Annotated in this window: 56 protein-coding genes, 1 tRNA gene and 1 pseudogene (1 of these 58 running past the window's edge); 23 read left to right on the forward strand and 35 right to left on the reverse strand. The window is 69.2% G+C overall.

Annotation, left to right across the window (positions count from 1 at the left end; translation table 11 throughout):
• Nucleotides 1-20: 20 nt before the first annotated feature.
• Both MRBLWH10_RS13115 and MRBLWH10_RS13120 read left to right on the forward strand, forming a co-directional pair.
• The gene (locus MRBLWH10_RS13115; protein ID WP_341940207.1) at nt 21-1463 is read left to right on the forward strand and encodes a PucR family transcriptional regulator; all 1443 of its coding nucleotides are present in this window, start codon (nt 21-23) and stop codon (nt 1461-1463) included.
• 129 nt (nt 1464-1592) lie between these two features.
• Nucleotides 1593-2921: a permease gene (locus MRBLWH10_RS13120; protein ID WP_341940208.1), complete on the forward strand. Its 1329-nt coding sequence runs from the start codon at nt 1593-1595 to the stop codon at nt 2919-2921.
• A gap of 35 nt (nt 2922-2956) precedes the next feature.
• Here the strand turns inward: MRBLWH10_RS13120 and MRBLWH10_RS13125 are convergent, their stop codons facing one another.
• The 5 genes from MRBLWH10_RS13125 to MRBLWH10_RS13145 form a co-directional block, all read right to left on the reverse strand.
• Nucleotides 2957-3784 (reverse strand): alpha/beta hydrolase, encoded by an 828-nt coding sequence (locus tag MRBLWH10_RS13125; RefSeq protein WP_341940209.1) that lies wholly within the window; start codon nt 3782-3784, stop codon nt 2957-2959.
• A gap of 66 nt (nt 3785-3850) precedes the next feature.
• A complete protein-coding gene (locus MRBLWH10_RS13130; protein WP_341940210.1) occupies nt 3851-4927 on the reverse strand; it encodes a BtrH N-terminal domain-containing protein in 1077 nt (358 codons plus the stop codon).
• Nucleotides 4920-5444, reverse strand: coding sequence for a PadR family transcriptional regulator (locus MRBLWH10_RS13135; RefSeq protein WP_341940211.1), 525 nt, complete (start codon nt 5442-5444; stop codon nt 4920-4922). The genes MRBLWH10_RS13130 and MRBLWH10_RS13135 overlap by 8 nt, the downstream gene beginning before the upstream one ends.
• 78 nt (nt 5445-5522) lie before the next feature.
• Entirely contained in the window at nt 5523-5759 is a 237-nt protein-coding gene (locus MRBLWH10_RS13140) for a hypothetical protein (protein WP_341940212.1), read from the reverse strand.
• 87 nt (nt 5760-5846) lie between these two features.
• Nucleotides 5847-6494: a hypothetical protein gene (locus MRBLWH10_RS13145; RefSeq protein WP_341940213.1), complete on the reverse strand. Its 648-nt coding sequence runs from the start codon at nt 6492-6494 to the stop codon at nt 5847-5849.
• An 82-nt stretch (nt 6495-6576) separates the two neighbouring features.
• Here MRBLWH10_RS13145 and MRBLWH10_RS13150 point away from each other — a divergent pair, with 82 nt between their 5' ends.
• Complete coding sequence (locus MRBLWH10_RS13150) at nt 6577-7866, forward strand: MFS transporter (protein ID WP_341940214.1); 1290 nt, start codon at nt 6577-6579, stop codon at nt 7864-7866.
• Between the two features lie 6 nt (nt 7867-7872).
• Here the strand turns inward: MRBLWH10_RS13150 and MRBLWH10_RS13155 are convergent.
• The 4 genes and pseudogenes from MRBLWH10_RS13155 to MRBLWH10_RS13170 form a co-directional block, all read right to left on the reverse strand.
• A pseudogene (locus MRBLWH10_RS13155) lies at nt 7873-8067 on the reverse strand (DUF1992 domain-containing protein); the annotation flags it as partial.
• A 95-nt stretch (nt 8068-8162) separates the two neighbouring features.
• On the reverse strand, nt 8163-10634 hold the full coding sequence (locus MRBLWH10_RS13160) for a S8 family peptidase (RefSeq protein ID WP_341940215.1): 2472 nt from the start codon (nt 10632-10634) through the stop codon (nt 8163-8165).
• A gap of 4 nt (nt 10635-10638) precedes the next feature.
• Complete coding sequence (locus MRBLWH10_RS13165; protein WP_341940216.1) at nt 10639-11817, reverse strand: ATP-binding protein; 1179 nt, start codon at nt 11815-11817, stop codon at nt 10639-10641.
• Between the two features lie 537 nt (nt 11818-12354).
• Nucleotides 12355-13116: a TetR/AcrR family transcriptional regulator gene (locus MRBLWH10_RS13170; RefSeq protein WP_341940217.1), complete on the reverse strand. Its 762-nt coding sequence runs from the start codon at nt 13114-13116 to the stop codon at nt 12355-12357.
• A 74-nt stretch (nt 13117-13190) separates the two neighbouring features.
• On the opposite strand from MRBLWH10_RS13170, the gene MRBLWH10_RS13175 reads away from it, so the two are divergent.
• The 4 genes from MRBLWH10_RS13175 (at nt 13191) to hrpB (ending at nt 18494) form a co-directional block, all read left to right on the forward strand.
• A complete protein-coding gene (locus MRBLWH10_RS13175) occupies nt 13191-13586 on the forward strand; it encodes a VOC family protein (protein WP_341940218.1) in 396 nt (131 codons plus the stop codon).
• Nucleotides 13587-13656: 70 nt separating this feature from the next.
• Nucleotides 13657-14085, forward strand: coding sequence for a MarR family transcriptional regulator (locus MRBLWH10_RS13180; RefSeq protein WP_105674730.1), 429 nt, complete (start codon nt 13657-13659; stop codon nt 14083-14085).
• 187 nt (nt 14086-14272) lie between these two features.
• Complete coding sequence (locus MRBLWH10_RS13185; protein WP_341940219.1) at nt 14273-15853, forward strand: SPFH domain-containing protein; 1581 nt, start codon at nt 14273-14275, stop codon at nt 15851-15853.
• A gap of 85 nt (nt 15854-15938) precedes the next feature.
• Entirely contained in the window at nt 15939-18494 is a 2556-nt protein-coding gene (hrpB, locus tag MRBLWH10_RS13190; protein ID WP_341940220.1) for an ATP-dependent helicase HrpB, read from the forward strand.
• Between the two features lie 166 nt (nt 18495-18660).
• Here the strand turns inward: hrpB and MRBLWH10_RS13195 are convergent, their stop codons facing one another.
• From MRBLWH10_RS13195 to MRBLWH10_RS13215, 5 genes are all read right to left on the reverse strand, one after another.
• Nucleotides 18661-19395, reverse strand: coding sequence for an ABC transporter permease (locus MRBLWH10_RS13195; RefSeq protein WP_341940221.1), 735 nt, complete (start codon nt 19393-19395; stop codon nt 18661-18663).
• Nucleotides 19392-20153, reverse strand: a complete 762-nt coding sequence (locus MRBLWH10_RS13200) for an ABC transporter ATP-binding protein (protein WP_341940222.1) — start codon at nt 20151-20153, stop codon at nt 19392-19394. The genes MRBLWH10_RS13195 and MRBLWH10_RS13200 overlap by 4 nt, the downstream gene beginning before the upstream one ends.
• A gap of 300 nt (nt 20154-20453) precedes the next feature.
• Nucleotides 20454-21050 carry a TetR family transcriptional regulator gene (locus tag MRBLWH10_RS13205; protein ID WP_341940223.1) on the reverse strand — a complete coding sequence of 199 codons (597 nt, stop codon included), beginning with the start codon at nt 21048-21050 and terminating at the stop codon, nt 20454-20456.
• 205 nt (nt 21051-21255) lie between these two features.
• A complete protein-coding gene (locus tag MRBLWH10_RS13210; protein WP_341940224.1) occupies nt 21256-22011 on the reverse strand; it encodes an AAA family ATPase in 756 nt (251 codons plus the stop codon).
• A 54-nt stretch (nt 22012-22065) separates the two neighbouring features.
• On the reverse strand, nt 22066-23562 hold the full coding sequence (locus tag MRBLWH10_RS13215) for an L-serine ammonia-lyase, iron-sulfur-dependent, subunit alpha (RefSeq protein ID WP_341940225.1): 1497 nt from the start codon (nt 23560-23562) through the stop codon (nt 22066-22068).
• A gap of 175 nt (nt 23563-23737) precedes the next feature.
• On the opposite strand from MRBLWH10_RS13215, the gene MRBLWH10_RS13220 reads away from it, so the two are divergent.
• Together MRBLWH10_RS13220 and MRBLWH10_RS13225 are read left to right on the forward strand one after the other, a co-directional pair.
• On the forward strand, nt 23738-24295 hold the full coding sequence (locus MRBLWH10_RS13220) for a DNA starvation/stationary phase protection protein (protein WP_341940226.1): 558 nt from the start codon (nt 23738-23740) through the stop codon (nt 24293-24295).
• Nucleotides 24296-24353: 58 nt separating this feature from the next.
• Complete coding sequence (locus MRBLWH10_RS13225; RefSeq protein WP_341940227.1) at nt 24354-24656, forward strand: hypothetical protein; 303 nt, start codon at nt 24354-24356, stop codon at nt 24654-24656.
• An 18-nt stretch (nt 24657-24674) separates the two neighbouring features.
• On the opposite strand, the gene MRBLWH10_RS13230 is transcribed toward MRBLWH10_RS13225, so the two are convergent.
• Entirely contained in the window at nt 24675-25022 is a 348-nt protein-coding gene (locus MRBLWH10_RS13230; protein ID WP_105674748.1) for an ATP-dependent DNA ligase, read from the reverse strand.
• A gap of 78 nt (nt 25023-25100) precedes the next feature.
• Here MRBLWH10_RS13230 and MRBLWH10_RS13235 point away from each other — a divergent pair, with 78 nt between their 5' ends.
• The 3 genes from MRBLWH10_RS13235 to MRBLWH10_RS13245 all read left to right on the forward strand — a co-directional run bounded on the left by MRBLWH10_RS13235 (nt 25101) and on the right by MRBLWH10_RS13245 (nt 26500).
• Nucleotides 25101-25433 carry a hypothetical protein gene (locus MRBLWH10_RS13235; protein WP_105674750.1) on the forward strand — a complete coding sequence of 111 codons (333 nt, stop codon included), beginning with the start codon at nt 25101-25103 and terminating at the stop codon, nt 25431-25433.
• A gap of 69 nt (nt 25434-25502) precedes the next feature.
• On the forward strand, nt 25503-26018 hold the full coding sequence (locus MRBLWH10_RS13240; RefSeq protein WP_341940228.1) for a hypothetical protein: 516 nt from the start codon (nt 25503-25505) through the stop codon (nt 26016-26018).
• Nucleotides 26019-26086: 68 nt separating this feature from the next.
• Nucleotides 26087-26500, forward strand: coding sequence for a CBS domain-containing protein (locus MRBLWH10_RS13245; RefSeq protein ID WP_341940229.1), 414 nt, complete (start codon nt 26087-26089; stop codon nt 26498-26500).
• Between the two features lie 106 nt (nt 26501-26606).
• On the opposite strand, the gene MRBLWH10_RS13250 is transcribed toward MRBLWH10_RS13245, so the two are convergent.
• Nucleotides 26607-28337 (reverse strand): FAD-binding protein, encoded by a 1731-nt coding sequence (locus tag MRBLWH10_RS13250; protein WP_341940230.1) that lies wholly within the window; start codon nt 28335-28337, stop codon nt 26607-26609.
• 71 nt (nt 28338-28408) lie between these two features.
• Here MRBLWH10_RS13250 and MRBLWH10_RS13255 point away from each other — a divergent pair, with 71 nt between their 5' ends.
• Both MRBLWH10_RS13255 and MRBLWH10_RS13260 read left to right on the forward strand, forming a co-directional pair.
• Nucleotides 28409-29344 carry a LysR family transcriptional regulator gene (locus MRBLWH10_RS13255; protein WP_181155898.1) on the forward strand — a complete coding sequence of 312 codons (936 nt, stop codon included), beginning with the start codon at nt 28409-28411 and terminating at the stop codon, nt 29342-29344.
• A gap of 194 nt (nt 29345-29538) precedes the next feature.
• Nucleotides 29539-30114, forward strand: a complete 576-nt coding sequence (locus tag MRBLWH10_RS13260) for a dihydrofolate reductase family protein (RefSeq protein WP_341940231.1) — start codon at nt 29539-29541, stop codon at nt 30112-30114.
• An 86-nt stretch (nt 30115-30200) separates the two neighbouring features.
• Here MRBLWH10_RS13260 and MRBLWH10_RS13265 read toward each other — a convergent pair whose 3' ends face one another.
• The 6 genes from MRBLWH10_RS13265 to MRBLWH10_RS13290 form a co-directional block, all read right to left on the reverse strand.
• On the reverse strand, nt 30201-33554 hold the full coding sequence (locus MRBLWH10_RS13265) for an SbcC/MukB-like Walker B domain-containing protein (protein WP_341942593.1): 3354 nt from the start codon (nt 33552-33554) through the stop codon (nt 30201-30203).
• A complete protein-coding gene (locus tag MRBLWH10_RS13270) occupies nt 33551-34213 on the reverse strand; it encodes a DUF4194 domain-containing protein (RefSeq protein WP_223587109.1) in 663 nt (220 codons plus the stop codon). Before MRBLWH10_RS13270 ends, MRBLWH10_RS13265 begins: the two co-directional genes overlap by 4 nt.
• Nucleotides 34206-35669 (reverse strand): DUF3375 domain-containing protein, encoded by a 1464-nt coding sequence (locus tag MRBLWH10_RS13275; protein ID WP_341940232.1) that lies wholly within the window; start codon nt 35667-35669, stop codon nt 34206-34208. Before MRBLWH10_RS13275 ends, MRBLWH10_RS13270 begins: the two co-directional genes overlap by 8 nt.
• Nucleotides 35670-35725: 56 nt before the next feature.
• On the reverse strand, nt 35726-36022 hold the full coding sequence (locus MRBLWH10_RS13280) for a hypothetical protein (protein ID WP_341940233.1): 297 nt from the start codon (nt 36020-36022) through the stop codon (nt 35726-35728).
• Nucleotides 36023-36168: 146 nt separating this feature from the next.
• Nucleotides 36169-36241: transfer RNA gene (locus MRBLWH10_RS13285), tRNA-Arg, on the reverse strand.
• A gap of 64 nt (nt 36242-36305) precedes the next feature.
• Entirely contained in the window at nt 36306-36923 is a 618-nt protein-coding gene (locus tag MRBLWH10_RS13290) for an asparagine synthase (protein WP_341940234.1), read from the reverse strand.
• A 134-nt stretch (nt 36924-37057) separates the two neighbouring features.
• Between MRBLWH10_RS13290 and MRBLWH10_RS13295 the strand changes: the two genes are divergently transcribed.
• Nucleotides 37058-37897: an SDR family oxidoreductase gene (locus MRBLWH10_RS13295; RefSeq protein WP_341940235.1), complete on the forward strand. Its 840-nt coding sequence runs from the start codon at nt 37058-37060 to the stop codon at nt 37895-37897.
• A gap of 1 nt (nt 37898) precedes the next feature.
• Here MRBLWH10_RS13295 and MRBLWH10_RS13300 read toward each other — a convergent pair whose 3' ends face one another.
• From MRBLWH10_RS13300 to MRBLWH10_RS13340, 9 genes are all read right to left on the reverse strand, one after another.
• A complete protein-coding gene (locus MRBLWH10_RS13300) occupies nt 37899-38756 on the reverse strand; it encodes a hypothetical protein (protein WP_223587114.1) in 858 nt (285 codons plus the stop codon).
• Between the two features lie 5 nt (nt 38757-38761).
• Nucleotides 38762-39007 (reverse strand): hypothetical protein, encoded by a 246-nt coding sequence (locus tag MRBLWH10_RS13305; protein WP_341940236.1) that lies wholly within the window; start codon nt 39005-39007, stop codon nt 38762-38764.
• A 74-nt stretch (nt 39008-39081) separates the two neighbouring features.
• The gene (locus MRBLWH10_RS13310) at nt 39082-41319 is read right to left on the reverse strand and encodes a heavy metal translocating P-type ATPase (RefSeq protein WP_341940237.1); all 2238 of its coding nucleotides are present in this window, start codon (nt 41317-41319) and stop codon (nt 39082-39084) included.
• A 9-nt stretch (nt 41320-41328) separates the two neighbouring features.
• Nucleotides 41329-41538, reverse strand: coding sequence for a cation transporter (locus MRBLWH10_RS13315; protein ID WP_181155899.1), 210 nt, complete (start codon nt 41536-41538; stop codon nt 41329-41331).
• Nucleotides 41539-41641: 103 nt separating this feature from the next.
• On the reverse strand, nt 41642-42298 hold the full coding sequence (locus MRBLWH10_RS13320; RefSeq protein WP_341940238.1) for a GntR family transcriptional regulator: 657 nt from the start codon (nt 42296-42298) through the stop codon (nt 41642-41644).
• A gap of 131 nt (nt 42299-42429) precedes the next feature.
• Nucleotides 42430-43071: an NADPH-dependent F420 reductase gene (locus MRBLWH10_RS13325; RefSeq protein ID WP_341940239.1), complete on the reverse strand. Its 642-nt coding sequence runs from the start codon at nt 43069-43071 to the stop codon at nt 42430-42432.
• Nucleotides 43072-43109: 38 nt separating this feature from the next.
• The gene (locus MRBLWH10_RS13330) at nt 43110-44039 is read right to left on the reverse strand and encodes a GNAT family N-acetyltransferase (RefSeq protein ID WP_341940240.1); all 930 of its coding nucleotides are present in this window, start codon (nt 44037-44039) and stop codon (nt 43110-43112) included.
• A 56-nt stretch (nt 44040-44095) separates the two neighbouring features.
• Nucleotides 44096-44620 carry a hypothetical protein gene (locus MRBLWH10_RS13335; RefSeq protein WP_105674782.1) on the reverse strand — a complete coding sequence of 175 codons (525 nt, stop codon included), beginning with the start codon at nt 44618-44620 and terminating at the stop codon, nt 44096-44098.
• A gap of 152 nt (nt 44621-44772) precedes the next feature.
• Complete coding sequence (locus MRBLWH10_RS13340; RefSeq protein ID WP_341940241.1) at nt 44773-46011, reverse strand: low temperature requirement protein A; 1239 nt, start codon at nt 46009-46011, stop codon at nt 44773-44775.
• Nucleotides 46012-46265: 254 nt separating this feature from the next.
• On the opposite strand from MRBLWH10_RS13340, the gene MRBLWH10_RS13345 reads away from it, so the two are divergent.
• Complete coding sequence (locus tag MRBLWH10_RS13345; RefSeq protein WP_341940242.1) at nt 46266-46616, forward strand: hypothetical protein; 351 nt, start codon at nt 46266-46268, stop codon at nt 46614-46616.
• A gap of 131 nt (nt 46617-46747) precedes the next feature.
• Here the strand turns inward: MRBLWH10_RS13345 and MRBLWH10_RS13350 are convergent, their stop codons facing one another.
• Genes MRBLWH10_RS13350 through MRBLWH10_RS13360 form a run of 3 tightly spaced genes read right to left on the reverse strand, consistent with a single transcriptional unit; the run spans nt 46748 to nt 49066 of the window.
• Entirely contained in the window at nt 46748-47332 is a 585-nt protein-coding gene (locus MRBLWH10_RS13350; RefSeq protein WP_341940243.1) for a putative glycolipid-binding domain-containing protein, read from the reverse strand.
• Nucleotides 47333-47342: 10 nt separating this feature from the next.
• The gene (gene sufU / locus MRBLWH10_RS13355; protein ID WP_341940244.1) at nt 47343-47777 is read right to left on the reverse strand and encodes a Fe-S cluster assembly sulfur transfer protein SufU; all 435 of its coding nucleotides are present in this window, start codon (nt 47775-47777) and stop codon (nt 47343-47345) included.
• On the reverse strand, nt 47774-49066 hold the full coding sequence (locus MRBLWH10_RS13360; protein ID WP_341940245.1) for a SufS family cysteine desulfurase: 1293 nt from the start codon (nt 49064-49066) through the stop codon (nt 47774-47776). Before MRBLWH10_RS13360 ends, sufU begins: the two co-directional genes overlap by 4 nt.
• Nucleotides 49067-49193: 127 nt before the next feature.
• Between MRBLWH10_RS13360 and MRBLWH10_RS13365 the strand changes: the two genes are divergently transcribed.
• The 3 genes from MRBLWH10_RS13365 to MRBLWH10_RS13375 all read left to right on the forward strand — a co-directional run bounded on the left by MRBLWH10_RS13365 (nt 49194) and on the right by MRBLWH10_RS13375 (nt 51288).
• A complete protein-coding gene (locus MRBLWH10_RS13365) occupies nt 49194-50075 on the forward strand; it encodes an RNA polymerase sigma-70 factor (RefSeq protein WP_341940246.1) in 882 nt (293 codons plus the stop codon).
• A complete protein-coding gene (locus tag MRBLWH10_RS13370) occupies nt 50072-50455 on the forward strand; it encodes a hypothetical protein (RefSeq protein WP_341940247.1) in 384 nt (127 codons plus the stop codon). The genes MRBLWH10_RS13365 and MRBLWH10_RS13370 overlap by 4 nt, the downstream gene beginning before the upstream one ends.
• Before the next feature lie 77 nt (nt 50456-50532).
• A complete protein-coding gene (locus MRBLWH10_RS13375; protein ID WP_341940248.1) occupies nt 50533-51288 on the forward strand; it encodes an SDR family oxidoreductase in 756 nt (251 codons plus the stop codon).
• Nucleotides 51289-51295: 7 nt separating this feature from the next.
• Here MRBLWH10_RS13375 and MRBLWH10_RS13380 read toward each other — a convergent pair whose 3' ends face one another.
• Entirely contained in the window at nt 51296-51676 is a 381-nt protein-coding gene (locus tag MRBLWH10_RS13380; RefSeq protein WP_105674795.1) for a helix-turn-helix domain-containing protein, read from the reverse strand.
• 87 nt (nt 51677-51763) lie between these two features.
• On the opposite strand from MRBLWH10_RS13380, the gene MRBLWH10_RS13385 reads away from it, so the two are divergent.
• The 4 genes from MRBLWH10_RS13385 to MRBLWH10_RS13400 all read left to right on the forward strand — a co-directional run.
• Nucleotides 51764-52156 (forward strand): nuclear transport factor 2 family protein, encoded by a 393-nt coding sequence (locus tag MRBLWH10_RS13385; RefSeq protein ID WP_223587126.1) that lies wholly within the window; start codon nt 51764-51766, stop codon nt 52154-52156.
• Between the two features lie 77 nt (nt 52157-52233).
• On the forward strand, nt 52234-52881 hold the full coding sequence (locus MRBLWH10_RS13390) for a LysE family translocator (RefSeq protein WP_341940249.1): 648 nt from the start codon (nt 52234-52236) through the stop codon (nt 52879-52881).
• Nucleotides 52882-52982: 101 nt separating this feature from the next.
• Nucleotides 52983-54455, forward strand: a complete 1473-nt coding sequence (locus MRBLWH10_RS13395) for a pyridoxal-dependent decarboxylase (protein ID WP_341940250.1) — start codon at nt 52983-52985, stop codon at nt 54453-54455.
• Nucleotides 54452-54750 carry the 5' end (the start) of a lysine N(6)-hydroxylase/L-ornithine N(5)-oxygenase family protein gene (locus MRBLWH10_RS13400; RefSeq protein WP_341940251.1) on the forward strand. The gene runs 1030 nt beyond the window's last position, so only the first 299 of its 1329 coding nucleotides appear in the window; it begins with the start codon at nt 54452-54454; its stop codon lies beyond the right edge, outside the window. Before MRBLWH10_RS13395 ends, MRBLWH10_RS13400 begins: the two co-directional genes overlap by 4 nt.

Consider the following 54750-nt stretch of genomic DNA (forward strand, 5'->3'; position numbering starts at 1 on the left):
CAACGGCAGGAAGGCCACGGATGCGCGTACGCGATCTTCTGGACGACGACGTCCTCGGTGTCGAGCTGCGTTCAGAGCCCGACCAGCCGCAGCTGGACCAGCCCATCAGCGGCTGTGCGCAATCAGAGCTGATGGACCCGACGCCGTTCCTCCAGCGCGGCGAGCTCATGGTGACGACCGGCATGGCGCTGCACTTCGAGGACCACCGCACCTGGGAGGCCTACGTCGAACGCCTCGCCACCGTGCCGATCAGCGGCCTCGCCTTCAGCCTCGGACGCATCCACGGCGCCCTGCCGAACGGGCTCGTGTCGGCGTGCAACCAGCACGGCATCCCCCTTCTCGAGCTGCCCGCGGACCTGCCTCTGCTGCAGTTCTCTCGACACATCTGGCAGGAACTGGCCGCGCAGCGCTACGAGATCGTGCGTGCGGGCTGGGAGCTGGCCGACGAGTGCACGCGCCTCGCAACGCACGGCGTCCCGATCGTCACGGTGCTGCAACGCATCGCCGACGCAATCGACGCCCACGTCGCGCTGATGGATCCGGCTGACTTCCCGCTTGCCTCCGCGGGCGTGCCGGTCACGAGGTCGAGCACTGCCGCGACCACGCTCGCGCTCCCCGGCGGAAGCGGCGCCCGATTCACTCTTCGCATCCGCGGCGGCGCTGAGGGACAACTGCTCCAACCTCTGCTGGGTCCCGTCGCCGCCGTGCTCGCGATGCAGCTGTCCTACACGCTGGCGTCCTCATCCCCGCTCCACTCACCGGCCGCCGCGCGGCTCATTGAGGCGATGCTCGACGACTCCGTCGGCACGGAGGCTCTCGCTACGCTCGCCAGATCGGCGGGTCTCGACCCGGATGCTCCGTGCCAGTTGCTGTCCGTGTCCGCCGATCCGAATGCGTCGACCGCCAACGCTCGGCTCGTCGCGTGGCGAGCGCAGGTGCATCTGGAATCCCGATTCGGCGTCGTGCGGTTCTTTGAGCATCCCCAGCGGACCGTGTTCCTCCTCCAACACCCCGGGACGGCGGAGGGCGCGGCCCAGGGGCTGGCGGCAGCGATCGATCTCGCCCAGGTCGGCGTCATCCACTCAGGAGACCTGTCCTGGGAAGAGGTCCCTCTCGCGCTGAGGATGGCGATGCGTCAGTCGCACACGGCAGGGGTGCGCGCGCTCCCGCCTCTCGACCTCGCCTCGATCGCCCAGGCGCTCCCGTCCGCAGGGCTCGCTTCGCTCGCCGGTCGCTTCATCGCACCACTCGACGCCGCCGACCCGACCGGCGTGCTCACAGAGACTCTCGGCGCCTACCTGCGCCACAGTGGCGCCGCGCGGGCCATCGGCGACGAGCTGTTCATCCATCGGAACACACTCGCGTACCGCATCCGCCGGATCGAGACGCTGCTGGGAGTCGACCTTCAGGACGGGGAGACGAGGGCGACACTGCTGCTCGCCCTGCACATCATCTCGGCGTAGTGCAATCCGCACAGGGCATGGGGCAAGACAGGGCAAAAGGCCGATTCCACGGCGTCAGCGGCGTCACTAGATTCACTGCTCATCGGCATTCCGCCGTCTCTGCGTGACACCCGACCCGAAGGAGTAGCCATGGCTTACGCCGACTACGTCATGCCCGCATCCGAACGAGCCCCTCGATGGTCCCTGTCCATGGCGTGGTGGGCACTCTTCTCCGCCATGTTCTGGATCTACGTGGCGGTCGCCTCGGCGGGCGCCGTCGGGCTCATCGACACCATCATCGGAATGGCGCTGACCGTCGCCACCTACGGCGTGATCAACCTGATCCTCTCCCGTCACGCCGCCCGTACGGGTCTCACGGTGGAGCTGACGTCTCGATCGATGTTCGGCGTGGTGGGTTCGGCGCTGGCCACCCTCATCTTCGCCGCCACCGCGATCTATTACTGCGTGTTCGAGGGGTCGATCATCGCGATCGCATTCCAGAAGACCTTCGGCGGAGAGCTCAACCTCTGGTACGCAGCCGTGGTCGCCTACGCGATCCCGCTCGCTTCCGGTCCGGTGCAGCGCTGGCTCGACCGGCTGAACGGCATCCTGCTGCCGATCTACGCGCTCGGACTCATCCTCGTGGTCGTGTTCGCCACCGTGCAGAACGGCGCGCCCACGAGCGTCTTCGACGTCGCAGCAGCCGGGCCACTCCCGGGCTGGGTCACCTCCTACCTCATCTACATGGGGGTGTGGATCATGATGATGTACACGTTCGACTACGCCAGGATGGGCCGGAAGCAGGATGAGAGGTTCCACGGCCAGTTCACGTTCGGCTGGGTCTTCTACTTCTTCACCTTCATCGTGAACGGGCTCGTCGGCATCTACATCATCGCCGCGACGGGACACGAGGGCAGCGAGACGGGCGTGGTCGACGCCTTCCTCGGCAGCATGGGCTTCTTCGGACTTCTCGTGATCTTCATCTCGCAGACGCGCATCAACACGGCGAACTACTTCCTCGCCTCCAGCAACCTCGACGCGTTCGCGACCAGGGTCTTCCGCCTTGCACTCCCCCGTTGGGTCTGGGTGATCGTCGCGGGAATCATCACGTACGTGCTCATGCTCACGAACGTGGTCACGTGGCTGCTCAAGGCCCTGGCCTGGCAGGGTGTGTTCGTCGTGGCGTGGGTCGCGATCGCGCTGGTGTTCATCTGGATGCTGCGCGGCAAGGATGTCGTCCCCGAGGTCCGTCGCGCGTACCTCCCGGCCGTCACCCTCGGCGCCCTGGCCTGGATCGTCGCCTCTGCCGTCGGCATCCTGCTCACCGAGCTCGCGGGGGCCACCGTATTCGGGGCTCTCGCACCGGTGATCACGTTCGCGATCGCAGCGGTCGGAGCCTGGGCGGCCTTCCGCCTGCAGCCGCCGCGCACGATCGCGACGGACGATGCTCCGCGGATCGACGAGCAGCACCTCGCCTGAGACCCGCGAAGAACGTCGCGAAGCCGCGTCTCGCCCTAGCCGCCGACTCGGCACATCCATCTGCTGAGCTCGGCGGCCAGGGCGGCGGGCGCATCGAGCTGGATGAGGTGCCCCGCCCCCTCGATCAGCGCGACCGAGGCGTGAGGGATCGCTTCTCCGAGACGATGCGCGCGGTCGCTCGGGATCCAGGTGTCCTCCGCGCCCCACACGATGTGCACGGGTTCGGTGAGTTCCGCGTAGCGCTGCTCGATCTCGTCGGTGAACCGCTCGTCGGCCTGCGCGATCTGCCGGTAGAAGGCCGCTTGTCCGGCGGTGTCGGTCCACGGCTCGGTGAGCATGTCGAGGTCGTCGGGGCGCAGCCCCCGATGGCTGGCGCCGCTGATGTACGCCTCGAACGCACCCCGGTGCACCGCCGGAGGCAACTGCTCGAACACCGCGGCATGCTCTTTGACCAGCAGGAAGAACGGAGATCCCCACGGCGAGAGCGCGACGACGTCGACGAGGCAGAGCGACCGATACTCCGCCCCGTGCAGCAGGCGCGCGCGGAGTGCGACGGCGCCTCCGAAGTCGTGCGCGATGACATGAGGATGCTCGAGCTGCCAGTGCGTGAGGAGATCGGCGAACAACTCGCCCTGCACGCCGAGATCCACCGCATGCGTCGGATCCTTCGAGGATGCCCCGTACCCCGGCATGTCCCAGAGGTAGACCGTGAACCGGCCGGCGAGTGTCTGGGCGATCGGCCACCACAGGCGAGAAGACCAGGGTGTGCCATGGAGGAAGACGACGGCAGGGCCGGAGCCGTGGCGATCCCACCGAACGGTCCGCCCTCGCCAGACGAACTCCTGCGTCAGGGGCGTGCTCACCGTTCCATTGTTCACCGCCATCGGCCAGTCGGGCTCCTGCCGTCGCTCACACGGATGCCGGCGACGTCACGCTCCACGGGTCTCCCCCGTGTCGCTCAGCGACGCGAGCCGAGTCATCGCAGCCGTCTCGATCTCCGCGATGCGCCGGAGCATCTCTGCCGCGTCGACCAGTGACTCCGCATCCTGCCCCTCCCCTGCCCGCGCGATCGACTCCGAGACCCGAGTCCACAGGAGCGCGGATTCCGCGAACAGGACAGCGCTCTCACGGATGACGTCGGCATGAGCCTCGTGCACGACGAGTTCTGCGCTCTCGGTCAGGAAGTCCCGGTACATGTTGCGGAACAGGGCCCCGCCGGTGCCGGCCCGCTCCATGAGCATGGCGATGACGGGGAGGTCGCGGGCGGGGTCGTCGACCCGGTCGAGCCAGGTCGGAAGGCGCGCAGCCGTGGTGAGGATGCCGCGATTGCCGAGGTTGGCGATCGGAGGCGCGAGGAACTCCTCGGCGCAGGCGGTGATCGCCGGGACGATCGACTCGCGGATCCGCTCGGGTCGCGCGGCAGCGGTCGGAACATCCACGACGAAGGCGCGGTGCCGTGCGGACATCGGGCCCCGCGCTGCACGAGCGCGCGCGAGGCTCTCCAGACTCGTCGAGACCTCACCTCCCTGCTGGGCCGTGTCGACCAGGTACGCCCTGTCGTGGTCGTAGCCGTACATGGCCACGACGTGGCCGGCGAAATGCACCCGAGACCCGAAGTACTCCAGATCGTGGCTGTCGAGCTGTAGACCCACGGGCTTTCCCTGATCGATCTGCGCGCGCAGCCGATCCCACGCCTTCCGAGGCGAGGTGGTCTCCTCGACCCGCAGCTCGATTCCCAGGCGCGAGGTCAGGTTCTGGGTGAGCTCGAAGGGCTTCACCCGTCCGCCGAGGAACGGGAGCGCCTGCCGCGCGGAATCCCAGTAGATGAACGACAGACCCGACCCCAGCCCGAACAGCATCGCTTCGGACAGCGAGAGCCCTGCGCGCTCCAGCAGCACGCCGAGGGCCGTCGTCTCGCAGTGCAGTCCCCCCGACGCGTCGATCCCGTCGATGATCGTCGCATCGCCCCGGTCGCCACCGCGCTCCTGCCGCATCTGATCACTCATCGGACACCTGGACTCGCGCCGCGAGCCACGCCCTTTCCGCCTCGAGAAGGCACAGCGAGTAGGAGAAGACCTCGCGCGCAGCCAGAGGCAGAGCACCCTGAGAGCGCTCGGCCGCGATGACCTCGGAGATCCGCTCGTCGATCCAGACCAGACGTCGCTGCAGCGCGTCCGCGTACTCCTGCTCCGGGAGCAGGGCGAGGTTGGCGAGACCGACGAGGGCGGGATGCGCGACGGTTCGCCTCTCGGCGATGAACGCGACAGCGGCTTCTTCCGCCGCGCGCCTGCCTGCGTCTGTCGCGTGGAACACCTTCCTCGATCTGGCACCGGCCTTGGCGCCCTCGGACTGTATGAGTCCACGACCCTCCAGCTTCGTGAGCACGTAGTAGATCGACGAGAACCCGATGTCGGCCCACCGGCGGATGCCGCGCTGCTCGATCACCTGCTCGAGGTCATAGCCGTGCCGAGGCTGCTCGGCGATGAGCCCCAGGATGGTCAGCTCGGTCGGGGTCAGGTTCATGGCGGTTACTCTAGCACTAGAATAGCGTCGGTGAGGACGGCCCAGGCGACAACTGATTCGATGCTGACCGCTCGAGATTCAGACGATTCCGGAACCCAGTAGATGGTTGCTGAAGTCGCGGATATTCGGCATGTCTCCGAACGTTCGGGCGAGTTGCATCGCCGCAGAAAAGTCGGCGTCGGTCACCTCAGCGACGCTCTCCAGAGCGACACCGGCCGGACCTTCGAGCCCGATGTGTCCGGAGACATTGATTCTGTAGTTCGTGCCAGTGATCTTGTTGCCCACTCCAGCGGAAATCACGAGCGCAGAGAGCATCCGACCGACGGCGGTGTGGCTCGCGTGACAGCGAACCGGTAGTTCGCCGGATCACTTCCGTGCACCGCATTGCTCTTCTTCGAGTTGTCACATTCGACGAATGCTGGAGAGCGCCGCATCGAGGGTGTGGAGCGCGCGGAGGACCTGGAGCGACCGGCTGAAGATCAGACTGTTGAACATGGCGTCGTCTGTCTTCGGTATCACGGAGCGGGAGACGACCCAGGCTGCGGCTGATTCGATGCCGACCTCGTCGCTAAACATGTGCGCGGCGACCTCGTTGCGGATCTTCACGAGCGTCTCCGTGAAGGAGCGGTCCTCGGCTATTTCGCGGACGCTTGCCTTATATGCGTTCTGGGCTGCGGTGAGGCCCTCGATGTCTATGAAATCGTCGAACCGTCCGGCCTGGGTGCGCGCGGTTCGTTGCAGGTCACCCAGAACCCGGTAGACACCCTCGACGCTTTCGCGGAGGACGAGGGCGAGGAGCTTCTCGGTTGTAACCCGCGCGGCTGAGTCTGCGGCCATAGCGCGCAGCAGCACACGCATATCGACGTCGATCTGGACGATGAAGAACCGCGCGGCCGCGTATGCCTTCACGACCGCCGCCTCGTCGCCTGCGCCCGCAACACTCTCTACGTCACGTGCCCGGTACTCAAGGGCCTCGACGGCGAGCGGAATGGTGGAGTCGAAGCCGGCCACGCTGTCGGCATTGGATGGCGGCTGGCTGGGGTTGCTCATCGTCTCAGACTGGCATCGAATCGAGGGAGTCTGGTGGACTCCCTCCGTCGGACGGGCAGACCGCCTTGAGTATGCTCGAAGCGTGAGCGGCGCGGAAGCTCCTGGTGGGCCTGCATCTGCTGCGCCGTCGCGAGTCTTCCGCCACCCGGCGTTTGCCTACTTCTGGAGCGCGACGACGATCCGCGCGTTCGGCGGGGCGATCGCGGGAGTCGCGTTCCAGGTACTCATCGTCACGATCGTCAACGCCACCCCGATGCAGATCAGCATCCTGAACGCGCTCGGCGTTGTGCCGTACCTCTTCTTCGGGTTGATCATCGGCGCGTTGATGGATCGCTGGCGGCGGCAGCGCACGCTGGTGCTCACCACCATCGGACGCGCGGTGACTCTCGCCGTGATCCCGGTGCTGCTGCTCTTGGATGCACTCGATTTCTGGTCTCTCGCTGCGGTGATCCTGGTGCTGGGTGTGCTCACTCTGTTCGCGGATTCCGCGGCACAGCCGCTTCTGCCGCGCATCGTTCCACGAGGTTCGCTGGTGATGGCGAATGCACGGCTCGGTCAGAGCCAGACTGTCGCGGAGACCGTGGGGCCGGCGCTCGGCGGTGCCCTGTTCAACCTGGTCGGCGCGCCGATCCTGTTCGCGTTCGAGGCCGTCATCAACGCGATCGCCGCGATCCTGCAATCGCACGTCAAGGTCGTCGAGCCGAAGCCGGAACCGCGCCCTGCCGGTCGACACGTGGGGCACGACATCGCCGAAGGGATGCGGTACACGTATCAGCATCCGACCCTCCGCCCGCTTGCCCTCTCGGTCCACGTCTGGTTCCTCGGGAACAGCATCGTCGGAACCGTCTTCGCCGTCTTCGTCCTGCGCGAGCTCGCACTCCCATCCTGGGCCTTCGGCGTCGCCCTGGCGGTCGGTGGCGTCGGCGGCTTCGCCGGAGCGATGATCGCACCCCGTGTCGGCTCCTGGCTTGGAGCCGGACGAGCGATTCTGGTCGGCCGGGTTCTCGTCGTCATCCCCTGGCTCGCGCTCGCGCTCGCGCCGCTCACCGCCCATAGTGGCGTCGGCGTGGTGCTGGCCGTGGTGGCGGCTGCCCAGTTCCTCTATTGCCTGGCCATGGGGATCGAAGACACCAACGACATCTCCTACCGCCAGTCGGTCGCACCCGACGGCATCCAGGGGCGTATGAACTCCACGATCCGCACCGTGAACCGTGTCGTGTTCTTCTTCGGTGCGCTTCTGACCGGTCTGCTCATGACGCTCTTCGGCTACCAGCTCACGATCGGAATCGGGGCGGGTATGTTCGTCATCGCCGTGCTCGTCATCGTGTTCTCGCCGTTGCGCGACGCCCGGCACGAGGATGCCACGAGCTGATCGATGTCAGCGGCGAAACCACTTGCGTCGCCGCGGCGCGGAGGTCTCTGCGGCAGTGTCAGGTTGCTGCGCGGCTTCGGTATGGGCGGCGCGGCGTTCTCGCCAGGCCTGCACCTCGACCTCGACGTCGCGCGGCGGAGTCACGACCGGCGGACCACCCTGCAACTGACGTCGCGCATTTACCACTCGGCGATTGAAGTCGTTATGGCGATGGTCGGTGCGGGCACACCGCTTCCTTGCAACCAAGCCCGCGAGACACGGCACCAAAGCACAGCCTCAAGCACCCGTCACGTTGCTCACGTCGTCGCGCGTGCCCGGATGCTCGTGCGAAGATCATCGGTGCGCACGCCGACAGCGTTGAGATTCTGGCGCATCTGAGCGAAAACCGGGGCCTGACGTTTCGGATCAGAGATCGTCAGAACGGCGGCGTACGGAATGCCGTCCACAGGCAGCGGCTCGTCTGCGCGTTCGAGGTAGTCCACCTGGAACCGCCAGTCCGCCGACGGGCCGCGCCCGCGCATGGTCGTCGTCTCGAACGACTTCACTAGCTGCCACTTCATTGATTCCAGTAGCAGGTCTCGCTCATTCTTGTGCGCCTTGTCAGGCTTCGGCACCGCGTTCACACGCTTGAGTCGAGTCGCGAACTTGTCGTCCTTCTGTCGCTGCTTCAGGTGCGCATCAATGTTCGCGCGCACCCGCTCATCCCCATGCTCGTAAGCGATGGGCGGGCACGCGACGAGCGTCAGCCGCGCCTTCCCACTGCATCGACCATCGTCGACAAGTGCGTCCGGCCACCGGAACTCGAACCAGTTGTCCTCGCCGGGGCGAATGACGCTGTCGACGACGAGAGTGATCTCCGAGTCGTCTCGCTGCAGCATCCTCTCAGCGGTTACCGGCATGCCGAAACCGATGAGATGCTGCGCGGCGGGCAGGAGAGTCTTATGCGTGTAGAGCATAGGAGTGTTCGCGAAGTGCACCATCAGCGCCAGTAGCACCTCCCGCGATACCGGCCCTTCGATCAAAGCATCCAGGTCGGCGAGTCGTCGCGCAACCAGCGGCGCGGCATAGCTCGTCCCGCATCCAGTCACCAGAGAACCAGCTCCGTCGACGGAGAGCATCCCCCGATTGCCGTCTGGGAGCGATGTCCCCGACCCTCCGATATGCGCGAAATCGGGTTTCGTTGCCCCTCGCAAACCCGGGCCACGGCGGCTGTACCTTGCCAGCGCAAGCGGGACCTGCCCGGCCAACTTCGGAGGGTTCAGTGCGCTCACAGAAACGTTCTGAAGGCTCTCGCCGGGCTCGGCGAGGAACCCGTCGGTGTCTGCAGCAAGAGCGGCGAGAGCGGTCGCCGGCGTCGTGTGCCATTCGGGGCGGATGTCGGCCGAGTCGAGATTTCCCGCAGAGATCACGAAGATGACGTCGTGAGTTCGGGCGATCTGGTCCAGGCGCTCCGCGGTCCACCCGTATGTCTGAGAGGTGCGAGGCGTGCGGACGTTGATACTGAGGTTGAACACGCGTACACCGTGGTCTCGTCTGTACGTCTCCACAGCCGCTTCGATCTCGTCGAAGAACTGTGCAATGCCGCCGGGATAGTAGCCGCTGAACGGGACACCGGTGTCGCCGGGGTCTGCGGGAAGGACGTCAACGTCGTAGATTAGGCAACCATGCTGCTGGTCCTCGGGGAAGGAAGGATTCATCCGCTTCTCCGCGATGAGAAGACCGGAGATGAACGTGCCGTGATCGGTATCGCGATCCGCGTCCGCAATTATGCCCCACCGCTCCCTCACCCATCCCTGCAGGTGAGGACCGACACCGCCGTCGATTACACCCACTTTCGTCAGCGGGTCCACCTCGGGTACCTCGAAGTAATAGTCCGGTGCCGGCTCGTTCAACGTGGCGCTCGCTCCGCGTTCGCCAGAGACGATGGGTGGCAGCGCGATGGAACGGACGATGGGATTCGTCCCCAGGGTGTGAAGGATGACCTCGTGGGTCTCCGCCGCAGTCAAAGCGCCACCTGTTTGGAATTCGAGAGCGGTCGCGTCATAGGCAACCGTGAGCGCGAGCGTGCGACCGACTCCGCGATCCTCGCTCAGTGATCGCTGTTCCAGCCCGGCGCGCTTCATCGTGTCATCCAACGCCGCCAGAGCCCGTTTCACCCCCACAGCGAGACTCGGGAAGTCCAGGGCGGACGTGATCGGGAAGCAGGTGATGATGTAACCACTGCCGGTACCAGCGCGCTGCAACCAGGCAACCGCGTCCACAGCACTGAACTCCCGGCGGTCCGCCTCAGACCACAGCGTCATCGACTCGATGGCGGACACCTCGCACCGGTTTCGGGTTGGGTTCGCCTTGAATTCACCAGTCTTCGCGTTGGTCTTGTCGACCACCACCGTCTCTGCCGCCTCGATGGCGGCGATGACCTTGTCGAGGGATTCCGGGGTGACGGCGAAGATCGGCTCCCCTACACCGGCGGTTCCCACCTGCGGGGTCCATCGGCTGCGAAAGAGCTTCGTCTGAGGACGGTGAGACTTCGCGATGGCGTCCCGCTGCATGGTGACTTTCACATGCCCAAGACCATTGAACCCAGGCGCCTGGACCAGCGAGGCTCGGATTGCTTTCGCGGCGGCGGCGAGAGCGTCACGGTGAGCGGCGAAGCCGTTGTTGTTGCCCTCGAAGAAGTCCGTACCGTTATCGACGGGTGGCGTGCGCTTCCTTTCGTCGCGTAGGGCTTCGTTGTTGAGCACGAGCTGCACGGGCGCGTTGGCCATGGGTTCACTCCTCCGTCACACGACGTTGAACGGTCTTGGTGCTGATGCTGTAGAGGTACGCCAGGTCGGTATAACTGAATCCAGCCGCGTGGAGGCGTTTCACTTGCTTCGCCTCCTCGAGGCGAAGCAAGTCGAGCACTTCGTCGCTGATGTGGACAGAAGTGGACTCGGCCACCTGCGCGACGGTGACAGCCGGGGGTGCCGCTGCCACCTCGTGGAACAGCCGCCGCTTGCGGTATTTCGTTGCCAAGGTCCGAAGTTCCGCGCCTGATAGGCCCTCCGCCACCCAGGACAGCAGGTGGGCTTCTGCGTGGGCGTTCTCGCCCGCATCATCCAGTGAACGCAATGCAATCTGCACACGCTGCTTGAAAGCGGGCTTCGGGATCGCGAGCTGCACCTCGAACCGACGCCAGATCGCCGGATCCAGCAGCGCTTCGTGATTGGTGAGCGCAATGGTCACCCCGAGCCCGAAACGCACGTCCATGTTCTGAAGCAGCGCGTTGACCACACGCTTGATCTCCCCGACCTCGTTGGGGTCGTCCCGCACCTTGGCGATGGCGTCGAATTCATCGAGAACGAGCACGCAGTCGTACCGGTTCGCGAACGTGAACAGGGTTCCGAGATTGCGGGCGGTCGTGCCGAGGAACGAACTGATGAGACCGTCAAGGCGCGCAAGGACGACGGGGCGGCCCAATTGCTGCGCGAGCCACAACGCAAGAGTGGTCTTGCCAGTCCCAGGCGCGCCGTACACGAGTAGCGAAGGGGATGGGGAAAGTCCCGCCGCGCGGATACGCTCGGCGTTCATCCACTCCATCAGTAGCGCGTCGATGTTCGCCTGGACGGCGTCCGGAAACAACGGCAGGGTCGCGACGATGTCGTCAGGCATGACGACGGTCGCCAACGGAGCCGACGAATCCTTATCGACAGGGATGGCCGTCTGCCTGCTCAGGCTCTCGAGCCCGGTTGTGAGCGCCGGCGCGCGGGTGCTCTGAGTCAGCCGGCTGGGGGCTACCTCCGTGCTTCCGGTGCGCTGGCTGAGGAGCTTGTTGAGGGTTGCGGCTTGCTTGCTGTCACCGTCTGCGACGAGAGCGTTCACGAGACGTTGAACCTGGTGGTTCAGGCGCTCGGAGTCGTTCCCCAGTGCGACGCGGACAAGTGAGGTGACAATCGGGAAGTGCTCCATGATGGACAGCCTAGAGGCTGCCCCGGACATTATTGGGCAGCAACTGGACACCAGAGCGCTCCGAAGAGACGGATCTAACGATCATCAGGACGCAGGAGGCCATATCGCGTGGCTCTCACCGCGAGCGTGCCCGGTCGGGAGACTGAGTTGTCGACCCAGGCGCGGCGCGATGCTGAACTCGCCTAGCGAGGCGCACGGCCGAAGGATGTGATCCTGGCGCGGTCGGTGGTAGCAGCGCCCAACCCGGCGAAACTACAGATCGGTTGGCAAAAACTACAGATGCCGTGTCACAACCACAGGATCGATGGCAAAAACTACAGATGCGCTGACAACGGACACGATGACTGTCACAGATTTCCGTGATCAAACCGTTGCATTCGTTACCTCGCCGTTATAGAGTGATCGCACGGTGAATGTTTGCTGTGGCATCCACCTCATGTGATTGCAGGACCTCTTGGTGCAAGGGACAAGGGCCGGTCGGAAGCCTCTCCGATCGGCCCTTACTGCGTCCGGTCACGCCGCGACGGATCCGCCTCGTCAGCCGGCGTCGATGAGCGCAGCGAGTCCGTCGAGGGTCCGCGTGAGACCGAACCGCCAGGCCCGCCCGGCATCCCATGCGCTTCCCTGCGCCTCACCCGCGGCCGCTCCGATGCGCGCAGCCCGGGGATAGACCGCAGGGTCGAACGCACGCGCGAGCAGGGGCTGGTTGGCGGCCCACCACTCGGCGTCGCTGAGGGCCGTGTCGGTCGTCGCGCGATCGGCGTCATGAGCCGCGCGACAGTGCGACTGCACGAACCCGAGCAGGTAGGCGAGAGCCGCATCGACGTCGACGTCGGAGAGACCGGCGCCGTCGAACGCCGACAGCTCGTGCTCGTACTTCGCCATCACGCCGGGTCCGAGCGGAGGGCGGCTGAGCGCGGCGACCTCGGTCAGCCACGGATGCGCGGCCAGCAGCATCCGGTTGGACTCCGCCACCGCCTCGAGCCGCTCGCGCCAGGACTGCGCACCCCAGTCCGGACGCTCCATCGACAGGTAGAGGGCGTCGACCATGAGGTCGAGCAGCTCGGGCTTTCCAGGGACGTAGGTGTACACCGACATCGTCGACACCCCGACCCGTTCGGCGACGGCGCGCATCGTGACGGCCGCGAGCCCTTCGTCGTCGGCGAGAGCCAGCGCCGCCGCGACAATCTTCGCCGCGGTGATCGACCGGGCCGGCCCCTTGCGCGGCTCGACCGGCTGACCCCACAGGAGGGCGAGCGTCCTGCTCGGCTCACCGGATCCGGTGCGTTCTGACGTCACGGGAATGATCTTGCCACGTCTGCGTTGTATCAGCTACATTGTACGCCGTACAACGTTACCGAAAGGGAGATCCCATGCAGATCATCTCGTCCGCTCTCTCACTCAACGTCCCCGACGTCGAGGCCTCCGCCGCCTGGGCGCAGACCCACCTGGGCTTCTCGGTCGCCATGTCGGCCGACGGGTTCAGCTCCCTCAGCCACCCGCAGGCCGGCTTCCACCTCATCTACCTGCGCACCGGACTCTCCACCTTCAGGCCCGCATCGCAGGCGGGATCGGCATCCGGCCTGCTCGTCGTCTTCACCGTCGACGACATCGACGCGGACTACGCGCGGCTGCGCGAGACGGGCGTCGACATCGTGACGCCCATCGAGACCGAACCGTGGGGAGAGCGCTATTTCCAGATGGCCGACCCGAACGGCGTGATCTATCAGCTCGTGCAGTGGATGACTCCCGAGCACGACCAGGGCTGACCGACCGGGGCCGGCCGGACCCTTCCGGTCGGCCCCGCCCGTGTCGGCGGCTCCCAGTACGCTGTTCTCCATGACCGATCGCAAACTCGCTCTCGAGGCATGGGAGAGCCTGTTCCGCGCGCAGCACGAACTGTTCGACGAGATGGTCCAGGACTTCGACGACGCCCACCTCACCCAGGCCGAGTACGACGTGCTGCTCACGGTCACCCGCTCCCCCGAGATGACCTCGCGGCTGCGCGACGTCACGGGCAACATGCTGATCAGTCAGCCCAGCGTCTCCCGTCTGGTGGACCGCATGGTCACCCGCGGGCTCATCGCCAAGTGCCCCGACCCCGACGACGGCCGCGGAGCCCTCATCAGGGCGACGGATGCCGGCGCCAGGGCGTTCCGCGCCCTCGCGACGGTGCACGGCCGCTCGATCGCGGACCGCATGTCGCGCCTCGACGACGACGAGCTCCGCACCCTCCGCGACCTCGCCGAGAAGCTGCGCCGGCGCTGACCTCCTGAGCCGCGCGCACCCGCACGCTTCTTCTCGCCGAACGCCCGACTTCTCGCCGAACGCGCGACGCTTAGACTGAACGACCCTTCAGCGGCCCCCGCGCATTTCTGGCAGGGTGGAACCGAGTGCCGGCATCTCCGCGTCGGCATCGCAGACCACCCCCGAGGGGGGCAAAGGGAGGTCATCCATGGAGATCGCCGGAATCGTCGGCATCCTCATCATCGTCGGGATCGCGGTCGTCATCGTCGTCGTCCTGCTCCTGATCCTGCTGCTGTTCGCACGCAGCTGGATCAAGGTCGCCAGAGCTGACGAGGCTCTCGTCATCTCCGGGCGCAAACAGAAGGTGCAGCGAGCCATCATCTCGGCCGACGGATCGAGCCGCGCCGAGATGGAGGAGTCCCCCGTCACGGTCATCGTGAACGGCAAGTCGCTCGTCAACCCGATCACGCAGCGCCACGAGATCATCTCCCTGCGCTCGCGGCAGGTGTCGCTCAACGCCGAGGCGCAGTCGCTCGACAGCGTCACCCTCAACGTCGACGGCGTCGCGATCGTGAAGATCGGCTCCGACCCGCTGTACGTGCGCCGCGCCGCCGAGCGCTTCGCCTCGCAGGACAAGGCGATCGAGCAGTTCACCACCGAGCAGCTCGAGGGCGCCCTGCGCGGCATCGTCGCCACGCTCTCGGTCGTCGAGCTCATGCGCGAGCGCAAGAAGTTCTCCGACCAGATCGCCGCCGACGTCTCGCAGGAGCTCGCCGAGCAGGGCCTCATCCTCGACTCGTTCCAGATCAAGGGCATCACCGACAAGGTCGGCTACATCCAGTCGCTCGGCGCCCCCGAGATCCAGGCGAAGCGACAGGCCGCGGAGATCTCGCAGACCAACGCCGACCGTGCGATCAACCAGAAGAACATCGCCAACCAGGAAGCGAACCTGATCGAGCAGACCGCGCTCGACACCAACACCGCGAACGCCAACGCCGGAATCGGCCGGGCCCGCGCCGAGGCCGAGCAGGCCGAGAACCTCACGCGCGCGCAGACCGAGCAGGCGGTGCTCCAGCAGCAGGCCGAGAACAAGCAGGCCCAGCTGGATGCCGACGTCAAGCGCGTCGCCGACGCGCAGCGGTACGAGGCGGAGACCCGCGCACAGGCCGAGCTGTACACGCGCGAGCGTGCGGCTGAGGCCGCGGCGATCGAGCAGGTCAAGCAGGCAGAGGCCCGCACCCGCATCGCTGAGCAGCAGGCCCAGGCCGACCAGGCGAAGGCCGCCGGTGAGGCTGCGGCCGCGATCGCCCGTGCGACCGGTGAGGCCGACGCGCTCCGCGCCCAGGCCGAGGCAGAGGCAGAGGCCCGCCGTCTGCGCGCCAACGCCGAGGCCGACGCCATCCGCGCCGAGGGCGAGGCGCGCGCGGCAGCCGTCGAGGCCGAGGCGAAGGCCATCGCGTCGAACCAGGACGCGTTCCTCTCGCAGCGCGTGCTCGAGACCCTCCCCGCGATCATGGCCGAGTTCGCCAAGGGTTACTCGACCATCGGCAACGTGTCGATCATCGGCGGTTCCGGAGACGGCGCGTCGGAACTCGTCGGCGCCGACAGCGCCAAGGCGCTGAAGTCGGTCTTCGACAGCGTCAGCGCGGCGACCGGACTCGACCTCGCGTCGATCATCCAGGGTCAGGCCGTCGGACGCGGGATCGGCGCCGGCGTCGCCGCGGCCGCCCCCGCGCCCGCCAAGCGCGAGCCGAAGCCGACCACTCCTCCGCCTCCCGCAGCGGAGTAGTCGAGCAGACACGCAGACGAGCGGATGCCGCGGCCGGTTCGGTCGCGGCATCCGTCGTCTTCCCGGCGATGCCTAGACTCGGAGGATGACGGAGACGCGCGCCTTCGACCTCGCCGCTCTCGGCGCAGGTCTCTCGTTCTCCGCCGGTCTCCACGCCGTCTCCTCCGCTCTCGACGAGAGCACCGCGGTGGTCGTCAGCGCCCCTCCCGGTACCGGCAAGACCACGCTCGTGCCGCCGCTGCTGGCGAACCGCTCCGCGGGGCGCGTGATCGTCACCCAGCCGCGCCGGGTCGCCGCCCGCTCCGCCGCCCGACGGCTCGCACAGCTCGACGGCACGGCCCTCGGCGGCCGAGTCGGATTCACGGTGCGCGGCGAGCGCCAGGCCGGGCGGGACACGCGCGTCGAGTTCGTCACCGCCGGCGTGCTGCTGCGGCGGATGCTGGACGACCCCGGCCTCGACGGCGTCGACGCCGTGATCATCGACGAGGTGCACGAGCGCGCGTTGGAGACGGATCTCCTGGTCGGCCTGCTCTCCGAGGTCCGCGAGCTCCGAGACGACCTCGTGCTCGTCGCGATGTCGGCCACGCTCGACGCCGACCGCATCGCCGCGGTCATCGGAACGGACGGCACGCCCGCCCCTGTGGTCGATCACGACGTCCCCGCCTTCCCCCTCACCGAACGCTGGGCACCGAGCCCGGCCCCGCGTCTCGACGATCGCGGGGTGACGTGGGCCTTCCTCGATCACGTCGCACGCACCACTGCATCCGCGGCTCGGGACCTGACCCGTGACGACTCGACAGCCGACGTGCTGGTGTTCGCCCCCGGTGCCCGCGAGGTGTCCGAGGTCGCCCGACGTCTCAGATACACCGGCGGCGGGTTCGACGTGCGGGAGCTGCACGGGCAGCTGCGCGCGAGCGAGCAGGATGCCGTGATCCGCGGTCGCCGCCCGGAGGAGCCGCCGCGCATCATCGTCACCACCTCGCTCGCGGAGTCCTCGCTCACGGTTCCCGGTGTGCGTCTCGTCGTCGACAGCTGCCTGTCCCGCCATCCGCAGCGCGATGCGGTGCGCGGGATGACCGGACTTGTCACGGCGGCGGCATCCAGAGCGACCTGCGTGCAGCGCGCCGGACGCGCGAACCGCCAGGGCCCGGGGACCGTGATCCGCTGCGTCGACGAACGCACGTACGCGGCCGCTCCCGCACGTCCGGCCCCGGAGATCGCGACGAGCGATCTCGCCGACGCCGCGCTGCTGCTCAGCTGCTGGGGAGCACCGGGCGGGTCGGGCCTGCGTCTGATCGACCCGCTGCCCGCCGACGCTCTGGACGACGCCCTGTCCGTGCTGCGCGGTCTCGGGGCGATCGACGACGACGGCCGCGCCACCGACGACGGCCGCGCACTCGCCCGCATCCCGGCCGATCCGCGGCTCGCCCGCGCCCTCCGCGACGGCAGCCCCCTGGTCGGCAGCCGGCTCGCCGCCGAGGTCGTCGCGCTGCTGGGCGGCGACGTGCGCATCGCGGACTCCGACGTCGCCAGGGCGCTCATCGACCTCCGCGGAGCCCGCAGTCCGGAGGCCCGGAGGTGGAGCAGCGACGTCGATCGCCTGCAGCGTCTGGTCTCCGCGACGCCTGATGCCCGCTCCGGTCTCGACGGCGCCGGACTCGTCGTCGCCCTGGCCTTCCCCGAGCGGATCGCCCGCCGCGTCGAGCGCACGGCCGAGGGCGCGACGTACCTGCTGGCATCCGGCACCCGCGCCGGGCTGCGCGGTCCCCTGGCGTCGGCCGAGTGGCTGGCTGTGGCCGACGTCACGCGCGCGACCGGACGCGCAGCCGCGGGATCCGGCGCCATCGTGCGATCCGCCGCCGTGCTCAGCGAACAGCAGCGTGACGATGCCGCGAGCCATCTGCTGACCGATCGCGTCGAGGCGGAGTTCGTCGGCGGTCGGGTGCAGGCCCGCCGCGAACGCCGCGTCGGAGCGATCGTGCTCTCCTCCTCCCCGGTGCGCGCGTCGGCGGAGGCCGGGCGCGAGGCGGTCCGTCGGGCGATCGGACGAGATGGACTGAGCATGTTCACCTGGTCGGATGCCGCCGACGGACTGCGCCGCCGCCTGGCGCTGCTGCATCGCGAGTGCGGGTCGCCCTGGCCTGACGTCTCCGACGCCGCTCTGCTCGCCACGCTCGACGGGTGGTTCGCGCCGGAGCTCGACGCCTTGGCCGGCGGCGCCCCGACCGCGAGAGTGGACCTGGCCCCCGCCCTCCGCCGCCTGCTGCCCTGGCCGGAGGCCGCGCGGCTGGACGAGCTCGCGCCGGAACGTCTCGAGGTGCCCACCGGTTCCCGCATCCGCATCGCCTACCCGCCCATCGACGACCCCGGCGCACGCCCCGTCGTCGCCGTGAAGCTGCAGGAGTGCTTCGGCTGGGCCGAGACCCCGCGGCTCGCCGACGGCAGGGTTCCCGTGCTCTTCCACCTGCTCTCCCCCGCCGGACGCCCCCTCGCGGTGACCGACGATCTCGCGTCGTTCTGGTCGGGTCCGTATGCGCAGGTGCGTGCGGAGATGCGCGGGCGCTACCCCAAGCATCCGTGGCCCGAAGACCCCTGGGATGCTGCGCCGACCAGGCACACCAAGAACCGCGCCGCGCGGTGAGACCGCCCGACCTCAGCCTCCATCCCGGCCGGCTCCCCTCGCTCGGGCACCCGGGCACAGATTCGGAGATGGCCGCCGACACGCCGACGGGCGGCACCCTGAACACGGAGTGTCGGCATCCGCGTCCGAAATCGTGCCCGCCCCTGCTCGACGTCGTGCGCTGCGCTCAGCGCGTGCGCCTCCGCAACGTCAGCGCCGCCAGCACCAGCGCGCCCACCGCGAACGCCGCGACCACGAGCAGCGGCCCGTACACGTCCCATCCCTCGTCACCGGCCGTGACCGCGCCGATCGCATCGATCGCGTAGCTCAGCGGCAGCCAGTCCGAGATCGCGTGCAGCACGTCGGGCATCTGATCCCTCGGCATGAAGAGTCCACCGAGGATGATCTGCGGGAACACGAGCAGCGGCATGAACTGCACCGCCTGGAACTCGGTCTGCGCGAAGGCGCTCGCGAGCAGCCCGAGCGCGGTGCCGAGCAGCGCGTCGACCACGGCGACGAGGCCGAGCTGCCACAGCGGACCCTCGACGTCGAGTCCGCACACCCCGACTGCGAACGACACCGTGATCACGGCCTGCAGCACCGCCATGAGACCGAACGCGAACGCGTATCCGAGGATGAAGTCGGCCTTGCCGAGGGGTGTCGTCATGAGCCGTTCGAGCGTGCCGGAGCGACGCTCCCGCAGCGTCGTGATCGAGGTGATCAGGAACATCACGATGAACGGGAACAGCGCGAGGATCGCCCCGCCGAAGCGGTCGAAGACGCCGTCCTGGTCGCTGAACAGCCACGCGAACAGCCCGACCAGCAGGCTCGGCGCGATCAGCATCAGCGCGATGGAGCGCGGATCGTGTCGCAGCTGCCCGAGCACGCGTGCGGCGGTGGCGAGCATCCGTCGGCCGTTCATTCCGACACCTCCCTGCGGCTGCGGCGGCCCGACCCGTGGGCTGCATGGTCCCTCTCGATCAGGGCGAGGAACGCGGCCTCCGGATCGGACGTCCCGGTGTCATCGAGCAGCGCCCGCGGGGTCGTGTCGGCGATGATGCGGCCGTCGCGCATGAGCAGCAGCCGGTCGCAGCGCAGCGCCTCGTCCATGACGTGACTCGACACGATCATCGTCACGCCGCGATCGGCCAGTGCGCGGAACAGCCCCCAGAGCTCGGCCCGGAGGACGGGGTCGAGGCCCACGGTCGGCTCGTCCAGCACGACGAGCTCCGGAGCGCCGATCAGCGCCATCGCGAGAGACACCCGCGTGGACTGCCCACCACTGAGGGACTCGACGAGCTGCCCCGCCTGATCGCGGAGACCGACCTCGTCGATGACGCGGTCGACGTCTCCCTTCGGCGCCCTCAGCAGCGCCGCGAGGTACGACAGGTTCTGCCGCACGGTCAGATCCCCGTAGACCGCGGCCCCCTGCGTCCCATAGGCGACGCGATTCCGCAGGCGTGCCGAGCCACCGGGCTCGCCGAGCACGGAGACCTCACCCGAGGCGATCCGCTGCACGCCGACGATCGATCTCATCAGCGTCGTCTTGCCGCACCCCGACGGGCCGAGGAGCCCCGTGATCTCTCCGCGCGGGATCGTCAGGTCGATGCCGTCGAACACGCGCGTCCGCCCCCGCCGCACCCGCAGCTGGGTGATCTCGACCGCCGAGTTATTCATCATGTGATGAATTATGCGCCCGGGCGCCGCCGAGGTCAATGGATGTCGTGGCGGGGCGGACTCATCTGCGCCCGGACACAACTTCGGACCTCACCCCGGGCACAACTTCGGACCTCGATTCCGACACGCCGCATCGGAGGGCCGGCCACGGCGTGTCGCCCACTCCACTCCGAAGCTGTGCCCGGGGCACGGCATCATCTCCGCACCGCACCGCACGAATCGGCCGAGACGAGGGCGCCACGGCATCCCCTCCACACCGGGCCAGTCGGCAGAGACACGGGGGATGCCGCGGCATCCGTCGCGTCAGCCGAAGAGGTACCGCTGCACCGTCGGTGCGACCCTGGCGACGAGCTCGTCGATCGGCGCCGCCGTCAGCGCGGGGAGCTTCACGACGTACCGTGCGATGAGGAGCCCCGCCACCTGGGAGGCGACGAGGCTGGCGCGCAGCTGCGCATCGTCGACGCCGAGGGTCTTGGCGATGCGTCCGATCAGCTCGCGCGAGAGGAACCCCGCCAGCAGCGGCGTCGTGAGCTTGCTGCCGATCGCGGTGCGGATGAGCATGACCCCGCGGCGGCGGATCTCCGGCTGCTCGAACGAGTCCAACAGGTAGCGGATGAGCCGCTCCCCCACCTCGTCCTGCGGGCCGGCGAGGATCGCGGGCACGTCGATGTCGGGCCGGAGCGGGATGCCGACGGCCTCGGCGAACAGATCGGCCTTGGTGCCGAAATAGTGGTGCACGAGCGCGGAGTCCACCCCGGCGCGCGCGGCGATCGAACGGATCGTGGAGCCGTCGTATCCGTGCTCGCCGAACTCGTCGACCGCCGCCCCGATGATCCGCTCCCGCGAGTCCGTTCCTCCGCGGGGGCGTCCGCGGCGCCGCGGCGCTCTCGACTCGGTCATGCTCGACAGCCTACGACCCCGGTGACCGCGCCCCGCCGTCGGCACCTGCGTTCAGGTGACCGCGGTCCGCGCCCCGCCGTCGGCGACCGCGGCCCGCCGCCCCGCCGTCGCCGCCTACGTTCAGGTGACCGCGCCACGCGGCCTGCCGCCCCGCCGCCGGCGCCCCGCCACCCCGCGGCCTGTGGCCCCGCCGCCGCACATGCGCTCAGGCGAGGAGGTGCCGCAGGTAGCGCTCCGGCGAGTCGAGGAACGACCGCCAGTGGTTCACGAGCTCGAGGTCGTTCCACGCGGCGGGGCGGATGCCCCAGTCACCGACCTCGAGGATCTGCGCACCGGGAAGGGCGGCGAGCACCGGCGAGTGCGTGGCGCACAGCACCTGACCGCCGTCGTCGACGATGCGCTGGAGCACGGCGATGAGCGCGAGCGTCGACTGGAACGACAGCGCCGCCTCGGGCTCGTCGAGACAGTAGAAGCCGGGCTCGTCGAAGCGGCTCTCCAGGATCGCCAGGAACGACTCTCCGTGACTCATCTCATGGAACGGGATGTCGGGACCCCTCGTCGACGGATTCTCTTCGAGGTACGTGTAGAACGAGTGCATCGTCTCGGCCCGCAGGAAGAAGCCCCAGCGGTTGGCCCCCACGCCGCGCTGCAGTCGGATCCAGTCCGACAGCGGGGACTCGGTCGGGCGGGTGCTGTGCATGGCCTGACGGGAACCGCCCTCGGGCGAGAGCCCGTAGGCCACGGCGACCCCCTCGACGATGGTCGACTTGCCGCTGCCGTTCTCGCCCACCAGGAAGGTCACTCCTGGGGCGAGGTCGATGCCGTCACGCAGCACCTGCGCGACGGCGGGGATGCTGGTCGGCCACTGCCGGCTCGGCGCCGGAGCGTCGTCGGCGGGGCGCACCGCCACCACCGGCTGCTCGCGGCGACGCCTGCTGCCGGCCTTCCAGATCGACTCCATGCCACCTCCTCCGAGGAGGCTACCCGGAGCCGCTGACAGGAGACGGGGATGCCGTCAGCACTCGATGACGTTGACCGCGAGGCCGCCCTCGCTGGTCTCCTTGTACTTCGTCGACATGTCGAGTCCGGTCTGGCGCATGGTCTCGACGACGGCATCCAGGGAGACGTAGTGGCTGCCGTCGCCGCGCAGGGCGAGGCGGGTCGCGGTGACGGCGGTCGACGCCGCGATCGCGTTGCGCTCGATGCAGGGGATCTGCACGAGGCCCCCGATGGGGTCGCACGTGAGCCCGAGATGGTGCTCCATCGCGATCTCCGCGGCGTTCTCGATCTGCCGGTTGGTGCCGCCCATGACGGCGGTGAGCCCGCCGGCGGCCATGGCGCACGCCGATCCGACCTCGGCCTGGCATCCGCCCTCCGCGCCGGAGATCGAGGCGTTCGCCTTGAACAGCGATCCCAGAGCGGTCGCGGTGAGCAGGAAGCGGCGGATGCCACGGCGGCGGTTCGCCTCGGCGACGGCGTCGGGGTCTTCGATCGCGCCGACCGCGACGAGCGACGCCTCCGCGCCGAAGCCGAGCAGGGCGCTGCCGACGAGCTCGCCGTAGGGGGTCACCGCGTTGCCCGCGCCGAGACCAGAGTCGGCGAGGAAGCGCCACCAGTACATCGCGACGGCGGGCAGGATGCCTGCCGCACCGTTCGTCGGGGCCGTGACCACGCGTCCGCCGGCGGCGTTCTCCTCGTTCACCGCGAGAGCGAAGGCGCCCAGCCATTCGCCCGGGAGCTCCCGGTGGCCGTCCGCCTCCGAGGCGTCGAGCTGCGCGCGGATCGTTCCCGCGCGACGCTTCACCTTGAGGATGCCGGGAAGGACGCCGTCGGCGTGCAGCCCTGCGTCGACGCATGCGGCCATCGCGTCCCAGATCGCGTCCAGCCCCGCGGCGACCTCCTCCTCGCTGCGCATCGCGGTCTCGTTGAGACGCGCGAGCTCGGCGATCGTGAGCCCGTTCTCATCGCACAGCGCGAGGAGGGACGCGGCATCCGCATACGAGTAGGGCAGGGCGGCGGTGGAGAGCTTCGCCTCCTCGCCGTCGCGGCGGATGAAGCCGCCGCCGATCGAGTAGTAGGTCTCCTCCGCGACGGTGCCGCCGTCGGCATCCCAGGCCGTGATGGTCATGGCGTTCGGGTGACCCGGGAGGCGCGTGCGGGGCGCGAAGACGATGTCGTCCTTGCTGAACGCCACCTCGTGCGTGCCGTTCAGGCGGAGCGACGCCCCCGCGGGGAAGTCGGTCCACGCCGAGCGGACATCGGCGGGGTCGCAGGTCTCCGGGGCGAGTCCGCGGAGTCCGGCGACGACGGCATCCGGCGTCCCGTGACCGATGCCGGTGGCGCCGAGTGAGCCGTAGAGCGTGCTGCCGACCCTGGTGACGCGGTCGATCGCATCGGTCGCTCCGAGCCGCCCGGCGAACTCGAGAGCCGCCCGCATCGGGCCGACCGTATGGGAGCTCGAGGGCCCCACTCCGATGGAGAACAGGTCGAAGGCCGAGACGTACGCAGTCACCGTCTCAGCCTACGCCCCGCGCCCTCGGCGGCGGCGTGTCTCCGCGATCTCGACGTGCGTCTACCTCCACCGGTCGACGCGCGCAAGGCCGTTCCCCTCACCGGCATCCGCACTTAGCGTGAGCCGTTCACGGACGACGTGACGACAGACCCACCACGAAGGGACGGCGACGCACATGAGCGCTGCAGACATCAAGAAGACCGGCAAGACCGCGACGAGATCGCCGCGGTCGTCCACCGCGCGGCGCACGGCGAAGGAGGGAGCAGAGTCGGCGTTCACCGCCTCGGCCGCGCTGACGGACGACCTCCAGCGCGTCCTGGTCGATCTCATCGAGCTCGCGAGCCAGGGCAAGCAGCTGCATTGGAACGTCGTCGGCAGGAACTTCCGCGACACGCACCTGCAGCTCGACGAGATCATCGACGCGGCGCGCGGCTTCGCCGACACGATCGCCGAGCGGATGCGGGCGCTGCACGCGCTCCCCGACGGGAGGAGCGCCGTCGTGGCGAAGAGCACCACGCTCGCCGACGCGCCGCAGGGGGAGATCCTCACCAGCGACGCCATCGATCTGATGACCGCCCGGCTCGACGCGGTCGCCGCGACCTGCCGCGATGTGCACGACGAGGTCGATGAGGAGGATCCGACGAGCGCCGACATGCTGCACGCGATCCTCGAGAGGGTCGAACAGCTCTCCTGGATGGTCAGCGCGGAGAACCGCACTCCGAAGACGAAGTGACGACGTGCCGGAGGCGGCTGTCACCCGCCGCCTCCGGGCATCGGCGATACTGGGCGGTATGGGCAGGCTGAAGTACGACGGCACCTCGGGGCCGATCCCGATCGACGATGTCACTCTCGCGCACGTGAAGATCGTCATCTCGACGAAGCTGCGGCGTCAGGAGAGCTTCATGCTCACCTGGAGGCCGCAGGGCGACGGGCCGGACGCGCGCATGACCATCTGGATCCATCCGGCGATCCCCCTGCAGTTCGGATTCGACCACGCCGAGATCCCCGCGCTGGATCCGTCGCGCGTGACGGCCATGATGAATCGGCTCAACGCCTCGGGCGAACTCAACCTCGATCAGCTCGATCTCCCCTGACCCCGCGCCCGCTGCGCCTCAGATCGGCGGAGTGACCGGCACCTCACCCGACCCCGGCTCCGAGCCGGCCTCCGCGGGCTCCGGCACCAGGTAGAGGCCGCTCGGCGCGTTGGCGGTGAACGCGAGCGCCTCGATCCAGGCCCGATTGATCGACGGCTGCCTGCTGCCGAAGTACTTGAACACCAGGGCGCTGCCCGGCTGGATCCACACGGTCGTCCGCCCGCCGCCCACGCTCGCGTCCTCACGCCAGCTGAACGGGAACGGCTCGCCCCGACGCAGCTTCGCCGTGATCACCAGCTGAAGGTGCGTGAGGGCGCGATCCTCGATCTCGGTCTTCACATCGCCCTCGTAGACGAACTTGCCCATCCGCTGTTCTCCTCGACTCGATGACAGAGGCCCGACGAATGCTGTCGGACCAAACCCTCTCTGCGTAGCGTAGAACGCATGGGCATGTTCTATTACGGCAACGCCGACGATCCGATCCACATCGACGACCTCGCCCTGGCGCACCTCAAGGTGGTCGTGGCGACCAAGCTCCGTCGCAACGAGAGCTTCACCCTGTCGTGGGCGCACCCGGAGGGCGACGTCCCCGGTCGCTCGACGATCTGGCTGCATCCGTCGATCCCGCTGCGGTTCGTGTTCGACGATCCCACTCCCCCTCCGCTGCAGCCGGAGTGGATCGCGGCGATGGCGAACTCCGCGAACTCCTCCGGCGGGATCGTCCTCGTCACGGCCGACATGATCTCCAGCGAAGACGGGATCACTGCGGAGGACTGAAGTCAACCCCCTGCGCCACAGCATCCGCGTCTGCCTAGCCTGAGGGCCGACACGGAGGAGGTGCGGTCCATGGACGCACGAGACGACCGCGGTGCAGACGACGTCGGCATTCCCGACGACGAGGGGTACGTTCCCACGACCACCCACGCGGAGTGGGGAGCAGGGTCGCCGCGCCTGCGCATCGCCCGCGACGACGACCGCGCCGAGTACGCGATCGAGTCCGACCTGGTGCGGATCGGCTCGGCCGACGACAGCGACCTGCGCCTCGCCGACACCGAGCCGCTGCACGCCACCATCACGCACGACGAGCGCGACGAGTACGTCCTCGAGCTGCACGGGGAGGGCGAGATGAACGCCAGCCCCGGCACGGATGCCACGCACGGAGGCGCCCGCACGGAGACGCTCCGCACCGGAGCCCGGTTCACCGCCGGACCGTGGACCCTCGTGTTCGCCCGCGAGGAGTTCGCCGACCACGGACGCCCGTATGGAGGACGAGAGGGAGGCGAGTACTCCGATCAGCCCGTGCAGCCCCCGCGGCCGGACTACTCGGACGGCCCGGAGCGGGATCCGCGCACCGGCGCCTGACACGGCATCCGCGGATCACGGCGCATCGCAGGACATCAGGACGAACGATCGAGACGAGAGGGAAGACGATGACCACCGCACGAGAGATCATGACCCCCAGCCCGCGCTGCATCGGCGAGAACGACTCGCTGCAGATCGCCGCGACACTGATGGCCCAGCTGGATGTCGGCGCGCTGCCGATCTGCGGGGAGGACAGCAGGCTGAAGGGGATGCTCACCGACCGCGACATCGTCGTCGGCGCGATCGCCGCAGGCCTCGACCCCGACAGCACGCCCGCCGGTGCGCTCGCCAAGGGCAAGCCCGTGACGGTCGCCGCCGACGATGACGTGCGCGTGGCCCTCGACCTCATGCGGGAGCATCAGATCCGCCGTCTTCCCGTGATCGAGGATCACCTGCTGGTCGGCATCCTGAGCCAGGCGGACGTGGCGCTGTCGCTGTCGGCGGCCGCGACCGGCGCGACCGTCGCCGACATCAGCCGCTGACGTCCCGCCCGCTCCGGTCGCTCCGGGTTCGCTCCGGTCGCGAAAGATCCCGCTCCGGGGGAACCTGAGCGGGATCTTTCGCGACGGGAGCTGGTGGAGCGCCGGGCTACTCGACGAGCTTGCCCTTCGTGTCGACCTCGCGCATCAGCTCGGCGATCTCGGCGGGGATCGGCGGGATCTCCTCGCGCGTGATGCCCTCGCGCGGGCTCCAGACGAGGTTGACCTGCAGCGTCGGGTCGGTGTCGGGGAAGTCGCTGCGGTTGTGGCATCCGCGGGTCTCGCGACGCTCCAGCGCGGCCTCCAACGTCGCGCGCGCCGCCAGCGCCGAGGCCTTGAGGTCGAAGGCGTGAGAGAGGTCCTGGAACCCGGCGATGTCGGGGTGGATGCCGACGTCCTCCATGCGCCCCTCGATGAGGTCGAGCTCGGCGAGTCCGGTGCGGAGCCCCTCCTCCGAGCGGACCACTCCGGCGTAGGCGGTCATGGTGTCGCGGATCGCACGCTGCAGGGCGCGCACGTTCTCCCGCCCGTCCGCGGCGAGGAGGTCGTCGATCTCGGCCCGGGCCTGCGCCACGGCATCCGCCGAACGGCGCTGGGCGTCGAGGCCTGCGGCGTGCGCCATCGCGGCCTGTCCGACGATCCGCCCGTACACGAGCAGCTCGATGAGCGAGTTGCCGCCGAGGCGGTTCGCTCCGTGCAGACCGCTGGACGCCTCGCCGATCGCGTACAGCCCGTCGACGTCGGTCTGGTGATCCTCCGGCCGCACCCACACGCCGCCCATCGAGTAGTGGGCCGTCGGGGCGATCTCGATCGGGTCGGTCGTGATGTCGAGCATCTGCAGCTCCATCATCGTCTGGTAGACCCGGGGCAGCCTCGTCATGATCGTCTCGCGGGGCAGGTGCGAGACGTCGAGCCACACGCCGCCGTTCTCGGTGCCCCGCCCCTCGGCGATCTCGGTGTACGCGGCGAGCGCGACGCGGTCGCGGGTGGACAGCTCCATCCGCTCCGGGTCGTACTTCGGCATGAAGCGCTCGCCGAGGGCGTTGCGCAGGACACCGCCCTCGCCGCGGGCGGCCTCGGAGATGAGGGTGCCCGCCGCGTTCTCCGGCTCGATGATGCCGGACGGGTGGAACTGCACGAGCTCGGGGTCGCGCAGGCGGGCGCCCGCGTCGACCGCGAGCCGGAAGGAGTCTCCGGTGTTCTCGTCGCGGCGGGAGGAGGTGCGCCGCCAGATGCGGTTGTGTCCGCCGGCGGCGAGGATCACGGCATCCGCGTGGATCAGGTACCGCGTGCCGTCGGCCTGGTCGAATCCGTAGGCGCCGAACACGACGTTGTCGCGCACGAGGAGCCGCGTGATGTAGACGCCGTCGAGGATCGGCACGTCGAGCTGCTCGGCCCGCCGCACGAGGGTGCGCTGGATCTCGAGGCCCGTGTAGTCGCCGGCGAAGGCGGTGCGTCGGAAGGTGTGGGCGCCGAAGAAGCGCTGCGAGATGCGGCCGTCGTCTTCACGGGCGAAGTCCATGCCCCAGCGCTCGAGGTCGCGGATGCCGCGCTCGGCGCCCTGGGTCACGATCTCGACCGTGTGCGGGTTGGCGAGCAGGTAGCTCTCCGTGATGGTGTCGGCGGCGTGCTGCTGCCAGCTGTCTTCGGCATCCATCGTGCCGAGGGCCGCGTTGATGCCGCCGGCGGCGAGTGATGTGTGCGCGTCGTTCCGCGGTCGTTTGCCGACGGCGACGACGTCGACGCCGTGCTCGGCGATCTCGATCGCCGCTCGCAGCCCCGATCCGCCCGTGCCGATGACGAGGACGGTGGTGGAGATCTGACGTTCGCGTGTACTCATGTCGGCCACGCTAGTTAGGGTCGCCTAATAACTCCAATGCATAGTCCGAGTCAGAATCATGCGGCTAAGCTATGGCCATGAACCTGGAGCAGCTGCGCGGCTTCGTGGAGGTCGCCCGGCTCGGGCACTTCACCAGAGCCTCCGAGAGCCTGCACCTGGCGCAGCCCTCGCTGAGCCGGCAGATCTCCACACTCGAGCGTGAGCTCGGGGCCGAGCTGTTCCACCGGGCACGCGGACACATCGCCCTCACCGCCGCAGGAGAGACGCTGCTCCCCCGGGCGCAGCGGATGCTCGCCGAGGCCGACGCCATCCGCGAGGAGATGGGCGAGCTGGCCGGGCTCCGCCGCGGACGCGTGCGCCTCGGGGCTCCGCCGACCCTGTGCATCAGCCTCGTCGCCGAGGCCCTCAGCGCGTTCCACTCCTCCTACCCCGACGTCGACCTCCATCTCACCGAGAGCGGCTCCCGCCTGCTCGTCGAGCAGCTGGCGGTAGGCGCTGTCGACATCGCCCTCATCACCGAGTCGACGGCGCAGCCCGTTCCGGGGGTGAGCCTCACACGTACCCCTCTACTCGCCGAGGAGCTGGTGGTCGTGTCATCCGCCGCCCATCCCCCGATCGCCGAGGACGCGGTGATCGACATCCACCGGCTGTCCACGCTGCCGCTCATCGTCTTCGACGACAGTTACTCCCTGCGGACGACGACGGATGCCGCCTTCCGCGCCGCCGACCTCACCCCGAACGTCGTGCTGGAGGGGGCGGAGATGGATGCCGTGCTCCGCTTCGTCGAGCGCGGAGTCGGCGTCGCCGTCGTGCCCGCCATGGTGCTGCTCGATCGACCCGAGCTGCGGTCGGTCCGCTTCGCGCACCCCTCGATGACGCGCACGATCAGCCTCGCCCACCGCTCTGACGTGACACCTGCGCTCGCGGTGGCGGCGATGCGCCACGCGATCATCTCCACGGCGACCGAGGTCGCCCGCCGCGACCCCGCCATCACGAGCCTGCTCTAGCCGTCGCGCCCACCGCCCCGCCGCGCCCACCGCCCCGTCGCGCATGGTGGGTGCCTACGCATCCGATCCGCCATTCTCGACGCTCCTGAAGATCGCCGGACGAAGATTCGGGACGGATGTCGATCCGCGCGCATCTCGTTCGACGCAGTAGTGAGACGATCGAACGGCGGTCGTCACCGCAGAAAGGAAGCATCATGGCCCGCGAACTCGTCTACACCGGATTCATCACCGTCGACGGCATCGTCGACTCCCCCGGAGGCACCGTGGAGGGCCACCGCAGCGGCGGCTGGGTGTTCGACACCGCGTTCGACCCGGCCGCGTACTCCCTGAAGGGCGAAGAGCTGGCCGACACCACCGCCCTCGTGTTCGGCCGCCGCAGCTACGAGGCGTTCTCGGCGTTCTGGCCGACCTCCGAAGACCACGCCGCTTACCAGGAGCTTCCGAAGTACGTCGTCTCGTCGACCCTCGACGAGAGCGCGCTGGTCGACGGCTGGGGCCCGACGATCATCCTCCGCTCCTCGGAGGATGTCGCGCGCCTGAAGGAGTCAGGTGAGGGCGCTCTCTTCATCCACGGCAGCGCCGAGCTGGCCCGCCGCCTCGGCGAGGATCGCCTGATCGACCGGTACAACCTGCTGATGTTCCCGTACCTGCTCTCGGGCGGCAAGAGCATCTTCAGCTCCGAGGACCGCGACCGCCAGAACCTGCGCCTCCTCGACTCCGAGGCCTACGCGAACGGCGTCGTCAAGCTCGTCTACGCCGTCGAGCACTGAGCGCTCCCGCAGTCCGCATCCGGTGAGCCGTCGGCGGACGGCTCACCGGATGGCGCTTCAGTGCTCTCCGTCCGGCGCCGCCCCGCTCACCCGATATCCGGGAGCCCGACCTTCGCCTTGGCCCAGGAGCGGCCCCTGGTGTCCTTGAGGATGTCGTACTCGACGTCGACGTGCGGCTCGATCGCGCTGTACTTGTCGTTCGGCGCGCCGATGACGAGCTGGAACCCGAGCCCGCGCCACGCGCCGATCGCCCGCTTCGTGAAGTGCGCGTCGGCCTTGATGAGCGCCTCGTCCATGAACACCGGCGCGTAACGAGGACGCGGGGCGCCGGCGTCGCCGAGCTGGTAGCGCAGCGCGGCGCCGACGATGAACGCCACGAGCTCCTGCGACTCGCCTCCGGACTTCTCCCCGATGTGGTCGTAGAGGGCGACATGCTCGCGAGTGACGGCGTGGATGCGCTCCGCGCTCACCCGCACGTGGTTGCGCACGTCGATGAGCTCCGCGAAGTCCGGAGCGGTGCGCCGCATCCGCCCGATGAGACGGCTCATCCTGCGGTAGACGGCATCGCGCTCGGCATCCGTGGAGGCGGCCTCGATCAGCTGCCTGACCTCGCGGAGCTCCCTGAGGAATCGCTTGCGCGCCTCGGACTGGTTCTCCCGCGGCGCGATCTGCAGCCGGTGATCGTCGTCGTAGAAGGGCAGCTCGGCCATGATCCGGTTGATCGGCTCGATGCGGTCCTTGATCTCGCGACGGGAACGGGCGAGCGTGGAGTCGAGGCTCGTGAGGTCGTTGCCGGAGAGCTTGAGGAGACTGTCCCGCCACTCGATCTCGAGCTCGTGCAGCCCGTTGGTCTGCAGCGCCTCCAGGATGCTCTCGAACTCGGCGACCGACTCGTCCGGGTCGGGCAGGATCGTGAGGTCGTTCCAGCGCTCCAGGAAGCCCGTCATGAGCCGGCGCATGCTCTCGCGCTGCTCGTCGTGGGCCTCCGCGGCGGCACGACGATCCTCGAGCAGACGCTGAGCGGCGGTGCGCAGGGCAGTGTCGAGGTGCGCGAGCCGCTGCGCGGCGGTCGGGCTCGCCGCGTCGACGAGCAGGAACCGGGAGTCGAGGAAGGACGCATGGCCGTTTTCCAGCGCGATGCCGCCGGCGTCGGCAGCATCGATGACGCTCTGGCAGGTGTCGACCTCGTCCGTGACCTGAGCCCAGTGCGCCTGCGCCTGCTCCAGGTCGCTCGCCAGCCGAGCCTCCTCCTGGCGGAGACGACCGGCGCGGACCTTCAGCTCATCGGCCTGCCGCGTGAGCTGCGCGATCTCGGGGTTCCCCTCGGTGACCTCCGCCTCGACGGCGAGCCAGCGCGTGCGCTCCGCCTCGACCGCAGCGACGTCGATCTGCTCCCAGGTGAGATCCTCGATCCTCGCGAACGCCTTCGAGCGCGCCTCGATGCGGTCGAGCGCGGTCTCGGCATCCTGCGCCGCCGATGCCGCCTCCTCGTACCGGGAGGCGAGCTCCTGCAGCTGCTCGTCGAGCTCGCGCAGCCGACGGTCGTTCGTGAAGCCGAGCAGGTTGCCGCGGCCCTGCCCGCCGTGCGCGCCACGGCTACCCTGCGACACCTGTCCGGTGATCGTGAGCGCCTTCTGATGGTCGCCGAGCTGCGCCGAGGAGTCGACGCAGACGTACCCGAAGCGCTCCTGCAGACGCTGCTGCAGCCATCCGGTGAACGGGCTCTTCTGGTGGTCGAGGCGACCGGGGAGCGTCTTCGCGTCTGCGGCGCGCAGCTCGGCCAGCCCGGTGTGCACGCCCTCGTAGTTCAGCCGCTCCGGAGTGCGGATGCCGTTGATCGCCGCGCGGAAGCCGTCGAGATGGGCGACGTCGATCAGAAGCGTCCTCGCGAAGCCGCCGAGGGCGAGGTTGAACGCCTCGCGCCAGGGCTCGAACTCGGTGCGCACCTCGACGAGCTCGCCGACGAAGGGCAGCTCGCTCGGATCGAGCCCGGCCGCCTCCGCCAGCAGGTTGCGGGACTCGTCCAGGTGCGCGGGGATGCTGCTGCGCATCCGGCTCGTGCGGTCCCGCTCACCCTGCGCACGATCCAGCTCGGACTTCGCCGTTCGACGCGCGGTCTCGGCGTCGGCGAATTCGGCACGCAGGTCGCGCACCGACACACCGGGCGCCGCGCTGCGGGCTCCCTTCACGAGAGCCTCGAAGTCCGCCGCAGACGACACGTCGGCGCCGAGCTCCTTCGCGACGAGGTCGAAGCGCTCCCGCTCGCGGCGCACCTCCTCCAGGCGACGCTCGGCGACCCTGAGCTCGCGCTGCGCCGTCTCCAGCCGGTCTCCGCCCGACTGGCGCAGCACGTCGAGAAGACCCTCGCGCTCCACGTCAGCCGCCTCGACGAGCGCGCGCTTCTCCCGGACGGAGAGCTGCAGCGAACGCGTGCGGTCGCCCAGCTCCGTCTCGACCTCACGCAGCAGACCGAGGCGACGCTCGGCACTCCACAGTGCGGCGAGAGACGACGGCTCGGAGAACACGCCCACCTCGTCGATCACGCGCACGCGCTCTGCTGCCGCCGCGATCCGCTCCTTGATGCCGCGGATCGGCTCGAGCGCGCTCACCTGCTGCTTCGCGGTGAGCATGCGCGTGCGCGTGCTCTCGAGTTCGTCGAAGTGCGCGACCACGGCATCCGCCGTCGCCATCGTCTCCGGCTCTTCGAGCACGAGCTTCTTGTAGAGGTCGTCGACCGTGGTGATCTGCTGACCAGCCTGGATCCGCGCGAGGAGGCTGATCGCCTTCGCACCGGAGCCCGCGGCGCCGATGCCGAGCACGGCGTGCAGGCGCGCGGAGAACTCGCGATCGGTGGCGAGGGTCTCCAGCCCGGCGTCGCGGACGGCGGCGTCGGAGAGGCGCTGCGCCGCGGCCTGCTCCAGCCGCGCCAGATCGAACGGGCCGTTCACGGTGGCGCGCACGCGGACGGTGTCTTCGAGGACCCGCGCGTCGGCGGGGATGTACCACGCACGCACCGCGGTGAATCGGGTCCCGTCGTGGTCGAGCCACGTCGTCGCGATCGCGCTCCAGGTGTCTTCGCCGTCTCCGCGGAGGACCCGCAGCTTCGTGCCGTCCTCCGTGCGGGACTCGTCGATCTTGCCTCGACCGTAGGACAGGATGTTCCGCTGCTCGTCTCCGCGCGGGCGGCCGGTGACGCCGCCGTTCGATGCGCCGTTGAAGGGCGTCGTGTGCGGCATCATGAGCGCGATGTAGGCGTCCATCAGCGTGGACTTGCCCGACCCCGATCCACCGCAGAGCAGGGTCGCGTAGGGCGAGAATCGCACGCGGTGCGGTCCGCCGTCGTATCCGCCCCAGTTGATCAGCTGCAGGTCTTCGGCGACCCACTGCTGCCCCCGCGAACCGGCGGGGATGAGTCCGAAGAGCGTGTCCACCATCGTCATCGCGCGACGACCTCCTGCGATCGCAGCCATTCTCGAAGCTCCTTGAGCGTCTCCGCGCTGAGGACGACCTCGACGAGGGCGCTGATCCGGTAGCGCCCGCTGGTCTCCTCGTGCACGATGCCCTCTCGGTCGAGGCGGTCCAGGGCGTTCCTGATCGCCTTCTGCTGCCTGGCCGTGCTGCCCTCGACCTCGGTGAAGTAGCTCAGCACGGTCTGCTCGACGTCTTCGACGTCGATGCGGACGGATGCCTCGCCCGCGGCCGACTCGCGCTGGTAGACCGTGCGCAGATGCACGAGCACGAGGGTCTCGGCGCGCGAGTACGGGGTGTCCTTGAGGAGGACGGGCATGTCGATCTCGTCGGAACGCAGCTGCTGCTTGTAGGCGAAACCGCGGCCGTGGTCGACGACCAGACGGAGGTACAGGTCGTTCAGGCGCGACTCGATCACCTGCTGGTGGTCGAGCAGCAGCGTCCACTCGCGGCGGTTGCGCTCGGCGGCGATGAACCGGCGCTGGAGGATGTGCACGAGCACCCGTCGGATCTCGGGGTCGAGCGTTCCGCGGTCGCCCGGGAAGTGCTCCTCGATGTCGTCTTCCATCGCGACCGGGGAGATGAACGGATCATCGACCGGCGCCGCCGTCTCGAAGTCTTCGTCAGTCATGTGCTTCTTCCTTCGTGGTGCGAGCCGTGACCGCACCGAACGCGAACCGTCGCGTGGTGCCGTCCGGACGCAGGGCGACGACCACCGACACGTCGTCGCCCTCGCTCATGCCGTTGCGATGGGCGATCTCGAGCAGGCCGAGGAGGTCGACAGGGCGGCGGGTGTCGTCTGCGGCGTGCGCGAACGCCGTGCCGAGGTCGAACTCCTCCCCGAGGCCCGCGACGTACTCCTCCAGCTCCGCGTACCGCGGCCCGCCCCAGGCCCTGGTGTCGGCGTCGACGAACTCGACGTCGTCGGCGTCCGCGAGCGGAGCCGGGGCTCCGGGCGGGCGGACGTCGCTCGAGGTCTGCCGGAGGTGACCGAGATCGACGAGCGGCATGCTGCGCACCGGCTCGGCGACGGACCCCGCACCGCTCCACGCGTGGAGGCCGGCGATGACGTCGCGCAGTAGGTCGTCGATCTGACGGTCCCGCAGGGGGTCGTGGGTCTTCACCTGTCCTGTGATGACGTGGGATGCGCGGCGCTGTGCCGCCAGCACCTCCTCGACGCCGAGCTCGACCCTGCGGCCGATCGCGTCGAGCTCGGCGCGACGGCTCCCGTCGAGCATCCGCGCGAACGGCTGCCTGAGCAGGGTGTGGAGCTGGTCGTTGAGCGCGTCGATGCGCTCCGGGTCGCCGATCAGCCGCAGCGCGCCGGAGAAGGCGCGCCCCTCGGGGGTCGACTGCATGACGTCCTGCGCACGCTGCAGGTACTCGCGGAGCACCTCGCCCGTCGGCCGTTCGTCACGGCGCAGATGGGCGACGACGTCGCGCTGCATCGCCTTGAGCGACTCCGCCACCCGGGTGAAGTCGGCCGGCAGCTCGCGCGCCAGGTGGAGGACGTTCTCGGCCTCTTCGAGCAGTTCCTCGTCGTCGAGGGGGTCGGCATGGCCGGACTCCTCGATCCGCGCGATCTCCGCGTCGAGCAGAGCCCGCTCCTCATGGAGGCGGGCGAGACGACGTGCGGGGTCAGCCTCCGCGCTGTCGGCCAGGTGCTCGACGGCCTCGAGGAGGGTCCGGACGCGGGAGTTGGAGACGCGGGTGCGTCCGCCGCCCGTTCGCCCGGCGATCTCCAGCGCCTCCACGGCGTGCGCGGAGAGACGGTACACCTCGACGTCGTCGTCGATCTGCTGCACCAGCCAGCCCAGACGGACCCAGTGCCGGCACACGTCGCGACCGCTACCCGCGGGCACCCGGCGGTCATCTTCGTCATCGTCCGCCGCCCTCAGCTCATCGAGCACCTCGGTCAGCTCGGCATGGGCTTCGGCGATCGGGACGGAGGCGCGATCCGCCGTGAACAGGATCGAGAGGGAGGCGACGACGAACGGCGCGAATCGGCCGTGGAGAAGGTCGAGGGTCGGCGTGCTGAACGCCGTGACAGCGCGGGAGTACGCGGCCTCGGCTCGGGATGCAGTCACACCTTCGAGATTATCCTGAGCGGCGGACGGGAGCCGACAGCAGGCTGGGCGAGCGACTACCGCTCTTCCCCGGATGCGGGCGCCCTCTCCCGGGCGAACTGACGCTTCACCTCCACGGCGCCGAAGACGAGGGTCAGCACGAAGATGAGATCGAAGATCACGGCGAAGACCGTGAACGAGATCCTCTCCGTGTCCGTCTGAGCGACCTCGCCGAACCACCCCAACACGGCGACGACGGTGAAGCACGCGGCGATCGCGCCGAGAGGCACAAGAGTCACGACTCCCCACACGATGCGTCGTGCCGCCGTGCGCGGCGGTCGGCGCAGACCCGCATGGAAGAGACCGGAGGACACGCTGCCGATACTAGCGGCCGTCCTCTGCCGGATGACGGCCGCAGACGGCGCTCCCGCCGCTCGAACCGTGGGACTCATAGCGCCCGTCAACGCAGAAACGGCCCCCGCCGAAGCGGAAGCCGTCTCATCACTGTCTCAACACAGTGTGCGCCCGAAGGGACTCGAACCCCTAACCTTCTGATCCGTAGTCAGATGCTCTATCCATTGAGCTACGGGCGCCCAGCCCGCTCAGCGGGCCGTGGAACAGCCTACAACAGTCTCCGCCGGAAAGCGAAACGGGGCCTCAGTCGCCCTTCGACGACCCCTTGGAGGCTTTCGCGGACTCCTTCTCGGCCGCCTTCTGCTGCTTCTTCCTGCGCTTCTCCTTGGCCCGCTGCTCCGAGGACAGCGCCTGCAGATCGACGAGCCTCAGCGCCTGCATCCGCGCCTCGCGCATGCGCTCGTAGTCCGGGTCCTGGTCGGGGCGCATGCCCTCCACCTTGAGGCGACGATCGAGGTTGTGGCGCACGTCGGCCCACGCGGCCTTGCGGGCCTCCTCGACGATCACCCCGAGCTCTTCGGGGTCTTCCATCATCTCGCGCAGCTTCGCGGCGACGCCGTGCGACTGCTTGGCCCTGCGCTTGAGGTTGCGGACATCGCGATCGCGGTAGTCGTGGGTGCCGACCGGGTCGGAATGCCGGCCGCGGGCGCGCTTGCGGAGGGCGTTCAGCGCCTTCTCCGACTCCTCGGCCTCCTCGGCCATCGCGCGGAGGGCCTCACGGGTGTCGGCGATGTACTTCTCGGTGTCGAACACGCCGTCCTCGGCGATCGTCCCGACGAGGATGTGGTTCTTCACGGCGAGGCGCGCGGCAGAGGTCGCGATCGCGACGCCCTCAGCGATGGCATCCGCAGTTCGTCCCACCGCAACCTCCTCTCTCACGAGCGTAGCGGTTCCCCTCCCCCGGCTGGTCGGTCAGAATGGATCACGATCAGGAACTCCCCGCCTGCGACGAAGCACGAGGGCGCACACCCGGAAACGCGCCAGGAGGAGGATGCATGCAGCGTCTCGCCCTTGCCGGAAGCACGACCGTCATCACCGGCGCGGCCAGCGGGATGGGCGCCGACATCGCGCGCCTGCTGGCCGCCTCCGGCGCGCATCTCGCGCTCATCGACCACAACGCGGAGGCGCTGGATGCCGTCGCCGCCGAGCTCGCCGGCACGACCGTCACCACGCACGTCGTCGATCTCCGCGACGACGACGCCGTGCTCGCGGCATCCGCCGACATCGTCGCCGCCCACCCTCGGATCAACGCGCTGATCACCTGCGCCGGATCGTCGATGCTCGGCAGCCTCGAGCAGCTGACGATGGAGGAGATGCGCTGGCTCGTCGACGTGAACCTCTGGGGCACGGTGTCGATCACGAAGGCTCTGTTGCCGGCGCTCAGGGCGGCGCCGGCCGCGCACATCACGCACCTCGCCAGCGTGTATGCACTGGCAGCGCCGGCGGGGCGGATCCCGTACTCGCTGAGCAAGTTCGCCGTCCGCGGCTTCTCCGAGGCCCTGCGGCACGAACTGGAGGGCACGTCGGTCACCGTCGGGGCGGTGTACCCCGCAGGCGTCCGCACGGGCATCATCCTGCACGGCCGCTATGCGGCCGCGATCGACCCGGCGGTGGCGGCGAGGGCGGCCTCGGCGCAGGCGGCGATGTACCACACCGAGCCTGCGGATGCCGCGGCGCAGATCGTCCGCGCGACCGAGCGGCGCCGCGCGCGCACGATGGTGGGCAGGGAGGCCGGGCTCATCGACGTGCTCGTGCGCCTCGCGCCGCGCTCCTACTGGAAGGCGATGCGGCGGCCGCTCCGCGAGGCGATCGACACGACGACCCCGATCTCCTGACTCAGCGGACCGCGCCGACCCAGATCCCCGACGCCCAGGCCTGCTGGTCGGCGTCGCATCCGACCGCCCCGGGGAAGCCTCGCACGACGGCCATGCAGTTCGCGAGGAACTCCGGGTCGCTGCCGAACATGGTCTGATACGTCGATGACGAGGTCAGTGCACCCCACACCTGGAACTGGTAGATGTGCGCGAGCTCGTGCGCCATGGCCCAGTTCAAGCGATCGGCGCTCCAGCCGACGATGCCGGCGCTGTACTTGATGTAGCCGTTGCTGTTGGCGCACGCCGCCGCGCTCCCGCCCGCGCACGAGGTCGACTCGTACAGACCGACCCCGGCACCGCCGACCCGGTCGAGCGCCGCGCGCACCCGCGCATAGCCGTCCGGCCCGCTCGATGACCACGCCGGTCCCCCTGGTCCGCTCCGGGCCGACTGGGCCGCCTGCCACGTCGCCACGTCGCCCGTCACCTTCGCCGTGAGCGCATGCACCGTCGCGGTCGCGGCCTGCACGACCGCGGGGTCCTTGCGCTCGGCCAGCACGGACTGCTGCGCCGACAGCGCCGAGGCCCTGGTCGCCGAGGTGTCGATCTTGCCCTCAGCACCGCTCAGCGCCGAGGTCAGCGCGGCGACCTCCGTGGTGAACGCGGGCCTGACGGCGAGCACGGCCGCCCTGTCCGCGGCATCCTTCTCCGCGGCATCGATCAACCCGTGCAGGTGGTCGGAGCGCCCCTGGGCGTCGTCCAGCGACGCCACGACGGCACGCAGCTGGGCGACGGTCTCCGCCCGCTCCGCATCGAGGGCGTTCGCCCGTCCGACGACGCCCGCGGCGACGACGACCGCGAGTGCCGCCGTGACCGCCAGCATCCGCCTCACTGCAGGAACCCCGTGACGTCGGAGAGCTGCGCGTCCTGCTCGGCGATCCGCGACTGCAGGGCCGCCAGCTTCTCGGACAGCCCGTGGTTCGCGGCCCGAAGCTCGGCGACCTCTCCGCGAGCATCCTCGACGGCGGTCTTGGCCTCCTGCAGAGCCGCCACGCGCTGCTGATCCGCGGACACGACGAGGACTCCGCCGCCGATCACCAGCAGCCCCCCGACGACCACCGCGATACTCCGCATCTCGCTCCCCAGAACGCATGACTTCCGGAAAGAATCCGTGTAGCGCTAAATATAGCTCCGCACCTGGGGCGCTCCTAGACCGTTCTCATCCCGGGCGCGGCGCTGCGGAACCGACGCAGTCGGAGGCTGTTCAGCACCACGAACACGCTCGAGAACGCCATGGCGGCACCCGCGAGCATCGGGTTGAGCAGACCGAGAGCCGCGAGCGGGAGCGCCGCGACGTTGTACGCGAGGGCCCAGAACAGGTTGCCGCGGATCGTGCCCAGCGTGCGGCGCGCGAGCCGGATGGCGTCGACCGCTCCCCACAGGTCGCCCCGCACGAGCGTCAGATCGGATGCCTCGATGGCGGCATCCGTTCCCGTGCCCATGGCGATGCCGAGGTCGGACGAGGCGAGAGCAGCGGCGTCGTTCACGCCGTCGCCCACCATCGCGACGACCCTGCCCTGCGCCTGAAGCGCGGCGACCTCGGCGACCTTGCCCTCGGGGAGCACGCCGGCGCGCACCTCGTCGATGCCCACCTGTGCGGCGACCTGCGTCGCGGCCGTCTCGTTGTCGCCCGTGAGCAGCACGGGGGTGAGGCCGAGGCCCCGCAGAGCCGCGATCGCGTCGGCGCTGCTGGGCCTGACCTGATCGGCGACGACGAGGATGCCGCGCACCGCACCGTCCCACGCGACGGCCACGGCCGTGCGCGCCTCGGACTCCGCACGCTCGAACGCCGCGGCGAGATCGGCCGGAAGATGCAGCGCCCAGTCGGCGAGCAGCGACGGGCGCCCCGCGATCACGGCGTGCGCGTCGACGACACCCGAGACCCCTCGACCCTGCGCGTTCTGGAAGTCGGACACGGAGGGGAGGTCGCCGAGCTGCTCGACCGCAGCCCGCACGATGGCCTGCCCGATCGGGTGCTCGGATGCCTCCTCGACGGCGGCCGCCAGCCGCAGCACCTGCAGACGGTCTTCGCCGGCTGCGGGGACGACATCGAGCAGGGTCATGCGTCCGCTGGTCACCGTGCCGGTCTTGTCGAGCACGATCGTGTCGACGCGACGCGTGGACTCCAGCACCTCCGGGCCCTTGATGAGCACGCCAAGCTGGGCTCCTCGGCCCGTGCCGACGAGAAGCGCCATCGGCGTCGCGAGACCGAGCGCACAGGGGCACGCGATGATGAGAACGGCGACGGCGGCGGTGAACGCCGCAGCGGCGCCTCCTCCTGCGAGAAGCCACACGGCGAGGGTCACCGCGGCGATCGCGAACACGATCGGCACGAACACGGCCGATAGGCGGTCGGCGAGGCGCTGCGCCTCCGCCTTGCCCGACTGCGCCTCCTCGACGAGCTGCGCCATGCGAGCAAGCTGCGTGTCGGAGCCGATGCGCGTGGCCGTGACGAGCAGGCGGCCGCCCACGTTGACCGTGGCGCCGGTGACCGTGTCGCCCGGCGTCACCTCGACGGGGACGGACTCGCCGGTGAGCATCGAGGCATCCACGGCCGATGAGCCGTCCCGCACGATGCCGTCGGTCGCGATCTTCTCACCAGGGCGCACGACGAACACGTCTCCGACGAGGAGCTGAGACAGCGGCACCCGCGTCTCGACGCCGTCTCGGAGGATCGCGACGTCCTTCGCACCCAGCTCTCCGAGTGCCCGCAGGGCGGCGCCCGCGCGGCGCTTCGACCGCTGCTCGAGGAACCTCCCGAGCAACAGGAACATCGTCACTCCGGCGGCGACCTCGAGGTAGATGCTGCCGAGCCCGTCGCCGCGCTCGATCGTGAACCGGAACGGGTGGGTCATCCCCCACATGCCCGCAGTGCCGAAGAACAGCGCGTACAGCGACCACAGGTAGGCGGCCGTGACGCCGACCGAGATCAGGGTGTCCATCGTGACGGCGCGGTGGCGGGCGTTCAGCCAGGTCGCGCGGTGGAAGGGCCAGGCGGCCCAGGTGACGACGGGGGTGGCGAGCACGAGCGACGCCCACTGCCAGCCGGGGAACTGCAGCGGCTCGACCATCGCGAGGACGATCACGGGGATCGCCAGCGCCGCGGCGACGATCAGGCGCAGACGCAGGATCCGATACGCGGCATCGGGCTCACCGTCGTCCTCCTCGCGCGGGAGCGCGGCGGAGTAGCCGGTGCGCACGACCTCGGAGATGAGGTCGTCGACGTCGATGCCCGGTGCGGCTTCGACGTGCGCCTTCTCGGTCGCATAGTTGACGGATGCCGTGACCCCGTCGATGCGATTGAGCCGCTTCTCGATGCGCGACGCGCACGACGCGCACGTCATGCCGCCGATCTCGAGATCGTAGGTCGCTCCTGCGCCTGCCATGATCGCCCCTCAGGCGCGCGCGGCGCGGTAGCCGGCCTCGTCGACCGCGGCCAGGACGGCCGCGTCGTCGAGCGCGGAATCGGAGGTCACGACGAGCGTGCCCGATGCGGCGCTGACCTCGATGCCCGTCACTCCGTCGAGCTTGGCGACCTCGCTCCGCACCGAGCCCTCGCAGTGTCCGCAGGTCATCCCGGTGACGGCGTAGGTGGTGGTGTTCATGATGTGCCTCCTCTCGGCAGTGTCCCGAAGGTCGGAACCTATACCCCCTAGGGGTATCTACCTATCGACAACGATACGCCCGAACCGGCTATTCCCGCAAAGCTCAGATCGCGTAGGCGACGTTCCCGAGACGCGCCTCCGCAGCCGCCTGGCCGGACGCCAGATGCTCCGGAACGAGTCGCCGGAGAGCCTCGACGTCACGCGCGGCCACCGCGTCGAGGAGGACGCGGTGCTCTTCGGCCATGGCCAGCAGGTCGTCATGCTGACCGAACAGCCACCTCAGCCGCGTGACGAAGACGCCGATGAGCTCGGCGAGCATCGAGTTGCCCGCGAGGTCGGCGGCGACGCCGTGGAAGTGCGCTGCCGCGATGCGGGCGGCCTCGGCATCGCCCGCCTGCGCCGCGAGGAACTCGGTCTCGTAAGCGGCGCGCAGCCGGGAGAGCCCCTCATCGTCGTGGCGTTGCGCCGCGAAGACGAAGATCAAGGTCTCGATGGCCTCGCGGACCTCGCCGAACTCCTGGATGTCCTGGTGGGTGAACTCGCGCACCACGGCCCACCTGCGCGGCCTCGAGACGACGATCCCCTCGGCGACCAGAGCGCGGATCGCCTCGCGGACGGGCAGCCGCGAGACGTCGAGCTCGGCGGCGATGTCGCGTTCCACGAGCCGTGATCCCGGCGCCCGCCGCCCCAGGATGATGTCGTCGCGCAGCACGCTCGCCACTCGCACCGACTCGAGCTCGCCGGCCCCCGCCTCCGTCATGCTCGAATTCTCTCACCATGCGGAAGGCGACGGCAATCTGGTATTCCAACGGTGCGCATGGATCACCCACGCGGACACGAAGAAGGGGAGCGGATGCCGCAGCATCCGCTCCCCTTCGCACTGCCGCCCGCTCAGGGCAGGCGGTTCGCGATAGCCAGGTTCGCCCGCAGCTCATCGGCGTTCTGCCGGACGACATACGCCGGACGGTCGCGCTCGACCCGCCAGGACTCGCTGAGCGGACCGACGTTCACCGCGTCGAATCCGATCTCGTCGTAGAAGCGCGTGACGAAGGCGACCGCCTCCGCGTCGTCTCCGGCCACGGCGAGCGCACGACGGTTCTCCGAGCCCGCCGGAGCGCCGTCGGACGTGATGTCCGCCGCGAAGATGTGGTTGAAGGCCTTCACGACCCTGGACGTCGGCAGGTGCCGCTGGACGATCTCGGATGTCGTCGTCTCACCCTTGTCGAGCGCCTCGATGCGCCCGTCGCGCTCGAAGTAGTAGTTGTTGGTGTCGAGCACGATCTTGCCGGCGAGAGGCTCGACGGGGATCTGGTCGATGGCGCGCAGCGGCACCGTCACGACGACCGCGTCACCCGCCTCGCCCGCTTCGACCGCCGTTCCGGCCTTCGCACGCGGACCGAGGTCCGCGACGAGGTCGGCCAGCGTCTCAGGTCCGCGCGAGTTGGCGATCACGACGTCGTACCCGTGCGCCACCGCGACGCGCGCGATCTGACTGCCGATGTGTCCTGCACCGATGATTCCGAGAGTTGTCATGCAGGGGGAAACCTCGCGCCCCTCCATGTATTCCCGTCTCAGAGATCAAGGAAATACGACTCCTCGACGCGTCGGTACCCCAGCCGCTCGTAGAGCTCGATCGCACCGGTGTTGAAGCCGAAGACGTGCAGTCCGACCGAGTCGGCCCCGAACGCCCGGGCCTCCCGCTCGACGGCGAGCATGAGCGCCCGCCCGTATCCCCTGCGTCGCTGGTCGGCCGCCACCTCGATGTCGAGCACGAAGGCGTGCGGGCGGTCATCACGCAGGCGCGCGCCGATCCACAGGACCCCGACCTCGACCCGGTCGACGGATGCCGTGAAGAACGACTGGCCCGCCGAGTCGAGCCCGTCGGGGAGCTCGAGCTGCATCTGGCGATGGGACTCGGCGACCGCCTCCTCGGGGGTGTAGCGCCCGGAGTCGACGAGGTCTCCGGCGAACGCCGCCTCCGAGGCCTCCGCGTACCCGGGGAAGCGCTCGGCCGTCATGGGTGAGACCACGACGTCGTCTTCCGCGGCGCGCTCTGGCAGGGGTTCGAGGACCATCTGGATCGAGGCGAGGGTGAATCCCCTCCCGGCGATGAGTGCGTGGCCGGCCTCGTCCTGCGGGAAGAGCCCGGCGCTGAGCCGTGTGGCGCCCTGCTGACGGGCGATGACCACGATCTCCGCGAACAGCTCGTCGGCGGGGAACACGTCCTCGACCGCGAGCTCGAGGACGAAGAGCTTCTCCCCCGCCAGCGCGAGCCACAGCGTGCCGAGCTCGCGAGCGCCCTCGGTGATGACGAGCACGCGGGCGGCCGGCGAGTCGACGCCCTCGGGGAGCACCTCCGCGAACACGCGCGCGGCGTACTCGACGGCATCCGCTCCGACCCGGTAGCCCGAACGCCGGGAGCGCTCCACGAGCCGCGCCTCGGCAGCAGCCCTCCACTCGTCGAACCGGTCGGCGGGCAGAGGAGCGAGCTGGATCGACATGACTCCATCATGTCGTCTGTCAGCCGTCTTCGGTCCCCGTGCCGGTCGGGCGTCGGCTACCGATTGACGAGCGGGTTCCCGATGGCGGGAACCTCCACCATCTCACCCTTGGTCACGGAGTCCGCGTACCCGCCATCGGCGTTCTTCTCCGAGAGGATCAGCACCACGCCTCGGATCCGCTTCGTCGTCGACTTCACGACGATGCGCGGCTCGGTGTACCCACCGCCTCCGTGCGTGTAGAAGGTGCAGCCGTTGTCGTCGGACGAGATCTTGACCTTCTTGCTCGTGCCGTCGGTGAAGAAGATCTTCGCGTCGAGCTGCGCGTTCTCACCGTCGCCCTTGCCCAGGACCGGGCAGTTGTCGGTGACCGCGTTGTAGACCCGGAAGGAGTACGCGCTCGTCCACTGGAGGTATCCCCACGCAGTGGCCTTGCCGTCCGGCGACTTCTCGAAGGTCGTCTCCACACGGAAGCTCGTCTTGATCTCGCTGGCCGAGGCCGGCGCCACGATCCCCAGCGACAGGATGCCTCCGAGCGCGAGCCCTGCGGCGACGATCCTCGCCGTTCGTGCGCGTTCCTTCATGTCTTCCCCCTCATGCGTGTGACGACCCGACGAATCGCGAGCCCGAGCCCCATCATCCGCTCAGAAGATCGCCGCGTCGATGGGGAGGAGTGCCCATCGGGAGTCACTCCCGTTCGCGATGAGTGACGTGGCTGTCGTGCGCGCTCCGGACGTCAGCTCGACGCGCGAGCCCCCTCCTCCACCACCGCGGCGAGCTGCGCGTCGAGCGTGCGCCACGCCCCCAGCTCGAAGGAGAGCACGATCGTGACCGGGGAGATCACCACGATCAGCAGGCAGGCCCATAGCGGCCAGCCGACGGCCGCCAAGATCATCGCGACCACCGGAAGCGCAATCTCCGCCGACTGCATCGGGGTGTTCTTCGGCAGCGCGGAGACCAGCCAGGCGTGCAGCAGGTAGAGCGTGACCATGAAGATCAGCACGGGCACCGCGATCGAGGAGATCGCGACGAGGGTGCTCACGTGATAGTGCTCGTCGTAGACGTAGCCGATCACGTGCAGCCCCGCGCCGACCGCGGCGATCGACGCGAACAGCAGGATGTGCCCATACCCCCACACGAGCGCCTTCGACCGGCGGACCGCGAGGATCGGCGCGCTCGGCACGAGGAAGTAGACCCACCACAGCGCGAACGCCATCAGGACGCCGAGGCCGACGACCATGATCGACGAGACCGTCCAGCCCTCCGCCGCCGTGATCGACTGCGCCGCCGCGAGGGTTCCGAAGACCGTCTCCCCCAGAGCGATGATCGTGAGCAGGGCGTACCGCTCGGCGATGTGGTGCGGATGCCACGGCGTCGCTCCGCCTCCGTAGTGGGCGCCCTTCGCCTCCGCGAGGATCGGGCTCGACCAGTCGATCGCGAGCACCACGATCGCGGCGAGGACGAAGCCGAGCGGATCGAGCGGGAGGAAGATCAGCAGCACCCATCCGACCTGCGCGATGCCGATCGACACGGCGTAGGTCTTCGCGACCGCGCGGTACTTCGGGTTGCCGTGCGCCGCTCTGAGCCACTGCGCGATCACGGCGACGCGCATCACGACGTAGCCGGCGACCATGACCTCGTTCTGCACGGGCTGCCCGCGCTCGATCGACGCGAACATCGTCGGCAGGCCGATCGCGAGCACGATCACTCCCGCCATCTGCACCATCGTGAGCACGCGGAACAGCCAGTCGTCCGTGTCGAACGCCGACGCGAACCACGAGTAGTTGATCCAGGCCCAGATGATCGCGACCATCGCGAAGGCGAACGCGCCGATCCCGGCGAGGATGTCGCCGTGGGCGATGGACGATGCGAGCGCGTTGCCCGCGACGCCGAAGGCCGCGACGAAGGTGAGGTCGAACAGCAGCTCCAGCGGCGTCGCCGCGCGATGCGACTCGGTGGAGTCGCGCCCCGTCATGCGCCTCAGGCCGTGTCGGTAGTAGCTCGGTGTGGACAAGATGAAACCCCCAGATGCCCCCGTGTGTGGGAACACGATACTGCGACTCCGGATGCCTGGTCACGCGGACCACGCTGTCCAGTCCGCCGCAGGGCGCGGATAGGCGAACTGGCCGGCAGCGCCACACCTCGGCCACGCCTCTCCTTGACTACCATCGGTCCCAGACTGACCAGCATCAGTCTTCGGAGACCACGAAGAAGAGGATTGAAAAGTACATGGGCGTTTCCGTCTACTACTCGCTTGCCCGCGAACGCCCACTCACTCCCGACGAAGCGCATGCTCTCAACACCGCATTCGACGAGGCGGCGCTGCCGAGCGGCACCGAGCCGCTGGCGTTCTACGACGAACCCGAGACCGTCGTGAGCACCGACAACTGGGAGCTTTCCGGCTCGAGCAAGCTCCCGTCCAATCTCTTCACGGCGCCGCGTGCGGTCAAGAAGTTGCTCCGAGGGCTTTCCGCCGCCAGGCGCGCCGTCCCGGACGCCGACTGGTCAGTGCAGCTCGACGACGAACCAGTGGCATGGAACACCGAAACCACGGAGTACGACCTCAACCCGTCACGCTGACGGATGCGCACAGCTCGTCATGCGCGAGCGTCGCACACTGAAGGCCACCAGCTTCTTAGACTGTCCCCAAGTCGCACCGTAGATACACACGACACTCGCAGTGCCGCGCGCGGCCGCGAGAGGACGGCGAGCTAGGAGTCTCTGACCGCGATGCCGGGGTAGGCGAGGACGAGACCCGCCGCGTCGTATTCGAGGTCGCACGCGAAGTCGAAGGTCGACGATTCGTAGTGGAAGATCGCCCTCTCCTCCACCGCCTCGATCAGCGTGTAGCGCTGCTCGAGACGCTCGACGCGCAGATCCTCCGCCCTGACGAATGCCGCGGGGACGTCGACGCCCACGCCCTCTGTGAAGTCGATGCGATGCACGGGGAGGGTGTTCGTCACCGCGGAGGACTCGAAGTCGATGTCGACACAGCCGTCGAGATCGGGGCGGAGCAGCCCGTCGACCCACCACCTCCCGTCTGCGTCACGGTCGATCGCGACCCTGCGCCGCCCTGCCTCAGTCCTGGTCGTGGCCCGCACGGCGACCGTCCTCCACGCGGCATCCACTGTCACCTCGTAGTCCACGGCCCACAGAGCTGACGACTCGTTCGCCGAGGTGCTGCCCGAGAGGCGGAATCCACCGTCGGTCTCGTGTGCGAAGAAGGCGACCTCGTAGCCGCGCCTGGCGCCCTGGTGCTGCCAGCTCGCACCCGCAGGAAGGGGCTCCCGTCTCATGTCCGGCTCCTCAGCTCTTGGCGAGCGCATCCTCCGCGGCGACCCAGGCGAGCATCGCGCACTTCACCCTGGCGACGTACTTCGAGACGCCGCCGAGCGCCGCGGCGTCACCGAGCAGCTCCTCGTCGGGGAGGATCTTTCCGCGGGAGCGCATCGCCTCACGGAAGGAGGCGATGCGCATCTCCAGGTCGTCCACCGTCAGCCCCTCGGCGAGCTCGGACAGCAGAGAGGCGGATGCCTGCGAGATCGCGCAGCCGTGCCCCTCCCAGGCGATGGCCTCGACCGAGCCGTCGGCCGCCCGATGCACCTGCAGGGTGATCTCGTCGCCGCAGGTGGGGTTGAGCTGGTGCGACTGCGCCGCGATCTCGCCGCGCAGCCCGAAGCCGTGCGGGGTGCGTGAATGGTCGAGGATCAGCTCCTGGTACAGGTTCTGCAGGTCGCTCATGCGCCCCTCCGGAAGAAGTCGATGGCGCCGGCCGCGCCCGCGATGACGGCGTCGATCTCGGCATCCGTCGTGTAGAGATAGGTGCTCGCCCTCGTCGACGAGGTGATGCCGAGGCGGCGGTGCAGCGGCTGCGCGCAGTGGTGGCCCACGCGCACCGCGATGCCGAGGTCGTCGAGGTACTGCCCGACATCGTGCGAATGGATGCCGTCCACGTCGAAGCTCGCGAGACCCACGCGCGGCAGGTCGATGCCGGCGCCGAGGACGCGCACGCCCTCGATCGCGCTCAGCCCGTCGACGAGACGCGCACCGAAGGCGGCCTCGTGCGCGGCGATGCGATCCATGCCCACCTCGGAGAGGTAGTCGACGGCCGCGGCGAGCGCGATCGCCTGCGAGACGCGCTGCGTGCCCGCTTCGAAGCGCTGCGGCGGCGGCAGGTACTCGGCCTCGGTCGTCGTGACCGTCGTGATCATGGAGCCGCCGGTGAGGAACGGGGGCATGGCCTCCAGCAGCTCCCGTCGTCCGTACAGCGCGCCGATGCCGGTCGGCCCGAGCATCTTGTGCCCGGAGAGCACGGCGAAGTCGACGTCGAGCGCCTTCACGTCGAGCGGCAGGTGGGGCGCCGACTGGCAGGCGTCGAGGAGCACGAGCGCGCCGACGGCCCTGGCGAGCGCGACGAGCCGGTCCACGGGGTTGATCACGCCGAGCACGTTCGAGACGTGCGTGAAGGCGACGATCCTCGTGCGCTCGGTGATGAGCTCGGCGGCGACATCGAGCCGCAGCGCGCCGTCGTCGTCGAGCGGGACGACCTTGAGCGTCGCTCCCGTGCGCGCGGCGAGCTCCTGCCACGGGATGAGGTTGGCGTGGTGCTCCATCTCGGTCGTGACGATCTCGTCGCCCGCCCGCAGGCGCACGCGCTCCGCGGCTGCTCCCCCGCGTCCGAGCGAGGCGTTCGAGATCGAGTACGCGACGAGGTTGATCGCCTCGGTGGCGTTGGAGGTCCAGACGATCTCGTCGTCGGAGGCCCCGACGAACCGGGCCACCGTCGCGCGGGCGTCTTCGAACAGCTCCGTCGCCTCGGCCGCGAGGGTGTGCGCGCCGCGGTGCACGGCGGAGTTCATGGTCGACGCGAACTCGCGCTCCGCGTCGAGCACCGCGAACGGCCGTTGTGAGGTCGCTCCGGAGTCGAGGTAGGCGAGCGGGTGCCCGTTCACCTCGGACTGCAGAATCGGGAAGTCGGCGCGCAGACGCTGCACCTCGGCCTCGGTCAGCGGGGCGATCGATCCGGTCATCCTTCTAGCTTCTCACCTGGCGCTGTGTGCGAGGGTCGTGTCACGGATGCCGGGAGCATCCGGTCAGAGCTGACGAGGCGTGCGCGCGACCGGCGGGCGTACCCTGGATCGACGAGACGAGGGGCCGATGACGGAGGGCGATCTGGACGAGGCCGTCGCCGTGTTCGACGCCCAGCGACGGCGACTGTTCGGCATCGCGTATCGGATGCTGGGGACGGTGGCCGACGCCGAGGACATGGTGCAGGAGACCTGGATCCGCTGGCAGCGCGCCGATCGCTCCGGCATCCGGGAGCCGGCGGCGTTCCTCGCGACGATCATCACCAGGCTCTCGATCAACGCCCTGCAGTCGGCGCACGCGCGTCGGGAGACGTACATCGGACCGTGGCTGCCCGAACCGGTGAACACGGACGACGACCCGACTCTCGGAGCCGAGACGGGCGAGGCGCTGCAGTACGCCGTGCTGATCCTGCTCGAGAAGCTCAGCCCGACCGAGCGGGCGGCCTACGTGCTGCGGGAGGCGTTCGACTACCCGTATCCGCGCATCGCGGAGATCATCGCGACGACGGCCGTCAACGCGCGTCAACTGGTGAGCAGGGCGCGCACCCACCTCTCCTCCGCCCGGAGGACGACGGCGAGCGCGCACGAGCAGCGCCGTCTGCTGGAGGCCTTCGTCACGGCCGCCCAGCGCGGCGACGTGGACGCGCTGGAGAGCCTTCTCGCGGAAGACGTCGTGAGCCGCACCGACGGCAACGGCGCGAAGCTCGCCGCACGCATCCCCGTCGCGGGACGCAGCAGGGTGGCGGCGTTCATCGCCGCGTTCTCCGGGCACTTCTGGACCGGAAAGCGGGTCGGCTGGGTCGAAGTGAACGGTCAGCCGGCCGCCACCCTCGCCGTCGACGGTGATGTCACCACCCTCGTGACGATCACGGCGGGCCCCGACGGCATCGAGCAGCTGCTCTGGGTCATGGCCCCCGACAAGCTCCGCAACGCGGAGCCGACCAGGGCATGACGTCTCGGCGGATGCCGGCGTGGTGGCGGCGTCGCAGCCGGGACGCACCGGATGCCGCGCTGATGCAGAGACTGGCCGCCGCGATCACCGCCGGGGATGCGACGAGCATCGGAGACCTGCTCGCCGCCGACGTCACCCTGATCGTGGACGGCGGTCCGGCGGGGACTGGCGGGGAGATCGTCGGCCGTGATGCTGTGGCGGGCGCGCTGCTCGTCTGCTCGACGGACATCGCCGTCGTCGGGATCAACGGGGCGACGGGGCTCGTCGTGCGCCGAGACGGACAAGCCGTGGCGGCCGTGTGCGCGTCGGCTCGACGCGGTCTCCTCGTATCGGTGTGGTCGATGCGCGATCCGGAGAAGCTGCGCCGGTTGCGCGGCTGAACCTGTCACACCCGCGCACGTCATCCGGTCACAGCTGGGGAGCGCACCACTCGGTGCGTCGCAGAGAAAGGCTGGACATGGCAAAGATCGTCGTCATCGGGGGCACAGGACTCATCGGGTCCAAGGTCGTCTCGAAGCTCACCGCGCACGGCCACGAGGCGGTCGCCGCCTCGCCGGGCACCGGCGTCGACTCGATCACCGGCGAGGGGCTCGCCGAGGCGCTGGACGGCGCCGACGTGGTCGTCGACGTCACGAACTCCCCGTCGTTCGAGAAGGATGCGGTGAGAGAGTTCTTCACGACCTCGACCGCGAACCTCCTCGCCGCGGAGAAGGCCGCGGGGGTCGGCCACCACGTCGCCCTGACCATCGTCGGCACCGACCGTCCGCAGGACATCGACTACTTCCACGCGAAGGCGGCGCAGGAGGCCCTCATCGCCGAATCGGGGGTCCCGTACTCGTTCGTGCACGCGACGCAGTTCTTCGAGTTCATCGGCAGCATCGCGGCCACCGTCGCGGCGGGCGCCGAGGTGCGGCTGCCCGGCGCGCTGATCCAGCCCATCGCGGCGGACGACGTCGCGACGGCCGTCGCCCGCACCGCCGTCGGAGCCCCGTTGAACGGCGGCATCGAGATCGCGGGTCCTGAGGTGTTCCCGATGGACGAGTTCATCCGTCGAGGGCTCGCGTTCCGCGGAGACGACCGCGTCGTCGTGCAGGACCCGGATGCGCAGTACTTCGGGGCGCACATCGAGGAGCGCACCCTGCTCCCCGTCGAAGGCGCGCAGATCTTCCCGACGACGCTCGCGGAGTGGCTGCCGGAGAACCCGCCGCGCTGATCGCGGCTCAGCGGTCGCCGAGCACCCGCTCGTCGACCGCTTCGTCGTAGCGGTCCTGCGCCGCGAGCACGTCGTCGACGTGCGACTCCGCCCACACCTGCAGCGCCTGCAGCGGCTCGTGGAGGGTCGCGCCCAGCGGGGTGAGCGCGTAGCGGACGTGGCCGTCGTCGTCGGTCGTCCGCTCGATCATCCCGTCGCGCTCCAGTGCCCGCAGCGTATCGACGAGCACCTTCTTCGCGATGCCCTCGACCCGTCGATGAAGCTCGCCGAACCGCAGCGGCTGCTCGTGCAGGAGCACGACGATCATGGCCGTCCACTTGTTGGCGATGCGCGCGAGCGAGGTGCGAGAGGGGCATCGGGCCGAGAAGACGGTCCAGTCGGTGGGCATCCGCCGCTCCGTTCGGTGACGTTGAGGTGACCAGCCCTCGCTGGAGACGCTGGATGCCCAGAGTAACGGGCCACAGGGAGGTTCATCATGTCGGCAATCGACGTCGTCGGACAGTACGGGGCGGCCATGGCCGCCGGAGACATGGAGGCGCTCGCGGCGACCTTCGGGGCGGATGCCGTGTGGCATCAGCCGGGATCGAACCAGCTGTCGGGAGATCACGTCGGTCCCGCGGCCATCGTCGCCCACCTGGGCCGGTTCATGCAGCTCAGCGGCGGGACGTTCGCCCTGGAGCCGGAATCGGTGACGGAGAGCGGCGACCTCGTCTCCATGACCGTGCGGTTCCGCGCGCGACGCGACGGGCAGGACGACCTCGATCAGCACGGCGTCGACGTCTTCCGTGTCGCGGGCGACCGGATCGTCGAGGTGTGGCTGATCAGTGAGGACCAGGCGGCGGAAGACCGCTTCTGGGACGCAGCCTGACCGAGAGCGGGCGGCCGATCGGGCCGCCCGCTCTCTCCCCCGCCACGGAACGACGCGAGAGGCTCTAGGCTCTCCTCATGTTCAGCGCCGAGACCCTCACGAGCTTCATCATCGCGGCGTTCATCATGGTCGTGATCCCTGGGCCCACGGTGCTGTTCACGATCGGACGCGCGATGGCGCTCGGCCGGCTCGGCGGCTTCCTCAGCATCCTGGGCACCGCGCTCGGGTCGCTGCTCCTCGTCGGCGCCGTCGCTCTCGGTGTCGGGACGATCATCGCCCAGTCGGTCGTGCTGTTCACGATCGTCAAGGTGCTCGGTGCCGGCTACCTCGTGTTCCTCGGCATCCAGGCGATCAGGCACCGGAAGGATGCGGCGGGCGCCATCACCGGCGTGCAGCCGCGGAGGTCGGGGATCCGCGTGCTCGTCGAGGGCTTCGTGGTCGGCGTGAGCAACCCCAAGTCGATCGCGTTCTTCCTCGCGATCCTTCCGCAGTTCGTCGATCTGCACACGGGCTCGGTGCCTCTCCAGCTCTTCGTGCTCGGTGCGATCACCGTCGCGATCGGGGTCTCCTGCGATGCGATCTGGGTGCTGCTCGCGAGCGCGGCCCGCGACTGGTTCGGCCGCTCTCCGCGCCGCCTCGAGGCGATGGGCGCCACGGGAGGCGGCCTCATGATCGCCCTCGGGGCCTTCCTCCTGGTGTGGAGCGAGAAGCCCGCGACCGCCTGAGCGCTCGCGTCCTCGTCGTCGCCGTCGGTGTGCGACGATTTATGACTGCGTCCATGAACTTCCTTATGTAGGATAGGCAATCCTAACTAAGGAGTCGATTCGTGCCTGAGCTGCTCACCTCGTCCACCGCCGATGTCTACCGCTCGCTGATCGCCCGCACCACCTCGCGGGTCGCCGACAGATTCGCCGAGACAGCGCAGCCCGCGTCGGGTGCATCCCGCGTCGAACTGCAACAGCTCGTGGATGCCGTCGACCTCGCCGGATCGGGCATCGGCACCCCCTCCGCGATCCGGGAGATCGACGAGCTGTTCCTCGCCCACGCGGTGTGGTTCCACCACCCGATGTACGCGGCGCACCTGAACTGCCCCGTCGCGCTCCCCGCCGTCGCGGCGGAGTCGGTCCTCGCGGCCGTGAACACCTCGGTCGACACCTACGACCAATCCGCCGTCGGCACGCTGATGGAACGGCGCCTCATCGAGCTCGCGACCGGCTGGGCCGGGTTCTCCGCGGGCGACGGGGTCTTCACCTCCGGCGGCACCCAGTCGAACCTGCACGCCCTCTTCCTCGCGCGGGAGGCCGCGCTGGCCATGCTCTCCTCCCCCCGCTCCGAGGCGATCCCGCGACTGGTCGTCCTCGCCACGGCATCCAGCCACTTCAGCGTCGGCAAGTCCGCACTGCTGCTCGGACTCGCGGAGGACGCGGTGATCGAGGTCGCCGACGACGGCGAGGGACGGATGCTGCCCTCCGCCCTCGACGCTGCCCTCACCGCGGCGAGCGCCGCCGGCCGCGTGCCGATGGCGGTCGTCGCGACGGCCGGGACCACCGACCGCGGCGTCATCGACCCGCTCGCGCTCCTCGCCGACGTCTGCGAGACCCACGGCGTGTGGATGCACGTGGATGCCGCGTACGGCGGCGGCCTGCTCGTCTCGCCGCGTCGCCGGCACCTGCTCGACGGCATCGAGCGGGCGCGGTCGGTGACCGTGGACTTCCACAAGAGCTTCTTCCAGCCGGTGTCGTCGAGCGCGATCCTCGTCCGCGAGCCGCGCGATCTCGCCGCCGGCGCATGGCACGCCGACTACCTGAACCCCGTCGAGAACGAGGAGCCCAACCAGGTCGACAAGTCCCTGCAGACGACGCGCCGCTTCGACGCGCTGAAGCTGTGGGTGACGCTCCGCGCGATGGGCGCCGACGGCGTCGGCGCCCTCTTCGACGAGGTGATCGACCTCGCGGCATCCGTCGGGGATCTCGTCGAGGCCGACCCCGACCTGGAGCTCGTCGGTCGCACACAGCTGAGCACGGTGCTCTTCCGTGTCCGCCCGGACGGTGCCAGCCCGGCCGCGCAGGACGCGCTCGTCGCCGGTGTGCGACGCGTGCTGTTCGAGTCCGGCCGCGCGCTCGTCGCGAAGACCGTGATCGACGGCCGCCCCTGTCTGAAGCTCACCCTGCTGAATCCCGAGACCACCCTCGACGACGTGCGGGCGATCCTCGGCATGGTGAAGGATGCCGCGGCGGCGCTCGCGGGGATGTCCGCCGATCTCGACGACGCCCTCGTCGGGGCGGAGGCCTCGGCATGAGCGCGCACGTGCACGACATCGTCGGCGTCGGCATCGGCCCCTTCAATCTCGGCCTGGCGTGCCTGGCGGATCCGCTCGGGCTGGACGCCGTGTTCCTCGACCGCGCCGACGGCTTCCGGTGGCACCACGGCATGATGATCGAGGGCGCGACGATCCAGGTGCCGTTCCTCGCCGATCTCGTGACGATGGCCGACCCGACCTCGCCGTTCTCCTTCCTCAACTGGCTCAAGCGGTCGGGCAGGCTGTACCCCTTCTACATCCGCGAGAGCTTCTACGCACTGCGCGCCGAGTACGA

This window comes from Microbacterium sp. LWH10-1.2, assembly GCF_038397765.1.
In the GTDB taxonomy this organism is placed as follows: Bacteria; Actinomycetota; Actinomycetes; order Actinomycetales; family Microbacteriaceae; genus Microbacterium; species Microbacterium natoriense.

Excerpts from the sequence above, each read along its gene's own strand:
- MRBLWH10_RS13115 (WP_341940207.1), top strand. The coding sequence starts at position 21 with ATGCGCGTACGCGATCTTCTGGACGACGACGTCCTCGGTGTCGAGCTG.
- MRBLWH10_RS13120 (WP_341940208.1), top strand. The coding sequence starts at position 1,593 with ATGGCTTACGCCGACTACGTCATGCCCGCATCCGAACGAGCCCCTCGA.
- MRBLWH10_RS13130 (WP_341940210.1), bottom strand. The coding sequence starts at position 4,927 with ATGAGTGATCAGATGCGGCAGGAGCGCGGTGGCGACCGGGGCGATGCG.
- MRBLWH10_RS13135 (WP_341940211.1), bottom strand. The coding sequence starts at position 5,444 with ATGAACCTGACCCCGACCGAGCTGACCATCCTGGGGCTCATCGCCGAG.
- MRBLWH10_RS13140 (WP_341940212.1), bottom strand. The coding sequence starts at position 5,759 with ATGCTCTCTGCGCTCGTGATTTCCGCTGGAGTGGGCAACAAGATCACT.
- MRBLWH10_RS13145 (WP_341940213.1), bottom strand. The coding sequence starts at position 6,494 with ATGAGCAACCCCAGCCAGCCGCCATCCAATGCCGACAGCGTGGCCGGC.
- MRBLWH10_RS13160 (WP_341940215.1), bottom strand. The coding sequence starts at position 10,634 with ATGGCCAACGCGCCCGTGCAGCTCGTGCTCAACAACGAAGCCCTACGC.
- MRBLWH10_RS13165 (WP_341940216.1), bottom strand. The coding sequence starts at position 11,817 with ATGGAGCACTTCCCGATTGTCACCTCACTTGTCCGCGTCGCACTGGGG.
- MRBLWH10_RS13175 (WP_341940218.1), top strand. The coding sequence starts at position 13,191 with ATGCAGATCATCTCGTCCGCTCTCTCACTCAACGTCCCCGACGTCGAG.
- MRBLWH10_RS13180 (WP_105674730.1), top strand. The coding sequence starts at position 13,657 with ATGACCGATCGCAAACTCGCTCTCGAGGCATGGGAGAGCCTGTTCCGC.
- MRBLWH10_RS13185 (WP_341940219.1), top strand. The coding sequence starts at position 14,273 with ATGGAGATCGCCGGAATCGTCGGCATCCTCATCATCGTCGGGATCGCG.
- hrpB (WP_341940220.1), top strand. The coding sequence starts at position 15,939 with ATGACGGAGACGCGCGCCTTCGACCTCGCCGCTCTCGGCGCAGGTCTC.
- MRBLWH10_RS13195 (WP_341940221.1), bottom strand. The coding sequence starts at position 19,395 with ATGAACGGCCGACGGATGCTCGCCACCGCCGCACGCGTGCTCGGGCAG.
- MRBLWH10_RS13200 (WP_341940222.1), bottom strand. The coding sequence starts at position 20,153 with ATGATGAATAACTCGGCGGTCGAGATCACCCAGCTGCGGGTGCGGCGG.
- MRBLWH10_RS13205 (WP_341940223.1), bottom strand. The coding sequence starts at position 21,050 with ATGACCGAGTCGAGAGCGCCGCGGCGCCGCGGACGCCCCCGCGGAGGA.
- MRBLWH10_RS13210 (WP_341940224.1), bottom strand. The coding sequence starts at position 22,011 with ATGGAGTCGATCTGGAAGGCCGGCAGCAGGCGTCGCCGCGAGCAGCCG.
- MRBLWH10_RS13220 (WP_341940226.1), top strand. The coding sequence starts at position 23,738 with ATGAGCGCTGCAGACATCAAGAAGACCGGCAAGACCGCGACGAGATCG.
- MRBLWH10_RS13225 (WP_341940227.1), top strand. The coding sequence starts at position 24,354 with ATGGGCAGGCTGAAGTACGACGGCACCTCGGGGCCGATCCCGATCGAC.
- MRBLWH10_RS13230 (WP_105674748.1), bottom strand. The coding sequence starts at position 25,022 with ATGGGCAAGTTCGTCTACGAGGGCGATGTGAAGACCGAGATCGAGGAT.
- MRBLWH10_RS13235 (WP_105674750.1), top strand. The coding sequence starts at position 25,101 with ATGGGCATGTTCTATTACGGCAACGCCGACGATCCGATCCACATCGAC.
- MRBLWH10_RS13240 (WP_341940228.1), top strand. The coding sequence starts at position 25,503 with ATGGACGCACGAGACGACCGCGGTGCAGACGACGTCGGCATTCCCGAC.
- MRBLWH10_RS13245 (WP_341940229.1), top strand. The coding sequence starts at position 26,087 with ATGACCACCGCACGAGAGATCATGACCCCCAGCCCGCGCTGCATCGGC.
- MRBLWH10_RS13250 (WP_341940230.1), bottom strand. The coding sequence starts at position 28,337 with ATGAGTACACGCGAACGTCAGATCTCCACCACCGTCCTCGTCATCGGC.
- MRBLWH10_RS13255 (WP_181155898.1), top strand. The coding sequence starts at position 28,409 with ATGGCCATGAACCTGGAGCAGCTGCGCGGCTTCGTGGAGGTCGCCCGG.
- MRBLWH10_RS13260 (WP_341940231.1), top strand. The coding sequence starts at position 29,539 with ATGGCCCGCGAACTCGTCTACACCGGATTCATCACCGTCGACGGCATC.
- MRBLWH10_RS13265 (WP_341942593.1), bottom strand. The coding sequence starts at position 33,554 with ATGACGATGGTGGACACGCTCTTCGGACTCATCCCCGCCGGTTCGCGG.
- MRBLWH10_RS13270 (WP_223587109.1), bottom strand. The coding sequence starts at position 34,213 with ATGACTGACGAAGACTTCGAGACGGCGGCGCCGGTCGATGATCCGTTC.
- MRBLWH10_RS13295 (WP_341940235.1), top strand. The coding sequence starts at position 37,058 with ATGCAGCGTCTCGCCCTTGCCGGAAGCACGACCGTCATCACCGGCGCG.
- MRBLWH10_RS13300 (WP_223587114.1), bottom strand. The coding sequence starts at position 38,756 with ATGCTGGCGGTCACGGCGGCACTCGCGGTCGTCGTCGCCGCGGGCGTC.
- MRBLWH10_RS13305 (WP_341940236.1), bottom strand. The coding sequence starts at position 39,007 with ATGCGGAGTATCGCGGTGGTCGTCGGGGGGCTGCTGGTGATCGGCGGC.
- MRBLWH10_RS13310 (WP_341940237.1), bottom strand. The coding sequence starts at position 41,319 with ATGGCAGGCGCAGGAGCGACCTACGATCTCGAGATCGGCGGCATGACG.
- MRBLWH10_RS13315 (WP_181155899.1), bottom strand. The coding sequence starts at position 41,538 with ATGAACACCACCACCTACGCCGTCACCGGGATGACCTGCGGACACTGC.
- MRBLWH10_RS13320 (WP_341940238.1), bottom strand. The coding sequence starts at position 42,298 with ATGACGGAGGCGGGGGCCGGCGAGCTCGAGTCGGTGCGAGTGGCGAGC.
- MRBLWH10_RS13325 (WP_341940239.1), bottom strand. The coding sequence starts at position 43,071 with ATGACAACTCTCGGAATCATCGGTGCAGGACACATCGGCAGTCAGATC.
- MRBLWH10_RS13330 (WP_341940240.1), bottom strand. The coding sequence starts at position 44,039 with ATGTCGATCCAGCTCGCTCCTCTGCCCGCCGACCGGTTCGACGAGTGG.
- MRBLWH10_RS13335 (WP_105674782.1), bottom strand. The coding sequence starts at position 44,620 with ATGAAGGAACGCGCACGAACGGCGAGGATCGTCGCCGCAGGGCTCGCG.
- MRBLWH10_RS13340 (WP_341940241.1), bottom strand. The coding sequence starts at position 46,011 with ATGACGGGGCGCGACTCCACCGAGTCGCATCGCGCGGCGACGCCGCTG.
- MRBLWH10_RS13345 (WP_341940242.1), top strand. The coding sequence starts at position 46,266 with ATGGGCGTTTCCGTCTACTACTCGCTTGCCCGCGAACGCCCACTCACT.
- MRBLWH10_RS13350 (WP_341940243.1), bottom strand. The coding sequence starts at position 47,332 with ATGAGACGGGAGCCCCTTCCTGCGGGTGCGAGCTGGCAGCACCAGGGC.
- sufU (WP_341940244.1), bottom strand. The coding sequence starts at position 47,777 with ATGAGCGACCTGCAGAACCTGTACCAGGAGCTGATCCTCGACCATTCA.
- MRBLWH10_RS13360 (WP_341940245.1), bottom strand. The coding sequence starts at position 49,066 with ATGACCGGATCGATCGCCCCGCTGACCGAGGCCGAGGTGCAGCGTCTG.
- MRBLWH10_RS13365 (WP_341940246.1), top strand. The coding sequence starts at position 49,194 with ATGACGGAGGGCGATCTGGACGAGGCCGTCGCCGTGTTCGACGCCCAG.
- MRBLWH10_RS13370 (WP_341940247.1), top strand. The coding sequence starts at position 50,072 with ATGACGTCTCGGCGGATGCCGGCGTGGTGGCGGCGTCGCAGCCGGGAC.
- MRBLWH10_RS13375 (WP_341940248.1), top strand. The coding sequence starts at position 50,533 with ATGGCAAAGATCGTCGTCATCGGGGGCACAGGACTCATCGGGTCCAAG.
- MRBLWH10_RS13380 (WP_105674795.1), bottom strand. The coding sequence starts at position 51,676 with ATGCCCACCGACTGGACCGTCTTCTCGGCCCGATGCCCCTCTCGCACC.
- MRBLWH10_RS13385 (WP_223587126.1), top strand. The coding sequence starts at position 51,764 with ATGTCGGCAATCGACGTCGTCGGACAGTACGGGGCGGCCATGGCCGCC.
- MRBLWH10_RS13390 (WP_341940249.1), top strand. The coding sequence starts at position 52,234 with ATGTTCAGCGCCGAGACCCTCACGAGCTTCATCATCGCGGCGTTCATC.